The sequence below is a fragment of the Halobacterium noricense genome (genome assembly GCF_021233435.1).
In the GTDB taxonomy this organism is placed as follows: domain Archaea; phylum Halobacteriota; class Halobacteria; order Halobacteriales; family Halobacteriaceae; genus Halobacterium; species Halobacterium noricense.
Window position 1 is genome coordinate 549,614 of sequence record NZ_CP089468.1, and the last position, 54,852, is coordinate 604,465.

The 54,852-nt window shown below is 68.5% G+C and carries 59 protein-coding genes and 2 pseudogenes (2 of these 61 only partly in view); 19 read left to right on the top strand and 42 right to left on the bottom strand.

Features of this window, described 5'->3' with window-relative positions; genetic code table 11:
- The 3 genes in view from LT974_RS03065 to LT974_RS03075 are tightly spaced (at most 54 nt apart) and all read right to left on the bottom strand, a layout consistent with a single transcriptional unit that may run on beyond the window.
- Positions 1-628: the 5' end (the start) of an acyl-CoA mutase large subunit family protein gene (locus LT974_RS03065; RefSeq protein WP_232589194.1), read on the bottom strand. Its footprint begins 1,058 nt before the window's first position; only the first 628 of its 1,686 coding nucleotides appear in the window; it begins with the start codon at positions 626-628; the stop codon falls past the left edge of the window.
- A 54-nt stretch (positions 629-682) separates the two neighbouring features.
- Positions 683-1,261, bottom strand: coding sequence for a GNAT family N-acetyltransferase (locus tag LT974_RS03070; protein WP_232589195.1), 579 nt, complete (start codon positions 1,259-1,261; stop codon positions 683-685).
- A gap of 47 nt (positions 1,262-1,308) precedes the next feature.
- Positions 1,309-2,490 carry a LolA family protein gene (locus LT974_RS03075; protein WP_232589196.1) on the bottom strand — a complete coding sequence of 394 codons (1,182 nt, stop codon included), beginning with the start codon at positions 2,488-2,490 and terminating at the stop codon, positions 1,309-1,311.
- A gap of 135 nt (positions 2,491-2,625) precedes the next feature.
- Between LT974_RS03075 and LT974_RS03080 the strand changes: the two genes are divergently transcribed.
- Positions 2,626-4,689, top strand: coding sequence for an AMP-binding protein (locus LT974_RS03080; protein ID WP_232589197.1), 2,064 nt, complete (start codon positions 2,626-2,628; stop codon positions 4,687-4,689).
- Here the strand turns inward: LT974_RS03080 and LT974_RS03085 are convergent, their stop codons facing one another.
- From LT974_RS03085 to LT974_RS03110, 6 genes are all read right to left on the bottom strand, one after another.
- Positions 4,690-4,878, bottom strand: a complete 189-nt coding sequence (locus LT974_RS03085) for a hypothetical protein (protein ID WP_232589198.1) — start codon at positions 4,876-4,878, stop codon at positions 4,690-4,692.
- A 33-nt stretch (positions 4,879-4,911) separates the two neighbouring features.
- Positions 4,912-5,583, bottom strand: a complete 672-nt coding sequence (locus LT974_RS03090; RefSeq protein WP_232589199.1) for a GNAT family N-acetyltransferase — start codon at positions 5,581-5,583, stop codon at positions 4,912-4,914.
- Entirely contained in the window at positions 5,583-6,149 is a 567-nt protein-coding gene (locus LT974_RS03095) for a GNAT family N-acetyltransferase (protein WP_232589200.1), read from the bottom strand. The genes LT974_RS03090 and LT974_RS03095 overlap by 1 nt, the downstream gene beginning before the upstream one ends.
- Positions 6,149-6,334 (bottom strand): hypothetical protein, encoded by a 186-nt coding sequence (locus LT974_RS03100; protein WP_232589202.1) that lies wholly within the window; start codon positions 6,332-6,334, stop codon positions 6,149-6,151. Before LT974_RS03100 ends, LT974_RS03095 begins: the two co-directional genes overlap by 1 nt.
- Before the next feature lie 67 nt (positions 6,335-6,401).
- The gene (locus LT974_RS03105) at positions 6,402-7,085 is read right to left on the bottom strand and encodes an acyl-CoA synthetase family protein (protein ID WP_232589204.1); all 684 of its coding nucleotides are present in this window, start codon (positions 7,083-7,085) and stop codon (positions 6,402-6,404) included.
- 40 nt (positions 7,086-7,125) lie between these two features.
- Positions 7,126-8,175, bottom strand: coding sequence for a squalene/phytoene synthase family protein (locus LT974_RS03110; RefSeq protein WP_232589205.1), 1,050 nt, complete (start codon positions 8,173-8,175; stop codon positions 7,126-7,128).
- 275 nt (positions 8,176-8,450) lie between these two features.
- Between LT974_RS03110 and LT974_RS03115 the strand changes: the two genes are divergently transcribed.
- Complete coding sequence (locus LT974_RS03115) at positions 8,451-9,605, top strand: acyl-CoA dehydrogenase (RefSeq protein ID WP_232589206.1); 1,155 nt, start codon at positions 8,451-8,453, stop codon at positions 9,603-9,605.
- Between the two features lie 4 nt (positions 9,606-9,609).
- On the opposite strand, the gene LT974_RS03120 is transcribed toward LT974_RS03115, so the two are convergent.
- The 3 genes from LT974_RS03120 to LT974_RS03130 all read right to left on the bottom strand — a co-directional run bounded on the left by LT974_RS03120 (position 9,610) and on the right by LT974_RS03130 (position 11,973).
- The gene (locus LT974_RS03120; RefSeq protein WP_232589207.1) at positions 9,610-10,818 is read right to left on the bottom strand and encodes a DUF418 domain-containing protein; all 1,209 of its coding nucleotides are present in this window, start codon (positions 10,816-10,818) and stop codon (positions 9,610-9,612) included.
- Positions 10,819-10,931: 113 nt separating this feature from the next.
- Positions 10,932-11,246 carry an AzlD family protein gene (locus LT974_RS03125; RefSeq protein WP_232589208.1) on the bottom strand — a complete coding sequence of 105 codons (315 nt, stop codon included), beginning with the start codon at positions 11,244-11,246 and terminating at the stop codon, positions 10,932-10,934.
- Positions 11,239-11,973, bottom strand: a complete 735-nt coding sequence (locus tag LT974_RS03130; protein ID WP_232589209.1) for an AzlC family ABC transporter permease — start codon at positions 11,971-11,973, stop codon at positions 11,239-11,241. The genes LT974_RS03125 and LT974_RS03130 overlap by 8 nt, the downstream gene beginning before the upstream one ends.
- Before the next feature lie 148 nt (positions 11,974-12,121).
- On the opposite strand from LT974_RS03130, the gene LT974_RS03135 reads away from it, so the two are divergent.
- The 3 genes from LT974_RS03135 to LT974_RS03145 are packed head-to-tail and all read left to right on the top strand — an operon-like array spanning position 12,122 to position 13,999.
- A complete protein-coding gene (locus LT974_RS03135; protein WP_232589210.1) occupies positions 12,122-12,397 on the top strand; it encodes a DUF7111 family protein in 276 nt (91 codons plus the stop codon).
- Between the two features lie 43 nt (positions 12,398-12,440).
- Positions 12,441-13,610 carry a thiolase domain-containing protein gene (locus LT974_RS03140; protein ID WP_232589211.1) on the top strand — a complete coding sequence of 390 codons (1,170 nt, stop codon included), beginning with the start codon at positions 12,441-12,443 and terminating at the stop codon, positions 13,608-13,610.
- Positions 13,607-13,999 (top strand): Zn-ribbon domain-containing OB-fold protein, encoded by a 393-nt coding sequence (locus tag LT974_RS03145; protein ID WP_232589212.1) that lies wholly within the window; start codon positions 13,607-13,609, stop codon positions 13,997-13,999. Before LT974_RS03140 ends, LT974_RS03145 begins: the two co-directional genes overlap by 4 nt.
- Here the strand turns inward: LT974_RS03145 and LT974_RS03150 are convergent.
- Genes LT974_RS03150 through LT974_RS03160 form a run of 3 tightly spaced genes read right to left on the bottom strand, consistent with a single transcriptional unit; the run spans position 13,976 to position 16,353 of the window.
- Entirely contained in the window at positions 13,976-14,911 is a 936-nt protein-coding gene (locus LT974_RS03150) for an alpha/beta fold hydrolase (protein WP_232589214.1), read from the bottom strand. The genes LT974_RS03145 and LT974_RS03150 overlap by 24 nt on opposite strands.
- Before the next feature lie 43 nt (positions 14,912-14,954).
- The gene (gene meaB / locus LT974_RS03155; RefSeq protein WP_232590297.1) at positions 14,955-15,935 is read right to left on the bottom strand and encodes a methylmalonyl Co-A mutase-associated GTPase MeaB; all 981 of its coding nucleotides are present in this window, start codon (positions 15,933-15,935) and stop codon (positions 14,955-14,957) included.
- Between the two features lies 1 nt (position 15,936).
- Positions 15,937-16,353 carry a cobalamin B12-binding domain-containing protein gene (locus LT974_RS03160; RefSeq protein ID WP_232589215.1) on the bottom strand — a complete coding sequence of 139 codons (417 nt, stop codon included), beginning with the start codon at positions 16,351-16,353 and terminating at the stop codon, positions 15,937-15,939.
- Between the two features lie 161 nt (positions 16,354-16,514).
- On the opposite strand from LT974_RS03160, the gene LT974_RS03165 reads away from it, so the two are divergent.
- The gene (locus LT974_RS03165; RefSeq protein ID WP_232589216.1) at positions 16,515-17,117 is read left to right on the top strand and encodes a DUF420 domain-containing protein; all 603 of its coding nucleotides are present in this window, start codon (positions 16,515-16,517) and stop codon (positions 17,115-17,117) included.
- Between the two features lie 218 nt (positions 17,118-17,335).
- Entirely contained in the window at positions 17,336-17,743 is a 408-nt protein-coding gene (locus LT974_RS03170) for a hypothetical protein (RefSeq protein ID WP_232589217.1), read from the top strand.
- 6 nt (positions 17,744-17,749) lie between these two features.
- On the opposite strand, the gene LT974_RS03175 is transcribed toward LT974_RS03170, so the two are convergent.
- From LT974_RS03175 to cyoE, 4 genes are read right to left on the bottom strand one after another with little or no spacing between them, the layout of a single operon-like run.
- Complete coding sequence (locus LT974_RS03175; protein ID WP_232589218.1) at positions 17,750-18,493, bottom strand: ABC transporter permease; 744 nt, start codon at positions 18,491-18,493, stop codon at positions 17,750-17,752.
- Positions 18,490-19,398 (bottom strand): ABC transporter ATP-binding protein, encoded by a 909-nt coding sequence (locus LT974_RS03180; protein WP_232589219.1) that lies wholly within the window; start codon positions 19,396-19,398, stop codon positions 18,490-18,492. Before LT974_RS03180 ends, LT974_RS03175 begins: the two co-directional genes overlap by 4 nt.
- A 49-nt stretch (positions 19,399-19,447) precedes the next feature.
- Positions 19,448-20,104, bottom strand: a complete 657-nt coding sequence (locus tag LT974_RS03185) for a DUF7546 family protein (protein WP_232589221.1) — start codon at positions 20,102-20,104, stop codon at positions 19,448-19,450.
- A complete protein-coding gene (gene cyoE, locus LT974_RS03190; protein ID WP_232590298.1) occupies positions 20,105-21,430 on the bottom strand; it encodes a heme o synthase in 1,326 nt (441 codons plus the stop codon).
- Positions 21,431-21,589: 159 nt separating this feature from the next.
- On the opposite strand from cyoE, the gene coxB reads away from it, so the two are divergent.
- Positions 21,590-22,357: a cytochrome c oxidase subunit II gene (coxB, locus tag LT974_RS03195; protein ID WP_232589222.1), complete on the top strand. Its 768-nt coding sequence runs from the start codon at positions 21,590-21,592 to the stop codon at positions 22,355-22,357.
- Positions 22,358-22,413: 56 nt separating this feature from the next.
- Here the strand turns inward: coxB and LT974_RS03200 are convergent, their stop codons facing one another.
- Together LT974_RS03200 and LT974_RS03205 are read right to left on the bottom strand one after the other, a co-directional pair.
- On the bottom strand, positions 22,414-23,244 hold the full coding sequence (locus LT974_RS03200) for a biotin--[acetyl-CoA-carboxylase] ligase (RefSeq protein WP_232589223.1): 831 nt from the start codon (positions 23,242-23,244) through the stop codon (positions 22,414-22,416).
- Positions 23,245-23,286: 42 nt separating this feature from the next.
- Positions 23,287-24,150, bottom strand: a complete 864-nt coding sequence (locus LT974_RS03205) for a cytochrome c oxidase subunit 3 (RefSeq protein WP_232589224.1) — start codon at positions 24,148-24,150, stop codon at positions 23,287-23,289.
- Positions 24,151-24,249: 99 nt separating this feature from the next.
- On the opposite strand from LT974_RS03205, the gene LT974_RS03210 reads away from it, so the two are divergent.
- From LT974_RS03210 to LT974_RS03240, 7 genes are all read left to right on the top strand, one after another.
- On the top strand, positions 24,250-25,623 hold the full coding sequence (locus LT974_RS03210) for a hypothetical protein (protein WP_232589225.1): 1,374 nt from the start codon (positions 24,250-24,252) through the stop codon (positions 25,621-25,623).
- Positions 25,620-25,877, top strand: coding sequence for a DUF7410 domain-containing protein (locus LT974_RS03215; protein WP_232589226.1), 258 nt, complete (start codon positions 25,620-25,622; stop codon positions 25,875-25,877). The genes LT974_RS03210 and LT974_RS03215 overlap by 4 nt, the downstream gene beginning before the upstream one ends.
- A gap of 44 nt (positions 25,878-25,921) precedes the next feature.
- Positions 25,922-26,284, top strand: coding sequence for a DUF7541 family protein (locus LT974_RS03220; RefSeq protein ID WP_232589227.1), 363 nt, complete (start codon positions 25,922-25,924; stop codon positions 26,282-26,284).
- A 58-nt stretch (positions 26,285-26,342) separates the two neighbouring features.
- On the top strand, positions 26,343-26,585 hold the full coding sequence (locus tag LT974_RS03225) for a DUF6684 family protein (protein WP_232589229.1): 243 nt from the start codon (positions 26,343-26,345) through the stop codon (positions 26,583-26,585).
- A gap of 123 nt (positions 26,586-26,708) precedes the next feature.
- The gene (ctaD, locus tag LT974_RS03230; RefSeq protein WP_232589230.1) at positions 26,709-28,442 is read left to right on the top strand and encodes a cytochrome c oxidase subunit I; all 1,734 of its coding nucleotides are present in this window, start codon (positions 26,709-26,711) and stop codon (positions 28,440-28,442) included.
- Positions 28,443-28,604: 162 nt separating this feature from the next.
- Entirely contained in the window at positions 28,605-28,895 is a 291-nt protein-coding gene (locus tag LT974_RS03235) for a DUF7520 family protein (RefSeq protein ID WP_232589231.1), read from the top strand.
- A gap of 53 nt (positions 28,896-28,948) precedes the next feature.
- A complete protein-coding gene (locus tag LT974_RS03240; RefSeq protein WP_232589232.1) occupies positions 28,949-29,728 on the top strand; it encodes a GNAT family N-acetyltransferase in 780 nt (259 codons plus the stop codon).
- Here the strand turns inward: LT974_RS03240 and LT974_RS03245 are convergent, their stop codons facing one another.
- From LT974_RS03245 to LT974_RS03325, 17 genes and pseudogenes are all read right to left on the bottom strand, one after another.
- Complete coding sequence (locus tag LT974_RS03245) at positions 29,729-31,432, bottom strand: acyl-CoA mutase large subunit family protein (protein ID WP_232589233.1); 1,704 nt, start codon at positions 31,430-31,432, stop codon at positions 29,729-29,731.
- Between the two features lie 256 nt (positions 31,433-31,688).
- Entirely contained in the window at positions 31,689-32,492 is an 804-nt protein-coding gene (locus LT974_RS03250) for a CBS domain-containing ParB/RepB/Spo0J family partition protein (RefSeq protein ID WP_232589234.1), read from the bottom strand.
- Between the two features lie 32 nt (positions 32,493-32,524).
- On the bottom strand, positions 32,525-33,934 hold the full coding sequence (locus LT974_RS03255; RefSeq protein WP_232589235.1) for a DHH family phosphoesterase: 1,410 nt from the start codon (positions 33,932-33,934) through the stop codon (positions 32,525-32,527).
- 57 nt (positions 33,935-33,991) lie between these two features.
- Positions 33,992-35,476: an NADH-quinone oxidoreductase subunit N gene (locus tag LT974_RS03260; protein ID WP_232589236.1), complete on the bottom strand. Its 1,485-nt coding sequence runs from the start codon at positions 35,474-35,476 to the stop codon at positions 33,992-33,994.
- The gene (locus tag LT974_RS03265; protein WP_232589237.1) at positions 35,476-37,026 is read right to left on the bottom strand and encodes a complex I subunit 4 family protein; all 1,551 of its coding nucleotides are present in this window, start codon (positions 37,024-37,026) and stop codon (positions 35,476-35,478) included. The genes LT974_RS03260 and LT974_RS03265 overlap by 1 nt, the downstream gene beginning before the upstream one ends.
- Positions 37,027-39,105 (bottom strand): NADH-quinone oxidoreductase subunit L, encoded by a 2,079-nt coding sequence (gene nuoL, locus LT974_RS03270; RefSeq protein WP_232589238.1) that lies wholly within the window; start codon positions 39,103-39,105, stop codon positions 37,027-37,029.
- A 1-nt stretch (position 39,106) separates the two neighbouring features.
- Entirely contained in the window at positions 39,107-39,412 is a 306-nt protein-coding gene (gene nuoK, locus LT974_RS03275; RefSeq protein ID WP_232589239.1) for an NADH-quinone oxidoreductase subunit NuoK, read from the bottom strand.
- Positions 39,412-39,726, bottom strand: a complete 315-nt coding sequence (locus LT974_RS03280) for a proton-conducting membrane transporter (protein ID WP_232589241.1) — start codon at positions 39,724-39,726, stop codon at positions 39,412-39,414. The genes nuoK and LT974_RS03280 overlap by 1 nt, the downstream gene beginning before the upstream one ends.
- Positions 39,723-39,992, bottom strand: a complete 270-nt coding sequence (locus LT974_RS03285; RefSeq protein ID WP_230887575.1) for an NADH-quinone oxidoreductase subunit J — start codon at positions 39,990-39,992, stop codon at positions 39,723-39,725. Before LT974_RS03285 ends, LT974_RS03280 begins: the two co-directional genes overlap by 4 nt.
- A 58-nt stretch (positions 39,993-40,050) precedes the next feature.
- On the bottom strand, positions 40,051-40,512 hold the full coding sequence (locus LT974_RS03290; protein ID WP_157502830.1) for a NuoI/complex I 23 kDa subunit family protein: 462 nt from the start codon (positions 40,510-40,512) through the stop codon (positions 40,051-40,053).
- The gene (locus LT974_RS03295) at positions 40,509-41,561 is read right to left on the bottom strand and encodes a complex I subunit 1/NuoH family protein (RefSeq protein WP_232589242.1); all 1,053 of its coding nucleotides are present in this window, start codon (positions 41,559-41,561) and stop codon (positions 40,509-40,511) included. Before LT974_RS03295 ends, LT974_RS03290 begins: the two co-directional genes overlap by 4 nt.
- Positions 41,562-43,238 (bottom strand): NADH-quinone oxidoreductase subunit D, encoded by a 1,677-nt coding sequence (locus LT974_RS03300; RefSeq protein WP_232589243.1) that lies wholly within the window; start codon positions 43,236-43,238, stop codon positions 41,562-41,564.
- Positions 43,235-43,942 carry an NADH-quinone oxidoreductase subunit B gene (locus LT974_RS03305; protein WP_230887572.1) on the bottom strand — a complete coding sequence of 236 codons (708 nt, stop codon included), beginning with the start codon at positions 43,940-43,942 and terminating at the stop codon, positions 43,235-43,237. The genes LT974_RS03300 and LT974_RS03305 overlap by 4 nt, the downstream gene beginning before the upstream one ends.
- Positions 43,932-44,336, bottom strand: a complete 405-nt coding sequence (locus LT974_RS03310; RefSeq protein WP_232589244.1) for an NADH-quinone oxidoreductase subunit A — start codon at positions 44,334-44,336, stop codon at positions 43,932-43,934. Before LT974_RS03310 ends, LT974_RS03305 begins: the two co-directional genes overlap by 11 nt.
- A 134-nt stretch (positions 44,337-44,470) precedes the next feature.
- On the bottom strand, positions 44,471-45,082 hold the full coding sequence (purE, locus tag LT974_RS03315) for a 5-(carboxyamino)imidazole ribonucleotide mutase (RefSeq protein ID WP_232589245.1): 612 nt from the start codon (positions 45,080-45,082) through the stop codon (positions 44,471-44,473).
- Positions 45,079-46,251, bottom strand: a pseudogene (locus LT974_RS03320) (5-(carboxyamino)imidazole ribonucleotide synthase); the annotation flags it as partial. The pseudogene LT974_RS03320 and the gene purE, both read right to left, overlap by 4 nt.
- Positions 46,252-46,302: 51 nt before the next feature.
- Complete coding sequence (locus tag LT974_RS03325; RefSeq protein WP_232589247.1) at positions 46,303-48,009, bottom strand: flippase activity-associated protein Agl23; 1,707 nt, start codon at positions 48,007-48,009, stop codon at positions 46,303-46,305.
- A 98-nt stretch (positions 48,010-48,107) separates the two neighbouring features.
- On the opposite strand from LT974_RS03325, the gene ribH reads away from it, so the two are divergent.
- Together ribH and LT974_RS03335 are read left to right on the top strand one after the other, a co-directional pair.
- The gene (gene ribH / locus LT974_RS03330) at positions 48,108-48,509 is read left to right on the top strand and encodes a 6,7-dimethyl-8-ribityllumazine synthase (protein WP_232589248.1); all 402 of its coding nucleotides are present in this window, start codon (positions 48,108-48,110) and stop codon (positions 48,507-48,509) included.
- A gap of 1 nt (position 48,510) precedes the next feature.
- Complete coding sequence (locus LT974_RS03335; RefSeq protein ID WP_232589249.1) at positions 48,511-49,653, top strand: pyridoxal phosphate-dependent aminotransferase; 1,143 nt, start codon at positions 48,511-48,513, stop codon at positions 49,651-49,653.
- 26 nt (positions 49,654-49,679) lie between these two features.
- Here LT974_RS03335 and LT974_RS03340 read toward each other — a convergent pair whose 3' ends face one another.
- From LT974_RS03340 to LT974_RS03350, 3 genes are all read right to left on the bottom strand, one after another.
- The gene (locus LT974_RS03340; RefSeq protein WP_232589250.1) at positions 49,680-50,933 is read right to left on the bottom strand and encodes a Glu/Leu/Phe/Val family dehydrogenase; all 1,254 of its coding nucleotides are present in this window, start codon (positions 50,931-50,933) and stop codon (positions 49,680-49,682) included.
- Between the two features lie 69 nt (positions 50,934-51,002).
- Positions 51,003-51,866, bottom strand: coding sequence for an HpcH/HpaI aldolase/citrate lyase family protein (locus LT974_RS03345; RefSeq protein WP_232589251.1), 864 nt, complete (start codon positions 51,864-51,866; stop codon positions 51,003-51,005).
- A gap of 30 nt (positions 51,867-51,896) precedes the next feature.
- The gene (locus LT974_RS03350) at positions 51,897-53,216 is read right to left on the bottom strand and encodes a PGF-CTERM sorting domain-containing protein (protein ID WP_232589252.1); all 1,320 of its coding nucleotides are present in this window, start codon (positions 53,214-53,216) and stop codon (positions 51,897-51,899) included.
- A 108-nt stretch (positions 53,217-53,324) separates the two neighbouring features.
- Between LT974_RS03350 and LT974_RS03355 the strand changes: the two are divergent.
- Together LT974_RS03355 and LT974_RS03360 are read left to right on the top strand one after the other, a co-directional pair.
- Positions 53,325-53,792 (top strand): annotated as a pseudogene (locus LT974_RS03355) (MaoC family dehydratase); the annotation flags it as partial.
- A 68-nt stretch (positions 53,793-53,860) separates the two neighbouring features.
- A complete protein-coding gene (locus LT974_RS03360) occupies positions 53,861-54,235 on the top strand; it encodes a CBS domain-containing protein (RefSeq protein WP_232589255.1) in 375 nt (124 codons plus the stop codon).
- A gap of 28 nt (positions 54,236-54,263) precedes the next feature.
- Here LT974_RS03360 and LT974_RS03365 read toward each other — a convergent pair whose 3' ends face one another.
- On the bottom strand, positions 54,264-54,852 hold the 3' end of the coding sequence (locus LT974_RS03365) for an acyl-CoA carboxylase subunit beta (RefSeq protein ID WP_232589256.1). The gene runs 1,187 nt beyond the window's last position; 589 of the gene's 1,776 nt are visible here — the last part of the coding sequence; its start codon lies beyond the right edge, outside the window; its stop codon occupies positions 54,264-54,266.

Consider the following 54,852-nt stretch of genomic DNA (forward strand, 5'->3'; position numbering starts at 1 on the left):
TGTTCCGCGCGATGTACTCCTTGAGGATGTCGTTCTGGATGGTTCCCCGGAGCTCCTCCCGGTCGACGCCCTGCTGGTCGCCGACCGCGATGTACATCGCCAGCAGGACGCTGGCGGGCGCGTTGATGGTCATCGACGTCGACACCTCGTCCAGCGGGATGCCGTCGAAGACCTTCTCGAAGTCCCGGAGCGTGTCGATGGCGACGCCGGACTTCCCGACTTCGCCTTGGGCCATGGTGGCGTCGGAGTCGTAGCCCATCTGCGTCGGGAGGTCGAACGCCATCGACAGCCCGGTCTGGCCCTGGTCGAGGAGGTAATGGAAGCGCTCGTTGGTCTCCTCGGGTGTCCCGAAGCCCGCATACTGGCGCATCGTCCACAGCCGCCCCCGGTACATCGTCGGATAGACGCCGCGCGTGTACGGGTCCTCGCCCGGGAATCCGAGGTCCTCCTCGTAGTCGAGGTCCGCGACGTCCGCGGGCGTGTAGAGCGGGTCGACGGACTGGCCGCCGGTGTCCGTCCGGAACTCGTCCTTGCGCTCCCCGAACCGGTCGAGGGTCGGCGAGAGGGAGTCATCCTCCCACTCCTCGCGGGACTCGCGAATCGCCGCGAGGTCCTCGTCGTCGAACATAGTCGGAGCGAGGTGGGACTGCGCCTTAGTTCGTGCGCTCCCCGAATCCCTCCGTCACCCGCCCGTGTCGTACTTGTACGTCGCCGAGTCCGAGTCGATGCCGAAGTCCTCGGCGGCTTCCTCGGGTTCGCTCTCCTCGTCGCCGGCCTCGCTTTCCGCGAAGCGCTCGCGGAGTCGCTCGGGAATCTCGAACGCTGCGAAGTCGAGGAACACCGGCACCGCGTCGGGCTGGTACGCCTGCGTGGCGTCGAGGCGGTCCGGCAGCGGCTCCGGGAGCTCGCTCGGCGGCACGCGCTCGAAGCCGAACTGCGCGAGGTACTCGGGTTCGTCGGTGAGCGCGTACGCCGCCTCGAACCCCTGGTCGCGGGCGTCCTCGACGAGGTGTTCGAGGAGGTGTGCGCCCACGCCGCGGCTGCGCCAGTCCGCCAGCACGCCGATGTTCGTGAACTCGCAGACCTGCTCGTCGTCGACGGCGTGCACGCGGAGGCGCGCGAACCCCGCGCGCTCGTTGGTTTCCTCGTCGATGGCGAGCACGTAGTCCCGCGAGCGGAACGCCGGGTCCTCGAACCCGAACTCGTCGAGGCGGTCGAGCAACCACACCTCCTCGTGTTTCTTCGCGTCGCGGGCGTACATACTCCTCCCTTGGACGCCCCTCGGAAAAGCGTTTGCGGGGCCGTCGGTCACTCGCAGCCGACCGAGCGCGCGACCTCCACGAGCACCGACGCGGGCACGTCCTGCCCGCGGACCGTGTACCGGTACTCCTCGCAGTTCCACGACACCGACGCCGTGGGGCCGTACGTCACCGCGGCCTCGTGGTCGCCCACCGAAACCGTGCGGTCGCCGTCCGCGGGGAACGTCCGGTCGTACTTCGCGACCGTGATGCGCCCGGTCTCGTTGACGTACCGGAGGCCGACGCCGTGCACGTCGCCGGTCGTCTCGGAGGTGTACGTCGGCCGGAACGACGCCGGGAGTTCCGGGGAGGGTACGGAGACGTTCGTCGACTCGCGGAGCGCCGCCGCGCTCTCGTAGGTCGTCGTCTCCGGCGTGTCGACGTGTTCGACGGTCGCGTTCGCGGGTGGCTCGAACGTGAACGCGTCCGCGCTCAGCCCGGGGTCGAAGGAGACGTTCGTGTACGTCGTGCGCACGGAGACCGGCGTCCCGTCGTCGACCCGCTCGGTGCGCTGTTCGAGCACCAAGAACCGCTGGGTGTCCACCAGCAGCGTCTGCTCGTAGGCCGCGCCGTCGGCTTGCGGCGAGACGTGGAGGACGTACGCCTCGCGGTTGCCGACTGTCGTCGTGCCTTCGTACTCGACGCCGAGCGCCGTGTCGGTGGACGCGTTCGGCTTGCTGGCGGCGTCCGGGACGACGGGCAGCGGCGCGACTTCCGGTCCGGACGCGCTCGTGGACTCGTCGCTCTGCGTGACGTTCAGCGCAGTGAACAGCCGCTCGATGCGGTCGGCGCGACTGGCCGCGTCGTTCGGCGTCGGCGAGAGGGGTACGCGCTTCGCGCGGTTCGTGTCGCCGTCGTAGAACCACATCGTCGACCCGTTCGACACCGTCACCTCGTAGCGCTCGCTCTCGTTCACGACCACCTCGCGGCGTTGGTCTGTCCCGGGCCGGAGCGCCACCTCGGCGACCGTTCGGCTCGTGCGGCTCCCACGCTCGACGACCGTCGTCTCCGTCGCAGTGACGCCGTCGATGCTGGCGTACTGCTCGCTGGCGTCCGCGCCGATCGGCTGGCTGGTCGCTCCGGGCGCGGCGACCAGCCACAGCGCGCCGGCGACGAGTACGGCGGCGACGGCGGCGACTACTACGATCGTGGTGACGCCCCCGCGGTCGGTGGAGGGGCCGCTCGGCCTCATTTATTAACCCAACGGACGGTAGATATTTTAATAACGCTTTTGATGCGCGCGCGGCCACAGTTCCGCGCTCCCGGCGTCAGCCCGCGCGCCGGGGACTGCGAAACACCTTTGACGGGAACGCAAGAGTTGCCACGTATGGATACGCTCGACGAAGTGGACGAGATTGTCCACCGACCCGACGACGAGTTCGTCGAGTCCACGAACGTCTGGCAGTTCATGCAGACGTACGCCATCGCGGACTACGACGAACTCGTCGAGCGCACCACCTCGGACCTCGACTGGTTCTGGGGGGAGCTCCCCGGCTACCTCGGGCTGGAGTTCTACGAGGACTTCGACGAGGTCCGGGACGAGAGCGGGGCGCGACGCGCCCCGGACGGAGCGAGCGGCGCAGCCGCGAGCCGTGGCGGCCCACAGTTCACGGAGTGGTATCCGGGCGCGAAACTCAACGTCGCGCACAACACCGTCGACCGCCACGCCGGCGTCGACTCGGGCACCCGCAACCACGTCGCCTGCATCTGGGAGGGCGAGGACGGCGAGGTCCGCCAGCAGACCTACCACGACCTCCACCGGCAGGCCAACCAGGTCGCGAACGCGCTGACCGAGCGCGGCATCGGCGAGGGCGACACGGTCGGGCTCTACATGCCGATGGTGCCGGAGGTCCAGAGCATCCTCTACGGCGTCTTCAAGGTCGGCGCCATCGCCGTCCCCATCTTCTCCGGGTTCGGCGTCGACGCCACCGCCACTCGCATCGCGGACGCGGAGTGCTCGGTGCTGTTCACGGGCGACGGCTTCTACCGCCGCGGCGACGAAATCACGCTCAAGGCGACCGCCAACGAGGCCATCGAGCAGGCCGGCCACGTCGAACACACCATCGTCTACGACCGATTAGGGGCAGACATCCCGTGGAACGACGACCGCGACGAGTGGTGGGGCGACGCCGTCGCGACGCAGGCCGACGACTTCGAGACGCGCGCGATGGACGCCAGCGACCCCTGTATGCTCCTGTACTCGTCGGGCACGACGGGGAAGCCGAAGGGTATCGTCCACACGCACGCGGGCACGCTCGTCCAGCCCGCCAAGGAGATTCACTTCGGCTTCGACCAGAAACCCGGCGATCGCTTCTTCTGGGTGAGCGACATCGGCTGGATGATGGGGCCGTGGACGCTCGTCGGCAACCACGCGTTCGGCGGCACCATCGTGATGTACGAGGGCGCGCCCGACCACCCCGAACCCGACCGCTTCTGGGACCTCATCGACCGCCACGGCGTCACCCAGTTCGGCATCTCGCCGACCGCGATTCGGGCGCTCCGGAAATACGGCAGCCGTCAGACTGCGTCTGACGAGCCATCCGGAACCGAGGGTTCCGGAGACGACGAGTGGCTCGACGGCCACGACCTCTCCAGCCTGCGCCTGCTGGGTTCGACGGGCGAGCCGTGGGACCCCGAGAGCTGGGAGTGGTTCTACGAGCACGTCGGCGGCGGCGACACGCCCATCATCAACATCTCCGGCGGCACCGAGGTGTTCGGCTGCTTCCTCATGCCGATGCCCATCCAGCCCCTCAAACCCTGCACGCTCGGCGGCCCGGGCCTCGGCATGGACATCGACGTCGTCGACGAGGACGGCAACTCCATCAAGGACGCCCACGAGCGCGGCTACCTGGTCGCGCGGTCCTCGAACCCCGCGATGACGAAGAGTCTGTGGAGCGGCGACGAGCGCTACCTCGAGGAGTACTGGTCGCGCTTCGAGGACGTCTGGAACCACGGCGACTGGGCGCAGGTCGACGAGGACGGCTTCTGGTTCCTGCACGGCCGCGCGGACGACGCCATCAACGTCGCCGGCCGGAAGGTCGGCCCCGCCGAGGTGGAGGGCGCGCTCATCGACCACGACGCCGTCAACCAGGCCGCCGCGGTCGGCGTCCCCGACGACACTACGGGTGAGGCCGTCGTCGCGTACGTGATTCTGGAGGACGACGTCGAACCCAGCGATGACCTCCGGACGGAACTCCGCGAGCAGGTCGGTACCGAACTCGGCAAGCCGTTCCGCCCGCGCGAGGTGCTGTTCGTCGACGAGTTCCCGCAGACCCAGTCCGGGAAAATCGTCCGCCGCGCCATCGAAGGCGCGTACACCGGCGAGGACGTCGGCGACCTCTCCAGCATCGAGAATCCAGACGCCATCGACGCAATCGAGAACGCGCAGTAGTCAGAGGTCGGCCAGCAGCCCCGTGGGGCGCAGCATCTCCCCGTACTTCTCGAAGTCCTCGGGGGACTCGTCTGGTTCGACCTCGCGGCCGAACGGCCGGTAGACGCGGCCCCCGTCGGGGTCGACGACCGCTTCGACGAACAGCTCGTCGAGCTCCCGAATCAGGCAGCGCGCGGTCGTCGCGGTCACTGCCGGCACCGACCGAGCACGCGCAAAAAAGGGTTACTGTATTGCCCACTCGCGGCGCAGGAGGTCGTAGCGCACCTCGTCGTAGTAGTCGCCGTCGATGTACCGGGACTCGCGGCGGCGCGCGACCTGCGTGAACCCCATCGCCTCCAGCAGCCCGCGGGAGGCGTCGTTGAACTCGTAGGCGCCCGCGGTGATGCCGTGGACGTCGTAGTTCTCGAAGACGTAGTCGATGCCCGTCTCGGCCATGTCGCGGCCGTACCCCTCGCCGTGGTACTCGGGGAGCAGCCAGTACGACAGCCACACGCGGTCGCCGTCCACGTGGCGCGCGTTGAAGCTCCCGATAGGCGTGGTCTCCTCCTCGTTGGGGTGGCCGCGGGGCGCACCTTCCTCGTCTCGCAGCTCGTCGCCGTCTTCTCGCGGGCTCGGCCCGCTCGAACGGTCCGAGGGACTTCGTCCCTCGCTGCTCGACTGTTTCGCGGCGGTTTCCGCCGCGCCGTCATCGCACGCGACGAACGTCGCCGTGCCCTCGCTCTCTATCCACTCCTCGATGCCTTCCTCCTGCTGGGCGCGCGAACGGTGGTGAATCGAGCCCAGCGAGTAGCGGATGCGGGGGTCCGTACAGGAGCGCTGGATGAACGCCGCGTCGTCGCGCTCGACGGTGCGGAACGTGACGAGCTCGCCCTCGGTGACGACTGGCCCGGGCATTATCGACCCTCCCACTCCTCGCGGAGCAAGCCGTACTCCACGGCGTCCTGGTACTCGCCCTCCGCGAACCACACCTCGCGGCCGCGGCCCTCGTCGGTGAAGCCGACAGTCTCGAACGCGGCTCGCGTGTAGTCGTCGCCGTCGAGCACTTCGGCGCCGACGGTGTGGGCGTCGTACGTCCGGAACAGCCCCTTCAGAGCGAGGTCGACTGCGGCAGCGCCGTGGCCCTCGCCGCGGTGCTCCTCGGGCACCCAGAGCACGAGCCCCGGCCGGTCGCGGTCGACGTGGCTCGCGAACACGAACGCGACGGGTGTCGTTTCCTCGTCGTCGGGGTGGTCGTAGGGCGCGTCATCCTCGTCCACGCACGCGAGGTAGGCCGCGTTGGACTCGTCCTCGACTTCCTCTTCGACGAACTCCTCGACCTGTGCCTCACTCTTGTGGCCGCCCGCGTGGAGGCCGAGGCGCGCGTACGGGTCCGTGAACAAGCGCTGGAGGAACGCCGCGTCGTCGCGCTCGACGGTCCGCAGGACGAGGTCGTCGCTGACTTCGAGTATCGGCCCGGGCATCACTCGCTCACCACGTCGCTGTGTGCGTCGCCGCTCGATTCGGGGCCGCTCGCTTCCGCTGTTCGATGCGTACCGCACTGGGTGCTTCCGTCGCGCTCGTCGCCCTCGGGGGCGCCGTCGGCGCGCTCGGAGTCGGCCGCGCCCGTGGAGGCTCGGCCACCCCAGCAGATTACTGCATCTGGCATGTGTCACCCATTTCACCCCCGGATAATAGCAGTTCCGCGAGATTGGTCCCCATTCACGGACGGTCGGCTACGGCGCGGCGTCGCCCGGCGCGACCACGCGGTCCTCGGGCGCGTCACCGGTCGCAACCGTGACCGTTCCCGCGCCCCCAGCGGGCGGCAGCACTATCGACGCGCCCGCGAGCAGCGGCGCGAGGATGCCCGCGATGATTGTCCCCGGCTCAGCGAGCGGCGCGCGCACCGCGACTCGGTCGTCCGCGTCGTAGCGCTCGACGACCCGTTGTGCCGCCTCGACCGCTTCGCCGTGTGTGACGCCGGCGAGCAGTTCGGTCTCCGGCGTGACCGACGGCTCCGGGAACGTCGGGTTCTCGCTCCACACGTCGCGCTCGAAGTACATCCACGACGGGTCCGCGGGCGGCTCCCCCCAGCCGACGCGCTGGCCGCCCGGCGGCAGGTCGTACTCGCCGAGTTCCGCGGTCGGCCCCGCGAGCACGCGCGCCTCGACCACGCGGTCCGGCTCGAACTCCACGGTCGCGCCGAGCAGCGCCGCGCCGAGGAACGTCTGCAGCGCGGCGGGCGCGGGCACGTCCAGAATCGCGACGCCGGCTTCCTCGCGCACGCCACAGTGCCGCAGCGCGTTCCCGGTCTTGTACGTCTGCGACCGGAACTCGCGGGCGCCGTGGACGCGGTCGGCGCGCACGACCGGCCGGTCCGGGTCGTCGAGACTCGCGACGACGTCAGCGACTGTCTCCATGAGAAGGGCTCGCGCCGGCAGCGACTAACGCGTTCCGGGTTCAGGCCAGCGACTGGCTCGCGATGCGCTCGCGCAGGCGGTCCAGCGCCGCCCGGTCGAAGTCGTCCGTGACGCGCGCCAGCACCGCGTGCACCTCGTCGCGCGAGACCTTCACGTCGCCGTCCACGACGACGTCCCCGGGTCGGCTTCGGAGTTCCCGCATCGTCCCGACCGCCAGCAGGTACGGCACCGTCCACGCCGCCAGCGTGTTCCCGCTGGTCGTCGGCATCGCCTCCAGCCACCGCTGCGCGCCGTCCGCGTACCCCCGTGCGCGGTCGACGACGCGCTCGACGACGCTCCCCACGCCGTCGGCGTTCGACGGGTCCGCAACCGCGTCCGGGTCGACACCCGCCTCGTCCAGCCACGATGCCGGCAGGTAGACGTTGTTCTCCTCGTGGTAGTCCGGCCGGACGTCTTTGGCGACGTTCACCAACTGGAGGAGAAGCGCGAACGACCGCGCGTGCTCGCGCATCGTCGCCGCCTCCTCGCGGGCCGCGTCCGCCGCCAGTAGTTCCGTGACGAGTTCCCCCACCGTCCCCGCCACGTACCAGCAGTACTCCTCGAGTTCCTCCACGGACTGGATGCGGAGGCCGCCGTCCTCGGCGTACCGCTCCACGAACGACGCCATCCCCGTCGTCATCTCGCGGACGGTCGGCCGAATCGCGGCCTGCGCGTCCGCGTCGAGGCTCTCGAACGCCCGCAGGACCCGCGAGGCCTCGGCGACGACCGTCCAGTCGGCGTCCAGTTCGGCCGGCAGGTGTGGCTCCACGTCCTCCTGGAACGCCGCGATACCCGTCTCGTCGCCGGGGTCGAGTACGCGGTCGTACGTCCGCAGGAGCGCGGCCTGCTCGGCGGGCGGTATCGACGTGGCGTCCTCGACGGTGTCCGCCACGCGGCACAACAGGTAGCCGACGCAGATGCGCGTCGCCATCGGCTCTTCGAGCGCGTCGATAGTCAACGCGAACGTGCGGGAGACGTCCTGCACGGCGTCGTGGCACCACGCGCGCTCGTCGGTCGCGGGCTGGGGGGACTGTGGGTGGCCTCCGACCATCGCTATACCCCCGTTACGGGGACCACGCGCAAAAAGGGACGGGGGACGGTTCGGCGAACCGACGAATCCCACCCATGCTGCTCGTAGTGCGATTAGTGATGGCTCTCCCACGCTGCTCACGCATCGTGGTGCTCCGCGTTTGCGGAAACGTGCTCTCCCTTCGGTCGAGCACGCTGCTCACGCATCGTGGTGCTCCGCGTTTGCGGAAACGTGGCCTCGCTTCGCTCGGCCACGCTCATAGGAAAACTAAAGGAACGACCCGGCAAGATTCGCGTATGGACTTCAGCCTCAGCGACGAACAGCGCCAAATCAAGGAGATGGTCTCTGACTTCGTCGACGAGGAAGTGATTCCGCGCGCCGCGGACATCGACCACGACGACGAGTTCCCGCGGGACCTGATCGAGGAGATGAGCGACCTCGGCCTGATGGGGATGCCGTTTTCCGAGGAGTACGACGGCGCGGGCCTGGACTACCACTCCTACGCCATCGCGCTCGAAGAGCTCTCCCGGGGGAGCGGCGGACTCGGCACGGTCGTCGCGGCGCACACGAGCCTCGCGGGGAACATGCTCTACCAGTACGGGGACGACGACCAGAAGGCCGAGTACCTCGCGGCGATGAACCGCGGCGACGACATCGGCGCGTTCGCGCTCTCGGAGGCGGGTGCGGGCTCGGACGTTCCGTCGATGGAGACGACTGCCGAACGTGCCAGCGGGCACGCAGGCGACGAGTACGTGATAAACGGCGAGAAGCTCTGGATTTCGAACGGGAGCGTCGCGGACACGCTTACGCTGTTCGCGAAGACCGACCCCGACGCCGGCCACCGTGGCATCTCGTCGTTCGTCGTGCGCCCCGACGAGGACGACGGCTTCCACGTCGAGGGCACGGAGGACAAGCTCGGCGACAAGGGCTGTCCGACCGCGGAACTGCGCTTCGACGACATGCGAATCCCCGCGGACCGCCTGCTCGGCGAGGAAGGCGAGGGCTTCCAGCAGGCACTCGAAACGCTGAACGGCGGCCGCATCACCATCGCCGCGCGCTCCATCGGGCTGGCGCGCGCAGCCCTCGACGACAGCCTCACGTACGCGCAGGCCCGCGAGCAGTTCGACCAACCCATCAGCGACTTCCAGGCGATTCAGCACAAGCTCGCGGACATGGACACGAAGATTCAGTCCGCGAAGCTGCTGATGCACCGCGCCGCGGACAAGAAGATGCGCGGCGAGGACTTCGTCAAGGACGCCGCGCAGGCCAAACTCTACGCCTCCGAAATCAGCCGGGAGGTCACCAACGAGGGCATCCAAATTCACGGCGGCTACGGCTACACGAAGGACTTCGCGGTCGAACGCTACTACCGGGACGCGAAGCTCAACGAAATCTACGAGGGCACCAGCGAGGTACTCCGAAATACGATCGCGCAGCGGCTGTTGAAGTAGCGGACTACTCCTGCTGGATTCGCAGCGGCTGGCGCTCGCCGTACGTGAGCGTGCGCCAGAGCCACTCCATCGGCCCGAAGCGGAACTGTCGTAGCCAGAGCATCGAGAGGGCGGCCTGCACGACCCAGATGGCGGCGACGATGCCGAGCGCTTCGAACCGGGTTACGCGGCCGAACAGCCGGAGGCCGTGCCCGTAGAAAATCCACGTGGCGAGCAGGCTCTGGAGGAGGTAGTTGCTGAAGGCGGTGCGGCCGGTGCCCGCCAGCGTGCGCGTCAGCACGCCGTCGGGTCGTCGCTGCGCGTACAGCATGACGAGCGCGACGTACGCGCCGGCGAGCGGGAGGCTCCCCCAGTAGTTGAACTGCCGCCAGAGCAGGCCCGCGGCCGGGGTCCAGTTGCTGGCTTCGACGTACCAGACGCCGGCGAGCACGACTGCGAGCCCGGTGACGCCGCCGGCTGCCGCGAGTCGCCGGTAGAATCGCCGCGAGCGGTCGTTCGTCAGCACGCCCCACTCGAACAGCGCCATCCCGAGCAGCATCGACCCGCTCACGCGCCACCCCGTCGACGCGAGGTAGCCGGCCGTCTGGCGCTCGAACGCGGTCGGCACGCGGTGGGCCATCTGTGCGAGCCAGCCGCTCCGGTACGTCTCGACTTCCGTGCGGAGCGCTGCCTCGGCCGGCTGCCACGTCTGCGCGAACGCCGAGAGGTCCGCGAACAGTACGGACAGCACCTGCGTCGCGGACGGCACGACGAGCAGGCCGAGCCCGAGCACCGCTTGCCGCCGCGCGGTTTCGTGGCGCGCGGAGACGACCCAGAGCGCGGTGACGCCGTACGCGACGAGCACGTCGCCGTACCACAGCAGGTAGGCGTGCAGGAGACCGAACGCGACGAGCAAGCCCGACCGTCGGAGGTGAAGGCCGAGCACTGGGTCGCCGCGGCGCTCGCGATTGCGGGTGAACAGCGCGATGCCGCCGCCGAACAGCAGCGTGAACAGCGTGATGAACTTCTGCTCGACGAGCACGTGGCCGGCGAACCACGCCCAGTAGTTCGCGCCCGTGAAGTCGCCGTACGCCGTCGGGTTGAGCAACACGACTTCGGGCATCGAGAACAGCCGGACGTTGACGACCAGGATGCCGAGCAGCGCGAACCCGCGGAGAGCGTCGAGGCCGACGACGCGTTCGGACGGGGGCGTCGGTCCGCCATCGCCGCTCATCTGCCGCGCTCCGACTCGCGTCTCCCGTGCCGGTCCGCCGGGTGGTCGCCCATCACTCGACTGGTTCGTTAGGGAGCCGACACAAAAGGTGTGGTGCAGGCGCCGACCCGCGGCTACAGCACGCTCCGGACCGCGAGCACGACGGCGACGCCGACCGCCAGCGACACGAGCAGGTTCCCGGTCTTGCGCGCGACGGCGACGGTCGCCACGGCGGCGACCCACTCGGGAATCCCGCCCTCGGCGAGCGCGGGCGCGACGAACGCGACGACGACTGCCCCCGGGAGCACGTCGATGCCGGCTTCCGCGCGCTCGGAGAGGTCGACGCGCCCGAGCAGCCAGAAGCCGCCCGCCTTCGTTGCGTACGTCACGGCGGCCATCGCGAGAATCACGGCGACGACGGTCGGGTCGAGGCTGAGCGCGTCAATCATCGTAGGTCACCACCTCTACTGCGGCGCCGGCGAGCGCGCCGGCGAGGATGTACCACTCGCCCGGGACGACGGCGTGCACGGCGAGCGCGGCGGTGGCCGCGACGACCCACGGCCGCAGCGACTCTGTCCCCTCCCAGAAGCCGGCGGCGAGCGTGAGGAACAGCGCGGTCGCGACGAAGTCCAGGCCGTACGTCGCGGGGTCGCCGACGAGGTCACCGGCAGTCGCGCCGACGACGGTCGAGGCTATCCACAGCAGCCAGAGCACGACGCCGCTCCCGAACAGGAACGCACCGTTGCTGCTCCCGGCGCGCAGCGTGCCGATGGACAGCGCCCAGTTCTCGTCGGCGAAGAAGAACACGCTCGTGTACGCCTGCGGCACGGTGACCTGCTGGAGCCACGGCCGCAACGCCGCGCCCATCAGCACGTACCGGAGGTTCACGAGCGCGGTCGTCGCGACCACCGCGACCACGGGAATCGGGTCTGCCCACAGTTCGACGGCGACCAACTGTGCGGCGCCCGCGAGCACGGTCGCGCTCATCAGTCCGGCTTCGGCGACGCTCAACCCCGCGCGGCGCGCGACCACGCCGAAGACGACGCCGTAGCCCGCGACGCCGACCGCCACGGGGAACCCCGCGACGAATCCCTCGCGGACGCCTGCCGCGGTGAACTCCACGGACTGCACGCCGTCCCTATCGCTGTGCTCGGTGGTCGGTTCGCCTTCAGCCAACGCTACCCCTCCGCGTGACGACTCGCATCAGTTCGACGCAAGCCCGCCGTGGTGTTAACGATTCGGTGACGGCGGTGCCGTCGGTCGGCTCGTCCGCGGCGAGCGCGGACCCGTCGTGTTTTTCCGCCGGCCGGCCGAACCCCCGACGATGACCGAGGAGACCGCCGAAGCCGGCGACGTCACCGCCCGCTACTCCGAGACCGACACCGAGCGCGTGCTGGCGTTCGAGCGCGACGGCCGGACGGCCGTCGTCGCGCAGAACGTCGAGGGGTACGCGATGTTGAAGGTGCGTCCGACCGCGGACGGCGACGAACTGGAGCGGTACTACGGCTTCGACATGGCCCTGGACCACGCCGCGGAGCTGCTCGGCGTGGACCCCAACGACCTCCCGGTTCCGGATGCCGCCGCGGACATGGGGATGTAGGGGTTCCCCACACCTTTTGACCCCGCTCGAACAATCGTGAGCCATGACCAAGGTTCGCGTGGCCGGTGCCGGAATCACGAAGTTCGGCCGCCACCCCGAGCGCACGAGCCGCGACCTGTTCGCGGAGGCGGGGGCGACCGCCATTAAGGACGCTGGCGTCGCCCGCGACGACGTCGAGGGCGTCTACTACGGCAACTTCATGGGCGAGTTGAGCGAGCACCAGGGCCACCAGGGGCCGCTCGCCGCGGAGGCGTTGGGCGTGCACGCGCCCGCGACGCGCTACGAGAGCGCGTGTGCCTCCAGCGGCGTTGCGCTCCGGCAGGCCGTCCGCGACGTTCGGAACGGCGAGGCCGACGTGCTCGTGGCCGGTGGGTCCGAACGCATGACGAACCTCTCGACGGCCGGGTCGACGGAGGCGCTGGCCATCGCCGCGGACGAACTGTACGAGGTACGCGCGGGCGTCACGTTCCCCGGCGCGTACGCGATGATGGCGACGGCGTACTTCGAGCAGTTCGGCGGCACGCGCGAGGACCTCGCGCACGTCGCGGTGAAGAACCACGCCAACGCCGTCGACAACGACCACGCGCAGTACCAGCGCGAAATCACCGTGGAGGCGGCGCTGGACTCGCCGGCGGTCGCGGACCCGCTGCACCTCTACGACGCCTGTCCCGTGACCGACGGGGCGAGCGCGGTCGTCCTCGTCAGCGAGGCGTACGCCGAGGCGCACGACCTCGACGCGGGCGTCGCGATTACCGGGACCGGGCAGGGCGGCGACCGGATGGCCCTACAGGACCGCGAGAACGTCGCTACCTCCCCTGCCGCCACCGAGGCCGCCGAGGAAGCCTACGCGGACGCCGGCGTCACGGCCGACGACGTTGACGTCGCGGAGGTCCACGACTGCTTCACCATCGCGGAAGTGCTCGCGCTGGAGTCGCTGGGCCTCTTCGAGACTGGCGAGGGCATCACGGCCGCCCGCGACGGGATTACCACGCAGGACGGCGACCTTCCCGTGAACCTCTCCGGCGGCCTCAAAGCGAAGGGCCACCCGGTCGGCGCGACCGGAACGAGTCAGGTCGCCGAACTCACGAAACTGCTGCGCGGCGACCACGTCAACAGCGAGCACGTCCCCGAGGCGCGCGTCGGCGTCGCGCACAACGCCGGTGGGACGGTGGCGAGTGCCGTGGTTCACGTCCTGGAGGAGGTCGCAGAATGACCGAAGACGGCGAATCCGTGCGCGACGCGGGCTTCGACGAGTTCCTCGACGCGCTCGCTGAGGGTGACAGCTACTACGTGGAGTGTGCGAACGGCCACGGGAGCCTGCCGCCGCGGCGCGTCTGCCCGGAGTGCGGGAGCGCCGACCTCGCCGAAACACCACTTCCAGAATCCGGTGAGGTGGCGACGTACACGAAGGTCCACGTTCCCGCGCCGTCGTTCGCCGACGACGCGCCCTACGTCACCGCCGTCGTGGACTTCGGCCCCGTGCGGCTCACGGGACAGGTGCTGGCGGACGTCGAGGACGTCGAAATCGGGCTAAAAGTCGAGCCAGTGGTCAGTGAGACGGAGACGCGGGGCGAGCGGCTAGTGGTCTTCGAGCCGCGGTAGGTCCTCGCGGACCGCGTCGAGGAACACCTCGGGCTGTTCTGCGTGCGGGAGCAGGCGCGTCTCGTCGACGACGACCAGCCGCGTGTCCGCGCCCTCGGCGACGTCCCGACCGGCGGCGAGCGTCGAGATGGTGGCTTCCCGGCCCCAGACGAGCGTCACCGGGCAGTCGCGCTCGCGGAGTTCTGCACCGAGGTCGACATCGGCGTCGAGGTAACCGCCGACGAACGACGCAGGCGCGAACCGCGCGCCCTCCTGGTGGGCGGTCCGCCACTGGTAGTCCACGAGGCCCTCGGGGATGCGCTCGGGGTGGTAGAAGGCGTCGCGCTCGTCGAAGAACCGCAGCGACGCCTTCGCGGTCAGCGCGTCGAACGCCGCCGCGCCGAGCACGGGCGAGCGGAGCAGCGCGCGCAGCCACGGTCGTCGCGGGCCGGTGTCTGCGGTCGGACAGACGAGCAGCAGCCCGGAGACGTCCGCCTCCTCGGCGGCAATCGCCGCCCACGCGCCGGAGAGGGAACTCCCGAGGACGACCGGGTCGTCGGCGACCTCGGCGACGAAGTCCGCGACGAACTCCTCGTACAGCGAGGACGTGTACGCGACCGGCGGGCGGTCGGTCCGCCCGAACCCCGGCAGGTCGGGTGCAATCACGTGGTAGTCCTCGGCGAGTGCGTCGAAGACGCCCGCGAACTCGCAACTCGACGCGGCGGCGTGAACCCCGTGCAGGCAGACCACGTCCGGACGGTCGGGGTCGCCGGCCTCGGTGTAGGCCACGTCGAACCCTCGCCACCGGTAGGTGTCCTGTGCGCCCGCGAGCGCCGGCGGCAACTCGCCGGCCTTCGCGCGGAGGCCGCGGTCGAGGAGGTCCGCGGCCGCGACGGTGCCGACAGCGCCAGCGAGGAGTCTACGAAGTCGCATACGGGACGGTTCAGCCGCCAGTCGCTTAGCCGTTGTGACGGGCTCAGCCGCGCTGCTGGTCGAGGCAGTCCGCGAGCGGTTCGACCACGTCGTCGGCGACCTCGTACGGCGTCGTCTCGCCGGCATCGATGCGCTCGACGAGGTCGTCGATGCCGCCGCGCGCGTCGAGTTCGTCCTCGACGAGTTCGCTGGCGTCCTCCCGGAGGAGGTTCCGCAGTTCCTCGGCGTGGCGCTGGTGGCGCTTGGTTTCGCGGCGGCCCGACTCGTCGAGCCAGTCGGTGTGGGCGTCGAGCACGTCGAGGAATTCGGTTACTCCCTCGCCGCTGTTCGCAATCGTCTCGACGACCTCGGGGTTCCAGTCGCCGGGCTCGCCCTCGCGCATGTCGAGCATGTTCTTCAGTTCGGTGACGGTCTTGTCCGAGCCGGCGAGGTCGGCCTTGTTCACGACGAAGACGTCCCCGATTTCGAGGATGCCCGCCTTCAGCATCTGGACGTCGTCGCCGGAGGAGGGCGGCACGAGCACGGCGACCGTGTCTGCGGTCTTCACGACGTCGACCTCGTTCTGCCCGGCGCCCACCGTCTCGATGATGATTTTGTCCTTCCCGAACGCATCGAGGGCCTTCACGGCGTCCGCGGTCGCCGTCGAGAGGCCGCCGAGGCTGCCGCGCGCGGACATCGACCGGAAGAACACGTCCATGTCGGTCGCGGTGGAGGCCATCCGGATGCGGTCCCCGAGCACCGCGCCGCCCGTGAACGGCGACGACGGGTCCACGGCGATGACGCCGACGGTGAGCCCGCGGTCGCGGTACGCCTTCGCTATCTTGTCCACGAGCGTCGACTTCCCGGAGCCCGGGCTGCCAGTGATGCCGATGACGTCCGCGCCGCCCGTGTGCGGGTAGAGCGCGGCGACGAGGTCACGGTAGCCCGGCGACCGGTTCTCGATGCGCGTGATGGCCCGCGCGAGCGCCCGGTGCTTCCCGGCGAGCAGCTCGTCCACGAGGTCGGGGGCGTCCTGGGCGGCCATCTCAGTCACGCCGCGTCACGTTCTCCCGGATGAACTCGATGGTCTCCTCCATCGGCGTCCCCGGCCCGAAGATGGCGTCCACGCCCGCCTCCTCCAGGCCCTCGCGGTCCTCGTCGGGGACGATGCCGCCGACGATGATGAGGGTGTCATCGAAGGCGTCGTACGCTTCGAGGCCTTCGACGACTTTCGGGACGAGCGTGTTGTGCGCGCCCGAGAGAATGGAGATGCCGAGCACGTCGACGTCCTCCTGGACGGCCGCCTGAACGATTTCCTCGGGGGCCTTGTGGAGGCCCGAGTAGATGACCTCGAATCCGGCGTCGCGGAACGCCCGCGTGATGACGTGAGCGCCCCGGTCGTGGCCGTCGAGTCCGACTTTGGCCACCAGGCACCGGATGTTCCGCTGGGATTCGTGGCTCATAGCCGGAATTTTGCCACATACGTGTTTCACTCTAACGGACTTCTATTACAGTTTTGCTTGGACTATCCAAACTCCGGTTGCGCGGCGGGACCGACGCCGCGGAACGGGCGGCGCCCGCGCGAAGCGAAAGCGGGTTTGTGGACGGGGCCGAACGTCCGCCCATGACCTCCGTCTCCGACTACGCGAGAGCGAACCCGCGCCGCGTCACCGTCGTCCTCTCGGTCGTCGGCTACGCGCTCGTCGCCGCTGCCTTCTCCGGCATCGTTCCGCTGTTCCCGCCGCTCTCAGACGAAACCGTGCTGCTGTTCTCGGACGCCATCGCCGTCGTGAACACGCTCGCGCTCACCAGCCTACTCGTGGGTGCGGCCTTCATCAAGCGCGGCGACGTCCGGAGACACCGCGCCGCGATGCTGACCGCATTCGCGCTCATCTGCGTGTTCCTCGTGCTCTACCTCTGGAAAGTCGGCGGCGGCTTCGAGAAGTCCATCGTCATCGAGGAAGGCCAGTTCCTCGCCCGGTACGCGGGCGTCGTCGAGATTCTGTACCTCATCATGCTCGCCATCCACATCTTCCTCTCCGTCGTCGCCGTCCCCGTCGTCCTCTACGCCATCACGCTCGGCCTCACGCACACCCCCGAGGAACTGCGGGAAACGAGCCACGCCAAGTACGGCCGGATTGCCGTGACGGCGTGGTCGCTGTCGCTGTTCCTCGGCGTCGTCACCTACTGGATGCTCAACCACGTCTACTCCTGGGTCCCGCGCTAGCCAGAGTCCTCTACGCCGTAGGACTCGCTGCTATCTACACTTCCTCGAAAGCCCCGGGGCGCTCGACTCCCGAGCCTCGCTGCGCGCCTCGGTCGCTGTGCTCCCTCGGTGCTTGCGTCGGCTGGGTTCGTCGAGCGCCCCGCCCCTTTCAGTCCACCCCGTACCGGCTGTGGAGTCGGCAGAAATCCGGGCGCGAACGCGGAGGCATCGACAGCTACTTGCTCGCGGAATCGGGAGAAGACGCCAGCATGGACGCCGCCGACGACGAACAGGTGTGGCGCTGCAAGGCCTGCGGGACGCGCCAGCCCGAGCCCGACCCGCCCTGCGAGCGCTGCTGGAACACGACCTTCGTCGCAGGCGACGGCGCGGAGGCGGTTCTCGGGCCGGCCGAATCGCAGGCGGACGCCACCACGCTCCGCGTCGTGCAAGCGAAATCCATCGCCGCGCGCACCGCTGCCGTCGCCGGTGTTCTCGCGGTGTCGCTCGGCGTCGCGCAGTGGCTGCTCGCGGGCGCGTTGGCGAGTCTCGCGTTCACGCTGTGGGTTGGCGTCGCTGCCGTCGCGGTCGTGCTGTCGGTCGTCGCGGGCGCGGCCGCAGTCACCCAGCGAACCGGATTCGTGGCGTAGTCTTTCTCACTCGGTCCACGGAATCGCGAGCGTACCGACGGCGAACGCGACGACCGCGAGCACCACGACGACCGCCGTGTTCGTCGTCACGTCGCCCCCCTGCGTGGTGGCTGCGCGGACGCCACGTGCGAAGTACGCCAGCGGCGAGAGGTCCACGATTGGCCGGAACCACGCCGGGAACAGGTCGGGCTGGACGAACGTCTCCGAGAGGAACAGCACTGGGAGCGCGATGCCGTTGCTCGCGGCGATGGCGCCGTCCTGGCCGTCCGCGTAACTCCCGATGACCGCGCCGACGCCGCAGAACACTACGGACGTCGCGGGCACGAGCACGGCGAGCCACGGGGAGAGCGCGAACGACGCGCCGGTCGCGAGCAGCGCGACCAGCAGCACGGCGGACGCGGCGGCGATGAGTACGACGTTCACGAGCGTGTGCGCGGCGAGCCACTCCGCCCGGGTCAGCGGCGTCGTCGAGAGCTTCTCGAAGCGGTTTCCCTCGCGGTGGCGCGCGACCGTGCTCCCGACCCGGGACAGCGGCGTGAACAGCACGACGGTCGCGAGGTACGCCGGCACGTAGTACGCGGTCGGCTCCGTGAACAGGCCGCCGCTGCCCGACGTCGTGCGGACGAGCCCGGCGAAGATGACGATGAGCAACACCGGAAAGAAGAACGTGAAGAACACCGCCGTTCGACGCCGCAGGAACGTCCGGTAGGCCGCGGTCGCTTCCGCCCGGATGCGAGCCAGCCGGCTCATCGCTGCACCTCCACGCCCTCGATGTCGCCGGCGAGCGTGAGGTACGCGTCCTCCAGCGTCGGCTCGCGCCACGACAGCGCCTCGAACTCGACCCCGGCGTCGTCGAGCGCGGCCACGACGTCGCCGATGCCCTCGGGTGCGACGTCCGAGAAGACGAATCCCTCCCGCGTCACCTCGGGGTCGAACCCTGGGACGTCGGGTACTTCCGCTGATTCCTCGGGGAGTTCGACGACCAGCCGGGGCTCCCCGCCGTGCTCGGCGACGAGCTCTCGGGGGGTTCCTGTCGCCGCGACCCGCCCGTCCGCGAGCAGGGCAACGCGGTCCGCGAGGCGCTGTGCTTCGGCCATGTCGTGCGTCGTGAGGAAGATGGTGGTGCCCGACGCTGCGAGGTCCTCGAACACGCGCCAGAGCGCGCGCCGGCCCGCGGGGTCGACGGCGGTCGTCGGCTCGTCGAGGAACAGCACGTCCGGCGCGTTCACGAGCGCGGCGGCGACGCACGCGCGGCGCTGTTCGCCGCCAGAGAGGTCGCCGTACCACGTCTCCGTGTCGGGGTCGAGGCCGACCTCCGCGAGGACCGCCTCGGGGTCGCGGGCGTCGTCGTAGAGGCCGGCGTAGTAGCCGACGAGTTCGCCCGCAGTGAGGCGGTCCGGTGGCGCGAAGTCCTGTGGCAGTAGGCCGACGCGCTGGTCGTTGGTCTCGCTGGGCTCGTCGCAGAGCAACTCGACTCGACCGCTGTCGGGCGTCGTCGTGCCGGTCAGACAGCGCACGAGCGTCGTCTTGCCCGCACCGTTCGGGCCGACGAGCGCGAACACCTCGCCCTCGCCGACCGACAGCGAGACGCCGTCGACGGCGGTGGTGTCGCCGTAGGCCTTCTCGACGGCCTCGGCGACGACTACGGGAGTCATACTGTGGAGTCGGCGGGCGCGCACGTAAAGGACTGCGGAACGCGGCCGGCTACCGCGTCGGCCGCCACGCGAGCAACAGCACGGAGGAGACGAACACGACCGTCGAGAGCCCGTACGGCTCGTTCTGCGCGGCGGCGGCGAGCGCGGACGCGCTGCCGAACGCGCCCGTGAACACGGTCGCGGCTATCGGCCACGTGCAGCTCACGCACGCGAGCAGGCCGAGCAATCCCGCAACGCCGGTCTTCGCGGCGTCGAGGACGGTGGCAGCGACGAGGTACGCCAGCGTCGCGTAGCCGACGACCTTGAACGGGAGGAGGCTGATTGTGAGCGCGGACCCGCTGTAGACGAGCGCGGGCCCCCAGCCGGGGGAGAGCCACGAGATGCGCGCGCCGAGGCCAGCGCCGTGGAACATGTAGACGCCCCCGACGCCCCCCAGGAGGAGGAAGTACGCGAGGCCGACGCCGAGTGCGAACACGCGCTGTCGCCGGGAGGCATCCGGGAGGTCCACCCGGGAGACGGCCCAGATGGAGGCGTTGATCCAGACGAACGGGTACGCCAGCACCACGGGGTCGGTGGGGACCGACGCCGACACCGCGAAGTAGAACAGGACGACGGCGAGTTCGCCGTTCAGCAGGAACGCGGCGTACAGCAGCGTCTTCCGCGTGGGCTGGAATCGGCTCGGGGAGAGCGAGACTGACGCGCCCACTCAGACCACCATCGCGTCCACGACGACGGCCACCAGCAGGCAGCCGAGGTAGGCGTTCGACGCGTGGAACGCGCGCATCGCGGCGGCGCGGTCGCGCTCCCGGTGGAGGCGCATCGCGGCGTACAGGAACACGCCACCGAAGACGACCGTCGTCGCCGCGTACAGCACGCCGAGGCCAGCGAGCGCGGACAGCGCCACCGCGGCGACGAGCGTCGCGCCGAGGTAGTAGACGATGTGCTTGCGGGTCGTGGCTTCGCCGCTGACGACGGGCATCAGCGGGAAGCCGCCGCGCTCGTAGTCGTCCTTGTACGCGAGCGCGAGGTTGTAGAAGTGCGCGGGCGTCCACAGGAATATGACCGCCGCGAGCGCGAGGCCCGCGACGCCCACGTCGCCCGTCACCGCGGCCCAGCCGATGAGCGCGGGGAGCGCGCCCGCTGCGCCGCCGATGACGGTGCTCTGTCGGGTGTTGGGCTTCAACACGAGCGTGTACACCACCGAGTAGAACACGATGGCGGTGAACCCGAGCGCCGCGGTCAACGGGTTCACCGAGTAGAACGCGGCCAGCGACGCCGCCGCCAGCATCACGCCGAACGCGATGGCGTTGCGCTTCGGGATGCGGTCGGTCGCCAGCGGCCGGTCGTCGGTGCGGGACATCTTCCGGTCTTTCTCGCGTTCGAGCACGTGGTTGAACGTGCCCGACGCGCCGATGGCGAGCACGCCGCCGCCGAGCGTCGCGACAACGGTCTCCGCGCGGAGGCTCGGCCCAGCGGCCAGCGCCATGCCGGCGGCGGCGACCAGGCACAGCAGCCACATCAGCCGCGGCTTCGTCAGCCGGAAGTACGCGTACGCGGTCGCCAGCGGCCCCGAAACGGGGACGCTGTCGTCGCCGTCGTCGCCTTTCGGCTCACCCTCCCACTCCGCGGACGGGAGGTGGCCCGTCTGGAGTTCCAGCGTCCACGCGAGCGCGGCGACCAGGCCGGCGAAGATGAGCACGCCGAGCGCGAGGTGTGCGCCGCCGAGCGCGGCCGACGCCGGCGTCGTCGCGGTGAGCGCGCCGACCGCGATTTGGACCGGGTAGGCGGCCAGCGCGGCGGTGACCGCGGCGCGGACGCGTGTGGAGGAGTCACGCCGCCACGCCATCACCGCGGCGGCGAGCACGAGCACGCCGGTGACGACGGCGGCGGTCCGGTGGCCCCAGACAACCGCCAGCGACAGCGAGTCGAGGGCGTACCAGCGTCCGTCGCAGGCCGGCCACGAGCGACACGCTGCGGCTGCGTTCGTCAGCGCGGCCGTCGCGCCGACGACGAGCAGCGCGTAGACGCCCATCGCGGCCGCCGCGAGCACCGCCGTGAACCGGTCGGGGATGTTTCGAGTCACGAACGTCTCTCGTCGGCTGATTACGCCGCGGCCCACTTAGCCTATCCGACTCGCCGACGCCCCGATTCAGCACCTATTTATGGAACCGCTCCGAACGACCACGATAGTATGAGAGGCAAGCGGCTCGTACCCGTTCTCGTCGCCGCCGTCGGCTTCCTCGCCGCCTTCGTGGACCCGGTCGCTGCCCAGCAGTACCAGTCGGTGACCGAGGAGCTCATCCGCAACCTGAACTCGATGCTGCTCGCGGCCGCGCTCCCCGTCACGCTGCTCGTCGAGGGCATCCTCGTCTACACGGTGTGGAAGTTCCGGAACAGCGACGAGGCGAAACCGACCAAGGAGAACCGCCGGCTCGAAATCACGTGGACCGTCGCCACCGCCGTCGTCCTCCTGTTCGTCGGCGTCGCCGCCTACGGCGTGATGGCACAGCCGTCGGTCACGGCGACGCAGGCCGACGCCCAGGCGGCGATGGCCGAAGACGACACCGTCGTCGTCGACGCCGTCGGCGTCCAGTGGTACTGGAACTACCAGTACCCCGAGGAGAACCTCACGGTGAGCTCCGGCGCTGCGACCGGCGACGTCGACGTCGGCAACCAACCGATGGTGGTCCCGGAGGACACGAAGCTCGTGATACGCACGCAGTCACAGGACGTGATTCACGCGTTCCACGCGCCCGAAATCGGCCTGAAGGCCGACGCCGTCCCCGGGCAGACCAACTACCTCATCACCGAGGTCAACGAGAAGGGCACCTACCAGCTCTACTGCGCCGAGTTCTGCGGCCAGGGCCACTCCGAGATGCTCGGCACCATCGCGGTCGTCGAGGAAGACACCTACCAGGAGTGGGTCGAGGACCCCGAGAACACGACCATCGACGTTTAACGACGCGACGCGTCTCTCGTTCCTTTCTCGCTGCTCCGTGCCGCTTCGCCGCGTAGCTACGCGCGTCGAAGCCGACTGCACTCGCCTTCCGTGACGGCGACGTCTTCGTCGCCCGTGTCGACGACGAGCGCGCCACGCGACGTGACACCGGTGGCGTCGCCGACGACCGTCTCGCCGCCCCGCGTCTCCACGCGCACGCGCTCGCCGAGCGTCGCGCTCCGTTCGCGCCACGCGTCCAGCGCCGCCGCGAACCCGTCGTCGGTCCCGACGCGCTCGACCCAGGCGATCAGTCGCTCGTGGAGTGTCGCTGCGATCGCCGTCGCGTCCACGTCCCCGACTTCCGCCCGCAACGTCGTCACATCCCGCTCGACGTCGAGGTCGCTCGGGTCGAGGGCCGCGTTCACGCCGATGCCCAGCACCGCGAACGACAACTCCGCGTCCGCGGGGTCCGTGCCGGGCAGCACTTCGTCGACGGGCTTGCCGGCGACCGGCACCTCGTCGACGACCGCTTCGGTGAGCACGCCGCAGAGCTTCCGCGCGTCGTCGCCGACGACCACGTCGTTGGGCCACTTCAGGGCCGCGTCCACGCCGAACGATTCGACTGTCTCGGCGGCCGCGAGCCCGCCCGCGAACGTGAGTCGGCCGACGTGGCTCGCGTCGAAGTCGGGGTAGACGAGCGTGCTCGACCAGACGCCGCCCGGCGGCGACGCCCACACGTTCCCCGTGCGACCACGGCCCGCAGTCTGCTCGTCCGCGACGACGAACGTGCCGTGGGCTGCGCCGTCGCGGCCCTCGGTGCGCGCGAGGTCGTTCGTACTCGGGACGGACTCGCGGTGGACGACCGGCGCGTCGACGAGCGAGCGCAGTCGGTCGGCGTCGACTGTCATGACTACCGGTTCGCGGCAGCCGCGAAAAAAGACGGCGGTCGCTTAGAAGCTGACGATCGCGCCGGCGTACAGCACGACGACGAGGAAGATCCAGACGGCGTCGACGAAGTGCCAGTACATCGAGACGGTGGCCACGGAGACGTCGCGCTCGTGGGAGTACTGGCCCTTGAACGCGCGGACGGTCACGATGGCCAGCAGCACCGCACCGAGGGAGACGTGGAGGCCGTGGAGGCCGGTCAGCCCGAAGAACGCGCTCTCGAAGATGCCGCCGGTCGGCGACAGCCCCTCGTGGACGATGAACTCGTAGTACTCGTACACCTGGCCGGCGATGAATATCACGCCGAGCACGAGCGTCGAGACGAGCAGCGAGAGGAACCGCGACCGGTCGCCCTCCCGGAGCGCGACGTGCGCGAAGTGCAGCGTGATGCTGGACAGCACGAGGATGGCGGTGTTCGCGAGCACGAGCGCGCCGAGGAACCCCTCGGGGACGTGCTGGACTGCTTGGGACCACTGCGAGCCCGCGCGGATGAAGAAGTAGTAGACGAACCCGGCACCGAACGTCGCAATTTCCGTGCCGAGGAACAGTATCATCCCCCAGCGGAGCGCCGCGCCGCCGGTCGTCTCCCGGCTCCAGAAGTGTTTCACGAAGGCGTGGTACACCCAGCCGTACAGGCCCGCGAGGAAGACGAACACGCTCCCCACGAAGACGGCCGGCCCGACCATCGGAGTGACGAACCCGAACGTCTCGTTCTGTCCGAGCACGTACAGCGCGGCGCCGATGTAGAACCCGGCGGCACCGACGGCGGTGACGAACGGCCACCAGCTGGCCTCGCCGAAGCCCTTCGGCCAGTCCTCCACGGCCGGCAGGTGGTGGCCGTGGTCCTCTGAGTCGTCCGTGACGGTCATACCAGCGAGTTGCGGGGCGAATACTAAAAACCCATCCAACTCCGTCCGCGGCGGAGCCGTACCGCAATCCTCACGGGGAGCCCCCGTGAACGCCTGGCTATGTCTCGTCGCGGCGCGCGCGTGCTCGGTGCCGTCGTCGGCCTCGTCGCGGTCTGTGGCGTCGCTGTCGCGCACGGCGGCAGCCTCCGCGACGCCAGCGGACAGGAACTGGCGGTGCCGACGTGGCTGTTTCTCTCGACGGGCGGCGCCGTCGTCGGCGCGTCGTTCCTGCTGGCGAGCTTCGTCACGGACCGCGAATTCGTCGCGGCCGTCCACGAGTGGCATCACCCCCTCCCCGCGCCTCGGCGCGTGCTCGCGTGGGTCGGCCACGTCGTCGGCCTCGCGGGGTTCGCGTTCGTCCTGCTCACTGGGTTCGCGGGGCCGACCGAGCCGCTCCGGAACGGTGCCATCGTGCTGGTCTGGGTGGGCTGGTGGGCGGCGTTCGCCATGTCGACGTACCTCGTCGGGAACTCGTGGCCCGCCGTGAACCCGTCCCGGACGCTCACGCGCCCAGTCGCGTGGGTGCTCGACGGCCGCGACGTCGCGCTCTCGCCGGGCCGTGCGGCGTGGGCGTCGACGGCGTTCCTGCTCGCGCTCGTCTGGTTCGAGGTCGTCAGCCCGCTCGCCGACGAACCGCGGCTGCTGGCCGCGACTGCGGTCGGCTACCTCGTGCTCTCGGTGGTCGGCGTCGTCGCGGTCGGCCACGACCAGTGGTTCGACGAGGTCGACCCGCTCTCGCGGCTGTTCGCGATGTACGGGTCGGTCGCGCCCGTCCAGCGTACCGACGACGGCCTCGACCTCCGGCTGCCGGCGATGCGGCTGACCGACGAAGTCGTCACCACGAACGGCGGCGTCGCGTTCGTCGTCGCGCTCGTCTGGGGGACGACCTACGACGGGTTCGTCGGCACGCCCGCGTGGGCGTCGTTCGCGCGCACGGTCGTCGACGCCGGCGTCCCCGCGCCAGTACTCTACCCGGCAGCGCTCCTCGCCGGCTTCCTCGGATTCCACCGGCTCTACTGGTGGGCCGCCCGGAACGCCCGCGACGTCGCGCCGACGTACACGGACGCCGCCGTGCTCGCGCGCCGGTTCGCGCCGTCGCTGCTCGCCATCGCCGCGGGCTACCACCTCGCGCACTACCTCGTGTACGCGCTATCGCTGTCCCCCTCGCTGTTCGGCGCGCTGCTCGCGCCCCTGGACCCGCCGGTCGCGCGCACGCTCGTGCTCCCGAGTTGGCTCTCCGGCGTCGGCGTCGCCGCGGTCCTGCTCGGCCACCTGCTCGCCATCTGGGTCGCGCACGCCACCGCCTACGACGAACTCCCCGGCCGCCTGCAGGCGATTCGCAGCCAGTACACGCTTACGCTCGTGATGGTGTTCTACACGATGACCAGCCTCTGGATAATCGGCCAGCCGGCCGCCGAACCACCGTTCCTATGACTAACACCACCGACGCCCCCGACGACGCGCCCCGGTGCTCGTACTGCGGCGAGGCGTTCCCGACCGAGCGGCTGCGCGCGCTCCACCGCGGGCTCGAACACTACGAAAGTCTCGACGAGGGCGAGCGCGCGGCCTTCGAGGACGCGTACCACAGCGAGAGCGAGGACCTCCGGTCGTTCCGGCTGCGCGCGCTCGCCGCGCTCGTCGCGCTGTACTTCGGCTTCCTGATGACGTACGCCGTGGTCGCCGTCTGAACGGAAGCGATGGCTTTCTAACCCACCGCGTCGAACGTCGTGGTATGGTCGAGCAAACGGAGCAGGGACTGAGCGACCAGTACCCGCGCGCCAGCCCGTGGCCGATTCCGCTCGTGTTGGGCCTCGTCATCTCCGAGATTGGCATCCTCTTCGACGGGTTGCTCCCCGTCGCTGTCGGCGGATTAGTGCTGCTCGCGGGCAGCGTCGTCGGCATCCTCCGCGAATCCGGGTTCGCATCCACGCTGCACCGGCCCGCGCTGGCGGTCGCCGCGGTGTTCGGGGGGCTCGGCGGCCTGCTCTACGTCGCCACGTCCGCGACCGCGCGCGGCCTCGCACTCGGCGGCACCGGTATTGTCGTCGCCGCCGCCTCGGTCGCGCTGTTCCTCCTCGAAACCGGTCGCCTGTAGCCCGGGGCTGGCGCTGAATCCTCAAGCTATATTTGTCCGCCGCTCCGAACTCCCGCTAATGAGTTCCACCATCTTCGACACGGACACCCTCCTCGACCTCACGGTCAACATCGTCCCGCTGGCCATCCTCGCGTTCTTCTTCGTGGCCTTCGTGGCCGTGAACCCGTGGGGGTCGGGATTCACGCTCGAACGCGTCCTCCAGTTCATCCTCGTCGGCTGGATGCTGGTCGGGCTCTCCATCCTCACGTACGTCGCCGCCAAGCGCATCGAGACCGGCGAGGAAGAAGTCGGCCCGTACTGAACGCCGACGGCCCGTTCGACCCCACTCCCGCGAGAAATCTGCGCGGCGTCCCGTGATTCTCTGTGCGCGCGCTGGCGCGCCCAATCCTAAGCTTTCTTTACGGTCCGGTACTGACTGTGCTCCATGGCCTCGTCATCACTGGTGCTAACCGTGCTGATGGGCGTGCTTCTCGTCGCGGTGGCTGCTTCCCTCGCGCGTCTCGAGGACTGGCGGTCGTACACGCCTCTCAGCGACGTCGGCGGTGCGCTCGGGGAGCGCACCGAACACGGACACGAAGAGAAGCCGGGCGGCGTCGTCCGGTGGCTCACGACGGTCGACCACAAGGACATCGGGATTCTCTACGGCACGTACGGTGCCATCGCGTTCGTCTGGGGCGGCCTCGCCGTGCTCCTGATGCGCATCGAGCTCGCCGCGCCCGCGACAAACATCATCGACCCCGCGCTGTACAACGGCCTCCTGACTAGCCACGGCATCACGATGCTGTTCCTGTTCGGGACGCCGATGATTGCGGCGTTCGGGAACTACTTCATCCCGCTGCTCATCGGTGCCGACGACATGGCGTTCCCCCGCATCAACGCCATCGCGTTCTGGCTGCTGCCGCCGGGCGCGCTCCTCGTCTGGGCGGGCTTCCTGCTGCCGGGCGTCGCGACCGCCCAGACCAGCTGGACGATGTACACGCCGCTGTCCATTCAGATGTCCAGCCCCGCCATCGACATGATGCTGCTCGGCCTCCACCTCACGGGGGTCTCGGCGACGATGGGGGCGGTCAACTTCATCGCGACCATCTTCACCGAGCGCGGCGACGACGTCGGCTGGCCGAGCCTCGACATCTTCTCGTGGACGATGCTCACGCAATCCGGGCTGATCCTGTTCGCGTTCCCGCTGCTGGGCAGCGCGCTCATCATGCTGCTGCTCGACCGCAACTTCGGCACGACCTTCTTCACGGTCGCCGGCGGTGACCCGATTCTCTGGCAACACCTGTTCTGGTTCTTCGGCCACCCCGAAGTGTACATTCTCGTGTTGCCGCCGATGGGCATCGTCAGCCTCGTGCTGCCGAAGTTCTCGGGGCGGAAACTGTTCGGGTTCAAGTTCGTCGTCTACTCCACGCTGGCTATCGGCGTGCTCTCGTTCGGCGTGTGGGCCCACCACATGTTCACCACGGGAATCGACCCGCGGCTCCGCGCGAGCTTCATGGCGGTGTCGCTCGCGATTGCGATACCATCCGCCGTGAAGGTGTTCAACTGGATTACCACGATGTGGAACGGCAAGCTCCGACTCACCGCGCCGATGCTGTTCTGCATCGGCTTCGTCCAGAACTTCATCATCGGCGGCGTCACCGGCATCTTCCTCGCCGCCATCCCCGTCGACCTCATCCTCCACGACACCTACTACGTCGTCGGTCACTTCCACTTCATCGTCTACGGTGCTATCGGCTTCGCGCTGTTCGCGGGCACCTACTACTGGTTCCCGATGGTCACCGGTCGGATGTACCAGAAGCGGTTCGCGCACGCGCACTTCTGGCTCGGCCTCGTCGGGTCGAACCTGACGTTCCTGGCGATGCTGTGGCTCGGCTACGGCGGCATGCCGCGGCGGTACGCGACGTACCTCCCGCAGTTCGTCACCGCCCACCAGATCGCGACCGCGGGCGCGTTCCTCATCGGCATCAGCACCCTGCTGTGGGTGTGGAACATGGTCGTCTCCTGGAAGGAGGGCCCCAAGGTCGACAGCGGCGACCCGTGGGACCTCGACGAGACGGGCCAGCTCACCAACGACTGGGAGTGGTACGAACAGCAGCGCGAGTCGCCCGTCCCGGCGACGGACGGCGGCGAATCCGACGACGCCCAGTCCGCGGACTGAGCCGCACGAGTTTTTCTACGCGAGAACGAGCACGAAGCCGGTCAGGAACATCAGGAGTGCGATACCCGCCAGCACCACGAACATGAGCTCCTTGTCTTCCATACCCGGCCTGTTGGCGGCGACACCGCAAAAGGCTACCCACTCCGCTGCCTACGACTGCGCGTGAGCGAACCCGACACGCGCGGTCGACGAGTGGTGCTGTGGATGTACGCCTCCGCGGTCGCCGTCGCCGGGCTGTTCGGCTACGTGCTCGGCATCATCGTCTACGGGGACGGCGGCGGTCCCTCCGGGCCGCTCGTGGAGGGGTCGGGCGCGGCCTACGGGGCCGTCGGCCCGATTACGTTCCAGTTGAACCCGCTGAACCTCGCGCTGTTCGGCATCGTCTCCGTGGGAATTCTGCTCGGCATCGGCCTCCTGGCAATCATTTTCGTCTCCGAGCGCGCCGACGCCTGACCGTTCGTGGACTGCGGGTAGGTATTAGTGGGTGGAAGGACATGCAAACGGACATGAAGGTTCGGGAAGCCACTCACGACGACGCGGACGGCATCCGGCGCGTGGCGGAGGCGTCACTCGAAGCGACGTACGCCGGCCAGCTCGGCGAGGACATCGTCGCGGCCGCGGCCGACGAGTGGTACGGCGCGGACCGCCTCGCCGACCGCCTCGACGCCGACGACGTCGTCTACCTCGTCGTCGTGGACGACGACAGCGTAGTCGCGTTCTCCGAGAGCGAACTCGACGTTCGCCAGCCCGACGGCGACCAGTCATCGGCCTCCGCGGCCGGCGTCGCGGCCATCCAGTGGCTGCACGTCCACCCCGACCACCGCGACCGCGGGCTCGGCGGCCGGCTGCTCGAACACACCGAAACCGAGCTCCTGGAGCGGGGCGCGAACCGCGTGGAGGGCCGCGTACTCGCGGCGAACCGCGCGGGCAACGAGTTCTACCAGGCGAGTGGCTACGCGCGCACCGGCAAGCGCACGCTCGACATCGCCGGGGAGACGTACACCGAACACCTCTACGTGAACCTCCCCGCGGACGAGGCCGCGGAACTCACGGAGGAACACGAGGTCGACGGCGGCACGGTCTTCGTGGCGTACGACGAGCGTGAGCGCGGCTCGAAAGCACCGTTCTACGCGGCCTACGACACGCCCGACCGCGAGAACCGCTACGGCTTCTACTGCGCGAACTGCGGGTCGCTGGACACCGCGATGGACGCGATGGGGCGCGTGGAGTGCAGCGAGTGCGCGAACAAGCGGAAGGCGACGCGGTGGGACTCGGCGTACCTCTAATCAGGCGACCGCGGCGGTCTCCTGGTAGCCGCCGAACTCGTCCTCGAACACCTGCATGATTTCGCCCATTGTCGCGTACGCCTTCACCGCGTCCACGATGTAGGGGACGGTGTTCTCGTCGGCGTGAATCGCGTCCTGGAGCGTGTCTAGCGTGTCAGCGACCGCGTCGTCGTCGCGTTCGGATTTCACGTCTTCTAAGCGGCCGAGTTGGCGCTCCCGGGTGGCGTCCTCGTCGACGTGAAGCGTGTCCGGGCTGGTGTCCTCCTCGACTTCGTAGGCGTTGACGCCGACCACCGTCTCCTCGCCGTCGTCGACGCGGGACTGGTACTCGTAGGCGGCCTCCTGAATCTCGCGGTGGAAGTACCCCTCCTCGACGCCCGCGAGCACGCCGTCCCGAATCGAGCCGTCGCCTTTCGCCTCGATTTCGTCGATGTACGCCATCGCCTCCTCCTCGACCTCGTCGGTGAGCGCTTCGATAGCGAAACTCCCGCCGAGCGGGTCGACGATGTCCGCCGCGCCGGACTCTTCGGCGATAATCTGCTGGGTGCGGAGCGCGACCCGCACGGCGTCCTCGCTGGGGAGCGCGAGCGCCTCGTCGTAGGAGTTCGTGTGGACGCTCTGCGAGCCGCCCAGCACCGCCGCCAGCGCCTGTAGCGTGACGCGGGCGACGTTGTTCAGCGGCTGCTGGGCGGTCAGGCTCTGGCCCGCGGTCTGCGTGTGGAACTTCAGTTGCTTGGAGGCCTCCGCCTCGGCGTCGTAGCGCTCGTCCATCACGCGGGCGTAGATGCGCCGGGCGGCGCGGAACTTCGCTATCTCCTCGAAGATGGAGTTGTGCGAGTTGAAGAAGAAGGAGAGCTGTGGCGCGAACTCGTCGACGTCCAGCCCCCGGTCGAGGGCGTCCTCGACGTACGCGAAGCCGTCCGCGAGCGTGAACGCCAACTCCTGGACCGCGGTCGACCCGGCTTCGCGGATGTGGTAGCCGGAAACCGAGATGGGGTGGAACTTCGGCGTCTCCGCGGCGCAGTACTCCACGACGTCGGTCACGAGGTCCAGCGAGGGCTCCGGCGGGACGACCCACTCCTTCTGCGCGATGAACTCCTTGAGCATGTCGTTCTGGAGGGTGCCCCGAATCTCCTCGCGGGGGACGCCCTGCTGGTCGGCGAGCGCGAGGTACATCGCGTAGATGACCGGCGCGCTCGGGTTGATGGTGAACGAGGTCGAGACCTCCGAGAGGTCGATGCCGTCGAAGAGAATCTCCATGTCGCGGAGGGTGTCGACGGCGACGCCCTCCTTGCCGACCTCGCCGAGACTCATCCGGTCGTCGCTGTCCAGCCCCATCAGCGACGGCATGTCGAAGGCCGTCGAGAGCCCGGTCTGGCCGTTCTCGATGAGGTAGTGGAAGCGCTCGTTGGTCTCCTCGGCGGTGCCGAAGCCCGCGAACTGCCGCATCGTCCACGTGCGGCCGCGGTAGCCGGTCGGGTAGACGCCCCGAGTGTACGGGAACTCCCCGGGGAACCCGAGGTCCTCCTCGTAGTCGAGGTCCGCGACGTCGTCCGGGGTGTACAGCCGGTCGACTTCCACGTTCGAGACGGTGGCGAAGCGCTCCTTGCGCTCGCCGTAGGCGTCGAGCACGGGGTCGAGGGTGTCGTCCTCCCAGTCCTCTCGCGCCTCGCGAATGTCGGCGAGGTCCTCGTCGTCGTACATGTCCTCAAATCTTGCCGGGAGAATAATGAAGGAACCGGTCGGGTGCGTGGCCGAGCAACGCGGGGCCACGTTGATGCGAGCGGGGAGGAACGACCCGTGAGCCGCGTGGCGAACGAAGCGAGCCACGTTGATGCGAGCGGGGAGGAACGACCCGTGAGCCGCGTGGCGAACGAAGCGAGCCACGTTGATGCGAGCGGGGAGGAACGACCCGTGAGCCGCGTGGCGAACGAAGCGAGCCACGTACGCAGCTACCGGCTCACTGCAGGCGCTCGATGGTCTCCACGAGCGGGTGGTGGGCGTAGTCCACGACGTGGATGTCCGAAATCGACTCCAGGCCCTCCTTGTCGGCGGTGCGGGCCATCCCCAGGTCGACGCGGCGTTCCAGGGCGATGACGTAGGCGTCCATCTCCTCGATGCCTGCGCGTTCGGCGGCCATCACGCGGTGGTGGCCGTCCGCCAATAGGAGTTCGACGCCGCCGTTGTCGATGACGACCAGCGGCTCCGCGAGGCCGTGTTCGAGCTCGTACTGGCGCCCCTCCAGTTCGTCGGCGTACACCTTCCCCTGCGTCGGCACCAGCTCGGCCAGTTCGACGGTGCGGCGCTCCTCCCTGGCTTCGATGCCGTGAATCGTCTCCAGCGTGCGCTTGAGCTTCCCGACTTTCTCGGGGGTGGCGCGCTCGATCTGCGAGCGGATGACGTCGGAGTTCGAGATGATGCCGACGAGGTTGCCCGCGTCGTCGACGACCGGGAGCTTCTGGATGCCCGACCGCAGGATGACCCGGGCGGCGTCGGTCACCTTCATCTCGGGGTGGGCGACGATGAGCTCGTCGCTCATCACCTTGAACACGAGCTCGTCGGGGTCCGAGAGGAGGAGGTCCCGCGCGGACACGAACCCCTCGACGCGCCGCCCCTCGGTCACCGGGAAGCCGTTGTGTTCGCTCTCGGAGATGCGGGTCGCGACGTCGCGCACCGTGTCGTCGGGGGAGACGGTCGCGACGTCACGGGTCATGTAGTCGTCGACCGTGGGTTTCGCGCCGTTGTGGTCGAGGGCCGAATCCATCACGTGCCCGTTACGCGTCGACCGGGAAAAACTCACCCCCCGCGAATCGCTTCGAAGAACCGCGTCGCCACCACGTCCTCGACCATCTCCGTGAGCGTCTGCTCGGCCTCCTCGTCGACGTCGTCGAACAGCCCCAGCGGGAGTTGTGCGCCCGCCATGTCCGCGTGGCCGCCCGCGCTCCCCATCTCGTCGAACGCCGACCGCAACACCGCGCCGAGGTCCTCGTCGCTTCCCCGCGACCGCGCGGAGACGTAGATGGTGCCCTCGGTGTAGCCGTAGACGAACGTCACCGTCACGCCCCGCATCGCCAGCAGACGGTCGGCGGCCTGCGCGAGCGTGTCGCGGTCGGAGATGGCACCGACGCACGACGCCAGCACGGAGCCGTCGAGTTCGCGGTTGCGGATGGCCCGCGCGATGGTGTCGAGGGTGTCCGCGCTCACCGACGGGCTCTCGATGCGCTCCAGGACGTCGGTGTCCGCGCGGTCCAGCAGCCACGCGCCCGCCTCGAAGTCGTCGGTGGTAATCTCGCGGGCGAAGTCGTCGGTGTCCACGCGGATGCCGTACAAAAGCGCCGTCGCGACCTCGGTCTCGACGTCGAGGCCGAACCCGCGGATGTACTCCACGAGGATGGTGCTTGCCGCGCCCAGGTCCGGGCGGATGTCCACGAAGTCGGCGTCGACGTCGTCGTTTGGCGGGTGATGGTCGACGACGATGTCCACCTCCGTCTCCGGGTCGAGTTGGTCGTTGACGCCGGGCGCGGAGTGGTCCACGAGCGCGACGGCGTCGAAGTCCAGTTCCTCGCCGACTTCCACGTTCCGGACGTCGAGGTCGAGGAGGTTGACGAACGCGCGGTTCTCCTGGTGGGAAATCTCCCCGAAGTAATACGCCTCCGTCTCCACCCCGAACTCCGCGGCGATGCGTGACAGCCCGACGGCCGTCGCGATGGCGTCCGGGTCGGGGTTGTCGTGCATGAACACGCCAAGCGTCCCGTCGATGGCTTCGAGCGTCGTGCGCAGCGCCTGCAGTTTCTCGGAGCCCTCGGCGGTCGCGACCGCCTCGACGTGGTCGAGTATCGCCGCCCCGGGGTCGACAACCCGGTCGGCGACCGCGTCCAGCGCCTCGCGGTCGTCGCTGGTCGCCTCGAATCCGAGGTACGCCACGAGTTCGGCGTCCGGGTAGACTTCGCGGGCGGCCTCCGCGGCCAGGCGGTTGGCGGCGGCCCCGTCGGTCGCCACCAGCACCACGTCGACGTCGCGCTCCAGCCCGCTAATCTCGGCGGGGTCGGTGACGTCCCGGACCTCGGCGGCGACCTTCTCGTTGCGTAGCGACTCCACGCGGCTCGCGTCGCCGTCGAGCACGAACAGCTCGCCGCGGCGCTGTGAGAGGTGTTCGACGAGGGCGTGACCGGTCGTGCCGCAGCCGAGCACGAGCCGAGAAACCATTCGTTGACCCGTGATAGCTTCCGAATCCGCTAAAAGGTACCGTTGTGCCCCGTTCGCTTACAGCGCGAACAGGACGTCGGCGGCGTGGACGGCGGTCTGCGCGACCGGGTCGAACGCCACCAGCAGGACGACCGTCGCCACCGCCGCCGCGACGACGGCGGTGTAGAGGCCGGTCGGCGTCCCAGCCAGCGAGAGGTCGTCGCTGGGGTCCTCGATCCAGATTGCCTTGACGACTCGCGAGTAGTAGTACAGCGACAGCGCGCTGTTGATGGCCGCGATGGCCGCGAGCCACGCGAAGCCAGCCTGGACGGTCCCCGCGAACAGCAGGTACTTCGAGAGGAAGCCGCCGCCGACCGGGAGGCCGGCGAGGCTGAACATGAACACGGTCATCGCGACACACGCCACGGGGGCGCGGGTCGCGAGCCCGTTGTAGTCCTCGAACGTGCGGCCCACGTCCCAGTACTCCGCGAGCGCGACGAACAGGAACGCGCCCGTGTTCATGAAGCCGTAGACGAGCAGGTGGGTCATCGACGCGCCGAGCACGAAGGCGTTCGCCTCCGCGGCGCCGCTCTGGAGCGCGGCCAGCCCCATCAGCACGTAGCCCGCGTGCCCGATGGAGGAGTACGCGAGCATCCGCTTGACCTCGTTCTGCGTGGCCGCCGCGAAGTTTCCGAGGGTCATCGTGACCACCGCGAGCACGGCGAACAGCAGCGACCAGTCGATGGCGACGGCAGCCACCGTGTCGAGCGGGAACGCGGTCGTGAACACGCGGAACGCGACCGCGAAGCCGGCGGCCTTCGACGCCGACGAGAGGAACGCGCTAATCGGCGCGGGCGCGCCCTCGTAGGCCTCCGGTGCCCAGAAGTGGAACGGCACCGAGGCCGTCTTGAACGCGAACCCGCCGGCGAGCAACAGGATGCCGAGGCCGAGCACGCCGCCGAACTGGTTGCCGGCGACTTCGGCCGCGATGTCGTCCAGCAGAAGCGTGCCCGTGGTGGCGTACACGAGACTGATGCCGTACGCCATCACGGCGGAGGACAGCGCGCCGATGAGGAAGTACTTCAGGCCGGCTTCGACGCTGCCGCGGTCGGTTTTCAGGAACGAGACGAGCGCGTACGACGGGAGGCTCGCCAGTTCCAGCGCGACGAACACCGTCACGAGGCTGTTGGCGGCCGCCATCAGCGACATGCCGGTCGCCGCCAGCAGCACCAGCGAGTAGTACTCCGAGACGTGCTCCTCGCCCTCGATGTAGTCGTAACTCCCAATCACGACGAGCGTGGCGACGCTCGCGACGACGAACGCGAAGAACAGGCTCAACGCGTCCACGACGAGCGCGCCGTCGAACTGCACGAACCGGTAGTCGCCCGAACCGGCCGCGAGGAACCACACCGCGGTCGCGGCGGCGGCGACGGTGCCGATGGCGCTCACCGACGCCAGCAGCCCGTTCTTCCGGGCGTCGGGCGCGATAATGTCGATGCCGAACAGCACGATGGCCGTCAGCCCGAGCAGAATCTGGGGCGTCAGCGGTGGCAGTTCCACCATCAGAGCTCACCCCCGGTGAGGAAGGCAGTTGCCTCCGGCAGCGAGTCCACCATCGGGTTGACTGCGTCCTGAATCATGCCGTAGAACACCTCGGGGACCGTCCCGAGCACGACGACCAGCACCACCAGCACGACGATGGCGACCGCGTCGTGGGGCGCTGCGGGCACGATGTCGTAGTCCGTGTCCGCGCTGAACGGGCCGAAGAGGACGCGCTGCATCGCGAACAGCAGGTAGCCCGCGACGACGACGATGCCGAACATCGCCAGCGCCGTGAACAGCTGCGCGTACGGGAAGGTGGCGCTGAAGCCGCCGAGGAAGATGAACAGCTCGCCGGCGAAGCCCGCCATCAGCGGCAGGCCCATGTAGCCGAACGCCGCGGCGACGAACACCGCGGCGGTCACCGGCATCTTGTCCGCGATGCCGGAGAGGTCGCCGACCATGCGCGTGTGGGCGACGTTGTAGATGACGCCGACGCACATGAACATCAGCCCCGAGATGAGGCCGTGGGCGACCATCTGGAAGGTCGCGCCGCCGAGCCCGTAGACGTTGTACGCCACGAGCCCGAGAATCACGTACCCCATCGACGACACCGAGGAGTACGCGACGATGCGCTTGAGGTCCTGCTGGGCGAGCGCGAGCATCGCGCCGTAAATCACGGAGACGACGGCGAAGATGGCGATGAGCACCGCGTAGTCGCGCGCGACGCCCGGCAGCATCGTGAAGTTGAACCGGAGCAGCGCGTACGTCCCCATCTTCAGGAGCACCCCTGCCAGCATCACCGAGGCCGGCGTGGGGGCCTGCACGTGGGCGTCCGGCAGCCACGTGTGCAGCGGGACCAGCGGCACCTTCACCGCGAACCCGAGGAACATCGCGAAGAACGCGACGACCTTCAGGGTCTCGGCACCGAGGCCGTACGTCGTCTGGAAGTTCCCGGCGTCGAGCGCGGCCGCGATGGTCGGCAGGTCCATCGTCTGGACCGGGAGCGCGAACACGAGCGCCACGAACCCGATGAACATCACCAGGCTGGCGACGTTCGTGTAGACGAAGAACTTGATTGCGGCGTACTTCCGGCGCGGGCCGCCCCAGATGCCGATGAGGAAGTACATCGGCACGAGCACGAACTCCCAGAAGACGAACCAGACGAAGAAGTCCAGCGCCGTAAACACGCCCAGGAGGCTCGCCAGCATGAACAGCATCAGCGAGTAGAACTGGCTCTGGCGCTCCTGAATCGGCGTCCACGCGCTCACGATGGCGAGCGACGTCAGCAGCGTCGACAGAACGACCAGCGGCATGCTGATGCCGTCGAGGCCGACGTGCCAGTTGAGCGCGTACGGGCCGACGCTAATCCAGCGTGCAGTCGTCTCGAACGCGAGGTTCCCGCTCTCGAAGAGCGCGTTGCCGCTCGCGTCGAACTGTCCGAACATCCAGAGGCTCCCCGCGACGGGGAGCAGACTCAGGGCGAACGCCAGTTTGCCCGCGACCTCGTCGGGTGCGAGCATGACGACGAACGCCGAAACCAACGTGACGGCGATGAGTGCTTCAATCAACATTCAGAACCACCCCCCGAGGAGGCCGAAGGCCACCAGGAGGACGACCAGACTCAGCGTCAACAGGGCGGCGTAGTGCGTGACGAGGCCGTCCTGAATCCGCTTGACGCGGCTGCCGGCGAACAGGCTCACGCTGCTGACGCCGTTGACGACGCCGTCGACGATGCCCTGGTCGAACGTGTCGGCGGCGCGGGCGAGCGGGAGCGTGACGCCTTGCGCGAGCCACACCTGGTACTCGTCCTGGTAGTAGTTGTTGTACAGTACGGTCTTGACGCCGCCGAGCTTCTCGGTGTGCTCGGTCGGCGAGTCGACGTTGTACAGCACCCACGCGAGGCCGGCACCGCCGAGCGCGAGCGCCAGCGAGACGGCGCCCGGGACGAGCGGGCCGATGTCCGCGGCGTGGTAGCCGGCGAACTGTTCGAGCAGGTGGTGGTAGTTGTCGTAGCCGAGCGCGGCGAAGTCGCTGGCCTCCGGAATCACCAGCCACTGGTGGAGGTATTCGATGTGGAGGCCGGTGAGCTCCGCGACGGGCGTCATATTCACGAGGCCGACGGTGGCCGCGAGAATCCCGAGGACGACCAGCGGGAGCTTGACGTTCCAGCGGACGCCGTGGGGGTCGCGGGCGGTGTCACTGCGGGGTTCGCCGTGGAAGGTGAGGAACACCATCCGGAACGTGTAGAAGCCCGTGAAGAACACCGCGAGCAGGCCCATCGCGTACGCGGCGAGCAGAATCGGACTGTCGCCGGCGCCGTAGATGAGCGCTTCGTAGAGGATTTCGTCCTTCGACCAGAAGCCCGCGAACGGCACGATGCCGGCGAGGGCGAGGCTGCCGGAGAGGAACGTGTAGTAGGTCACGGGCATCTTCTCGCGGAGGCCGCCCATGTCCCACATGTCCTCGTTGTGGTGCATCGCGATGATGACCGACCCGGCGCCCAGGAACAGCAGCGCCTTGAAGAACGCGTGGGTCATCAGGTGGAAGGTCGCGGCGATGTAACCGCCGGTACCGAGGCCGAGCATCATGTAGCCGTACTGGCTGATGGTCGAGTACGCCAGCACCTGCTTGAGCTCGTCTTTCACGACGCCCATCGTCGCGGCGAACAGCGCGGTGAACCCGCCGATCAGCGCGATAATCGCGAGAACGGTCGGGAGCAGCGCGTAGAAGCCGTACATGCGCGCGACGAGGTAGACGCCGGCCGCCACCATCGTCGCGGCGTGGATGAGCGCGGAGACGGGCGTCGGGCCTTCCATCGCGTCGGGCAGCCACGTGTGCAGCGGGAACTGCGCGGACTTGCCGACGACGCCGCCGAGCACGAGCAGGCCGAGAATCGCGAACCACGTCTCAGCCTTCATGCCGACGACGTCGAGGAAGTGCGCGACGTGTTCGGGCATCGTTCCCTCGCCGCCCGCAGCCGCGAGCGCTTGCTCGGCGAGGTGCGGGAAGCTGTGGACGCCGTCACCGACCGCGACGAACCGCGCGGTGCCGAACGTCGCGAGGATGCCGACGACGCCGACGAGGAAGAAGTAGTCCCCGAAGCGCGTGACGAGGAACGCCTTCTTCGCGGCGCTCGGCGGACCGGGCTCCCGGAAGTGGAACCCGATGAGCAGGTACGAGCAGAGCCCGACCAGCTCGAAGAACATGAACGCCATCAGGAGGTTGTCCGCGACGACGAACGCCAGCATCGAGAACGTGAACAGGCCGAGGCCGGCGTAGTACCGCGGGAGGCCGGTCTCGCCCTCGTCGTTCATGTAGCCGAGGCTGAACACGTGCACGAGGACCGCGACCAGCGACACGATGACCAACATCAAAGCCGACAGCGGGTCGACGAGGATGCCGAAGTGGAGACTGAACGTGTTCTGGCCGACGACCCACGTGTAGATGTCCTGTGCGTGGTAGCTGCCGCCGCTCACCGTCAGGAACGTCCAGATGGACAACAGCAGCGACCCGGCGGTCGCGAGGATGCCGGGAATCGCGCCGCCTTTCGGCAGCAGCCGCGGCGCGAAGTGGCCGACGAGCATCGCCACGAGGAACGCGGCGAACGGTAGCAGCGGAATGGCCGGAGTGAAGTCGAATGCACCTACCATCTTACCACCTCATCGTCGTCGCGTTGCGCACGTCGACGTCGTCGAAGTTCCGGTACAACACGAGCACGATGCCGAGGCCGACGGCGACCTCCGCCGCGGCCAGCGCCATCACGAACAGGCTGAACACCTGACCCGTGGCGTTCCCGTAGAAGTGCGAGAACGCCACGAGATTGATGTTCGCCGAGTTCAGCATCAGCTCGACGCTGATGAGGAACATGAGCGCGTTCTCGCGCGTGAGCACGCCGAACACGCCAGTGCAGAACACGGCCGCGGACAACAGGAGGTAGTACTCGACGGCGACCGCCATTACTCGCCGTCACCCCCTTCGTTGTCGCGGCTCGCGAGCAGCACGGAGCCCTCCAGCGCGGCGTCCAGCAGCAACGCGATGATGATGAACGCTGCGAGGAAGCCCTCGCTGGCGACCGTGTTCTCGCCCGCGACGTCCATCAGACCCATCAGCGCGTAGCCGATGGTCGCCGTGAGGTTCGCGTCGCCGGCGAACCCGACCGCACCCTCGAATCCGGCACCGAGGAACACGGCCGCGAGCACCGCGAACAACGCGACCGCGACGACGCCCGTCGCGAACGTCGACGGGTCGCGCAGTCGTGGTCGCGTCGTCATGCGTTAGTCACCTCTCCTGTACCTCCAGTTTGACGCGTGAGCATCACTGCGAACGTGATGAGGATGAGGACGCCGCCGACGTAGACGAGAATCTGCATCGCGGCGACGAACTCCGCCTGTAACATCACGTAGTGCACGGCGAAGCTCATCAGCGAGCCGCCGAGCAGCAGCGCGGAGTGCCACACGTCCCGCACCAGGACAGCGCCGAGACTGCACGCTACAGTGAGCAGCGCGAACAGCCCGAACGCGATTGTTTCGGTCGTCATTTCAGTCACCTTGTGGTTCGCAAATACGCCCTTTGTAGGTTTCGAGACGGGCGCGCAACTACTGGTAGTCGACCTCGCCTTCGCCTTCGCCGACCCAGGAACCCCGGTCGGGTTCGCGGGACGCCAGCGGGTCGAGGTCGTTGTACCACGGCACGTTCTTCAACTGTTCTTTGTTGAACACGAGGTCGTGTTTCGTGTCCCCGGTGAACTCGAAGTTCTCCGTGAGGAGAATCGCGTCCACCGGACAGACCTCCTCGCAGAGCCGACAGTAGATGCACTGTCCGACGTGGAGGTTGTACTGCTCGCCGTTGCGCTGCTTGTCCGTGACAATCTGGATGGTGTCGTTCGGGCAGACGTTCTCGCATTGGCGACACCAGATGCAGCGCTCCTGGCTGAACTTGTGCACCCCGCGGAAGCGCGGGCTGACTTCGGGCGCTTCCTCCGGGTACTCGACGGTGAACGTCTCACCGTCGAGGGCGTGTTTCATCGTCGTTGCCATCCCTTTGAGTAGTCCAATCATAGTCCGAGCACCCCGAGGATAACTGCGGTGAGCACGAGATTAGCGAACGAGAGGACCAGCAGGCCCTTCCAGCCAATCTCGATGATCTGGTCGATGCGCACGCGCGGGACCGCCGACCGGCACCACTGCGTGAACAGGAACACCGCCCAGATCTTGATGGTGAACCAGACGAACCCGGGCAGGAACGGTCCCGCCGGGCCGCCGAGGAACAGCGTCGCGATGATGGCACCGCCGAGGAAGATGTGGACGAACTCGCCGAGGTAGAACAGCACGAAGTACACCGAGGAGTACTCGGTCTGGTAGCCGCCGACGATTTCGGTCGGCGCTTCGGGCGTGTCGAAGGGGTTGCGGCCTACCTCCGCGAGGTTCGCGATCATGAACAGCACGAACGCGAACGGGTTGACGAACGCGAACCACGCCGGAATCCGGATGCCGGCGATGGTCACCAGTTCCACGGTCTGGGCGGCGACGATTTCGCTCATCTGGAGCGACCCCGTGAACAGCACGACGGAGGCCGCGGTGACGACGAGCGGAATCTCGTAGGCGATGTTCTGCGCGACGGCACGCAGGCCGCCGAGGAGGCTGTACTTGTTGTTCGACGCGTACCCGCCCATCAGGAGGCCGAGGCTCGCAATCGACGCGATTGCGAACACGAACACGAGCCCCGTTTCGGGGTCGGCGAGGTGGATGCCGTTGCCCATCGGGATGACGGCGAACGCGAGCAGCGCCGAGCCCGCGAGCACGACCGGCGCGACGTCGTACGCGGGCCGGTCGGCACCTTCGGGGATGATGAGTTCCTTCGACAGCAGGCGGACTGCGTCGACGATGATGGTCCCCAGCCCCCAGGGGCCGATGCGGTTGACGGAGATGCGGTCCGTGAACGCCGCGGTAATTTTGCGCTTCGCCCACGGGCCCGCGAACGCGGTCATCGTCAGCATGATGGTGCCGACGAGCGCCGCGCCCAGCAGCATCGAGAGCAGCTCCCCGGCGAACCCGCCGATGCCGAGGAGGTCCTGGATGGTGTCGGGGAGTGGCGTCGCCGTCGCCATCTATCGGTCCACCTCCCCGAGAATCACGTCGAGGCTGCCGAGCGTGGCGACGAGGTCGGGGATGTACTCCCCGGTGGACATCTCCTTGAGCGCGGAGAGGTTCGAGAACGCCGGGCTGCGAATCTTGAAGCGCCCGGGCTTCTCGGTGCCGTCCGCGCGGATGTAGATGCCGAGTTCGCCCTTCGCGCCCTCGACGGCGCGGTACGTCTCCTTGCCCGCTTCGGGCTTGAGGGTGCGCGGGACGTTGGCCTGAATCTCGCGCTCGTCCTCCGGCCAGTCCTCCAGCAGGTCGACGCACTGCTCGATGATGCGGGCGGACTGTTCGATTTCGCGCATCCGCACGAGGAGGCGTGCGAAGTTGTCACCGCCGTCCTCCGTGACGACGTCCCATTCGAGCTCGTCGTAGTAGCCGTAGGAGTCGTCGCGGCGGAGGTCGTAGTCGATGCCGGAGCCGCGGGCGACCGGGCCCGTGACGCCGTAGTTCTTGGCGACCTCGGGGTCGAGGTAGCCGGTGTCGACACACCGGGACTGGAAGATTTCGTTCTCCGTGATGAGGTCGTGGTACTCGTCGAGCTTCGCCGGGAGGTCGTCGAGGAAGTCCCGGACGTTCTCGAAGTACTCGTCGCGGGGTTCGGGGATGTCCCAGACGACCCCGCCGAGGCGGAGATAGTTGAACATCATGCGCTGGCCGGTGAGGTCCTCCAGGAGGTTCTGGACGATTTCCCGGTCCCGCATGCCGTACATGAAGATGGCGGTGAAGTCGCCGTAGAGGTCCAGCGCGAACGTCGCGGTGGCGAGCAGGTGGCAGGCGATGCGGCACATCTCCGAGCCCATCGTCCGGATGACCTGCGCGTACTCGGGGACCTCGATGTCCGCGAGGTCCTCGGCGGCGCGGGCGTACGCCCACTCGTTGACGATGCCGCCCGGGCCGTAGTCCCAGCGGTCGGGGTACGGCATAATCTGGTAGCGGTAGGTCCCCTTCTGGGCCATCTGCTCCTCGCAGCGGTGGAGGTAGCCGATGTCGGGGTTGACGTCCGCGACCTGTTCGCCGTCCAGCACCGTCTCGACGTGGAGGACGCCGTGCGTGGCGGGGTGGTGGGGACCGATGTTGAGGAACATCGTGTCCGAGTCCTCACCGCCGCGAGCGTGGTCCTCCAGCGGGTTCTTGTTCTCCTCGAACGTGACGATCTGGGGCTTGTCCTGGTTGTAGTCCAGACCCAGGGGATGGCCCTGCCACGTGTCGGGAAGGAGGATGCGTTCGAGGTTCGGGTGGTCGTCGTACTGGACGCCGACGAGGTCGTAGGCCTCCCGCTCGTGCCAGTCGGCGGTGCGGAAGACGGGGGCCGCGCTCTCGCTGACCGGCTCCTCGCGGGACGTCGGCACGACGATGCTGACCTCGTTGGTCGGGTCGTCGTACTGCTTGAGGTGGTAGATGCTCTCGAAGCGGTCATCGTGCTCCTCGGCGGTGACACACGAGAGGTGGTCGAAGCCGGCGTCGTCCTTCAGCGTCTGGAGGACGTCCTGGACGGCGTCCGCGCGGACGACGTAGGCGTCGGCGTTGAGGTGTTCCTCGCGGTCGAGGACGTGGTCGCCGAGCAGCTCCGCGATGGCGTCACCGTCGACGTCGCCCGACTCGGTCGTCGGGGGTTCGACGTTACGCTCTTCGTACGTGCTCATGGCGAATCAGCCCAATTGTAGCGCATGACGAGGGTCTCCTCGTCGATGTCGTCGGCGAGCTTCTGGACCATCTCGTCGCGGTCGAGGTCCCCGAACTGTTCGAGCTCGTAGGGCTTGACCGTGACCGGCGACGACTCGCCGTTGGCGATGCGTTCCTGGAGCTTCGCGACGCCGTAGACGAGCGCCTCGGGGCGGGGCGGGCAGCCCGGGATGTGGATGTCGACCGGGATGACTTCCTCGGCGCCCTTCACGACGTTGTACCCCTCCTGGAAGGGGCCGCCGGAGGTCGAACAGTTCCCCATGTTGACGACGAACTTCGGCTCCGGCATCTGGTCGTAGACGCGCTTCATGCGCGGGGCGAACTTCGAGACGATAGTCCCCGGCACAATCATCACGTCGGCCTGCCGCGGCGACGCGCGGGGGACGCCGGCGTGGAAGCGGTCCAGGTCGTGTTTGACCGAGTACGTGTGCATCATCTCGATGCTGCAGCAAGCGATACCGAACTGCAGCATGAACATACTCGACCCGCGAACCCAGTTCATGAACTTGTCGAACTTCGTGAGGATGAACGGCGTCGAGCCGAACGCCTCGCGGAGCTTCGAGTTGAACCGGCTGTCGACGCCCTCCCCCATTCGGGCTTCGCGGGTGTCAGTCAGCGGTTCGCTGGTTCCCGTAATACTGTCGCGTGGTTGGTCACTGCTCATGTGGTTTTCCTCCGTGCCGTGGTGTCCGCACCCACCGGACGACGCCCTTGCGCCACGCCCACGCGAGGCCGACGACGAGCACGCCGATGAAGACGAGCATCGGCAGCAGTGCCCGGGTCAGGCCGGCGGACTGGACGGCGTCCTGGTAGATAACGGTCCACGGGAAGATGAGAACGGTCTCGATGTCGAACACGAGGAACAGCAGCGCGACCATGTAGTACTGGATGTTGAACTGGACGCGCGCGTCCCCCGTCGGAACCTCGCCACTCTCGTAGGTGGCTCGCTTCCCTTGTTCAGGTACGGTCGGGCGCAGTAGCGAGGACACCACCATCATCGATGCGGGGATGAGGATGCCCACGAGCGCCAACATACCGATGGCGATCCATGGATTCATAGGAGTGTCTCCGTGACGAGCGGGAGTTTGGACCCCACGCCCATAAACGTTGATTTATGCTCGCACGGCCCGAGACGGTAGAATTCGGGGGTTTCAGGGCGACTGCGGCGTTCGGGCGTCGGTGACGTGACTGGTCAGTCCCGCGCCGACCGGAAGCCCGGCGTCCCGCGTTCGTGCAGTTCGCGGGACACGTCCGCGACGCCGTCCCGGCGTTCGGCGTGGCGGTCGCGGAGCCGCTGGGCGAGTTCGTCGTCGCTGGTCGCGAGGAACTGTGCGGCCGACAGCCCCGCGTTGTAGGACTTCCCGGCGTCGACGGCCGTGATTGGCGCGCCCGTCGGCATCCCGATGACCGAGTCGACGGATTTCTCCTGGACGGGGACGCCGACGACCGGAATCGGGTACGCAAGCGACGCGGTCATGTTCGGGAGGTCCGCGGACTTCCCGCCGGCACCCGCGATAATGACGTCGAGCCCGCGGTCGGCGGCCGTCTCCGCGTACGCGTACATCAGGTCCGGCGTCCGGTGCGCGGAGACGACCCACGACTCGAAGGTGTACCCCGCAGGCGGGTCGTCGTAGTCCGTGACTTCCGCGAACCCGAGCTCGGTGAGCGCGTCGTGCGCGCCCGCCATCACGTCGAGGTCGCTGTCGCTGCCCATGATAATCCCGACGTCGGGCGTCTGCTCGCGGGGGCGGTCCCGCGCGGCTTCCGATTCGAACAACTCGACGAGGTCTGCTACTGTGGTCATGAGTCTGAGGGTGTGAACGAGAGCGCGTCGCGGGCGGCGCGAGCGCGCATCAGGAGTTCGCCGCGGTCGTCGCCGACGACCGTGACGTGCCCCATCTTCCGGAGCGGGCGGACGTCGCGTTTGCCGTACCAGTGGAGGGCGATGCGGTCGTCCCGCAGCGCGCTCGACACGCCCGCCAAGTCGGCGGGGCGCTCCGCGCCCTCCGGGTCGCCGAGCACGTTCGCCATCACGGTCGGCTGGCGGAGCGTCGTGTCCCCGAGCGGCAGCCCGCAGAGCGCGCGGGCGAACTGCTCGAACTGCGAGGTGTGACAGCCCTCGATGGTGTAGTGCCCGGAGTTGTGCGGGCGGGGCGCGACCTCGTTGACGAGGATTCGGCCATCCACTTCAAATAACTCGACGCCGAAAACGCCGCGGCCGTCGAGCGCGTCGAGCACGTCGCGGGCGACCTCGGTGGCCTCCTCGCGGACGCGCTCGCTGGTGCGCGCCGGCACGACGGATTCGCGGAGAATCTCGGCCTCGTGGACGTTCTCTGCGACCGGGAACGTCGCCGTCTCGCCGTCGCCGCTGGCCGCGATGACCGAGAGTTCGCGCTCGAAGTCCACGAGCTTCTCGGCGACGAGCCCGTCGAGACCGTCGAACGTCCCGCGCGCCTCCGCGACCGACTCCACGGGCGCGTTCCCGCGGCCGTCGTAGCCGCCGGTGCGCGCCTTCAGCATCAGCGGCCGTCCGAACGCCTCGAAGGCGGCGTCGAGGTCGTCGGCGTCGTCGACCGCGCGGAACGGCGGCACCGGCACGCCCGCGTCTTCGAACGCCCGGTTCTGCACGAGCTTGTCCTGAATCGTCTCCAGCGTCCCCGGCGACGGGTGGACAGGCACGTCGTACTCGTCGCTCACGTCCGCGAGCACTGCGGGGTCCGCGAGCTCGATTTCGTACGTGAGCACGTCCGCGCGCTCGGCGAGCTCGCGGATGGCGTCGCTGTCGTCGAACGCCGCCGTAATCTGATCGGCGGCGGGCGGGCACGCCGGGCAGTCCGGCGTCGGGTCGAGGACGACCACGTCGGCGCCCAGCGGGCTCGCGGCTTCGGCGAGCATCCGGCCCAATTGGCCGCCGCCGACGACCCCGACTGTCGCTCCGGGAACGGGTACCGTCATCACCCGCGACTTCCGCCTACTCCTGCATAAGAATTGCCGAAGGAACCGACGGAGTGTACACGCCCGTGCTCACTCGGGGTCGGCGAAGCCCGGTGCCCCGGTGTCCACGAAGACGACGATAATCGTGTTCGTCGCCGTGAGTTCGTACGTCCACCCCTCGTACTCGGGGCCGAGGCGCTCGCGGACGCCCTGGTAGTGTTTCGCCTGCGTCACGACGACCGGCGCGTCCGTGGTCTCGACGCTGACCGTCTCGTTCCCGGCGACCGTCGGTGCGGACAGTCGCGTCGTGGAGTCGGTCACCGCACCCGCGCGTTCGGTATACCACGGCAGCGGCAGCCGATTGAACCAGTTCGTCCCCTCGACGCTGTCCGGGTCCGAGGCGTCGTACTCGCCGGTGACGTGGAAGTGGCTGCCGTAGTAGAGCACGTCCGTCCCGTCGTTCTCGGGGGCGATGCGGTCGATGCGCTCGATGGTCGCGCGCATGTCGCTGCCGGGCTGGCCGTACTGGACGAGCGCGTTCTCGTCGTCCTGCGGCATCAGGTACGACGTCTCCGTAGTGACGGCACCCATCTGTCCGGCCGCTGCGAGCAACACGAGTGCGGCGAGCGCGACGCCGACGCGGTCGTCGCTCCGGGAGGCCGACCGGCCGCGGTCGACGACCACGCGCACGCCGACGGCCGCGGGAATCGCCAGCGGAACCACCGCGTGCACGACCGACCAGTGCCCGGAGATGTCCGTAATCGCGGGGTAGACGACGACCGACGCGACCGCCCAGTAGCCCGCGAACAGCACGAGGTCGCGGGGCTCGTCGGCGACGTAGCGCTCCGCGAGGAAGCCGACGACGGCGGCGGCGACGAGCATCAGCGACGCCGCGCCGAGCGTCCGCAGCGCGTCCGCGAGGAACGCGACGTAGCTGTGCTGGCGGGAGGCGCTGCCGCTGACGCCCCACGTGCTCCAGAACTCCGCCCACGCACCGGCCGTGCCGGCGGCGACGACGCCTGGGAGCCGCGTCGGGTTCGTGAGCGCCGCGTAGAACTCGGGCCGCGGCGCGTAGAAGACGACGACTACGACGAGGAACGCGAGCGCGCCGCCAGCGATGGCGCGCCGCCACGCGAGTAGGCCACTTCCGACTCGCTGGAGATGCTCGTGGAGCACGCGCTCCCAGGATTCGTCGCGCTTGCGCGCCGTGAACAGCTGTTCGTCCAGCAGGAGCGCGCTCGCGCCGGCGAACATCGCGACGTAGACGAGCGCGTTCTCCTTGGTCGTGAACGCCAGGCCGAGCATCGCGCCGGCAGCGACCAGATAGCCGCCGCGGCGGGTATCCAGCGCGCGCACCGCGAGCGCGAGCGCGGCGACGCTGAACGCCGCGACGAGCACGTCGCTGCGCACGAACCGCGAGTAGTAGACGAGCACGGGGTTGAGCGCGAGTAGTGCAGCGAGCGCCGCGACCTCCACGTCGTCGAGGCGCGCGCGGAACAGCCACGCCGTCGCCGGGAGGAGTGCGCCGACGACCGCGACGGGCGCTCGCGCGACGGCGTCACTCGTTCCGAGGACGCCGAACAGCCACTCGTTCACGTGGAAGAGGAACGGGCCGTGGACGATGGCACGGTAGGCCCACTCGCCGGTCGCGGCGTACTGGAGCACCCAGTAGCCGACGCGGGCCTCGTCCCAGTGGAAGATGCGGTCGCCGAGCGCGACGAACCGGAGGACGAGCGCGGCCAGCACCGCGAGGGCGACCGCGAGCGCCGGGGCGCGGCGGCGTCCGAAGGAGGGCATTTCGTTCGCCAAACGGAACGGGGTGCATACAAACTTGTGGGTTCGCGGGAACTGTCCGTAACGGTAGGCCTTTATCCGCGCCGGGAGACCCAACGAGTATGGTAGCGCTCGGGCTCGTCGTTGCGGAGTTCAACCGCAGCGTCACCGAACAGATGGAATCGGCGGCCGTGGAGACGGCCGACGACGCGGACGCCAACGTCGTCGAGTTGGTCCGCGTGCCGGGCGCGTACGACGCGCCGCTGGCCGCCGACCGGCTCGCGCGCCGCGACGACGTCGACGCCGTCGCGGTCGTCGGCGCTATCGTCACGGGCGACACCGACCACGACGACGTCATCGCACACGCGACCGCCCAGAAGCTCACCGACGTCAGTCTCGACCGCGACACGCCGGTCGCGTTCGGCGTCGCCGGGCCGGGGATGTCGGGCGCGGAAGCCCGCGAACGAGTACAGAAGGGAGCGGAAGCCGTAGACAGCGCGATTCACCTCGCGGAGGAACTCTAAGATGGACTTCACCGACAGGGTACGACGAGTAGAACCGAGCGCGACGCTCGCGGTCAGCAACCTCGCGAACGAACTCGAAGCCGAGGGCAAGGACGTCATCGACCTCTCGGTCGGCGAACCCGACTTCGACACGCCGCAGAACGTCAAGGACGCCGCCGAGGACGCCCTCGAAGCCGGCGAGACGGGCTACACGTCCTCGAACGGCATCCCGGAACTGCGGGAGGCCATCGCGGCGAAGCTCCGCGGCGACGGCATCGACTACGAGGCGGGCAACGTCATCGTGACGCCGGGCGCGAAGCAGGCGCTGTTCGAGACGTTCCAGACGCTCGTCGACGACGGCGACGAGGTCGCACTGCTGGACCCCGCGTGGGTGTCCTACGAGGCGATGGCGAAAATCGCGGGCGCGGAACTGACTCGCGTCGACCTCTCGCCGCACGACTTCCAATTGGAGCCGGCGCTGGACGAACTCGCCGACGCGGTGTCGGACGACACCGAACTGCTGGTCGTGAATTCCCCGAGCAACCCCACGGGCTCGGTGTACTCGCGTGAGGCCATGGAGAGCGTCCGCGACCTCGCCGTCGAGCACGACATCACGGTCATCTCGGACGAAATCTACCAGCACATCAACTACGGCCGCGAGCACGTGAGCCTCGCCGCCCTCGACGGGATGTTCGAGCGCACCGTCACCATCAACGGCTTCTCGAAGGCGTACGCGATGACGGGCTGGCGCCTGGGCTACCTCGCGGGGCCCGAGGAACTCGTCGACCAGGCGGGGAAGGTGCACTCGCACTCCGTCTCCTCGGCGACGAACTTCGTCCAGCACGGCGGCGTCGAAGCCATCGAGAACACCGACGAAGCCGTCGAGGAGATGGTCGAGGCGTTCGAGTCCCGGAAGGACCGCCTGCTGGAACTGTTCGCCGAGCACGGCACGGACGTCCCGGAGCCGGACGGCGCGTTCTACGTGATGGTCCCGGTGGACGAGGACGACCAGCAGTGGTGCCAGGATGCCCTGAAGGACGCCCACGTCGCGACCGTCCCCGGGAGCGCGTTCGGCACGCCGGGCTACGCGCGCATCTCGTACGCGGCGAGCACCGAACGGCTCGAAGAAGCGGTCGAGCGCCTCGCGGCAGAAGGCTACCTGTAACGCGACCCGCGGCTTTTTTTGAGGAGCTACGGCCAACTACCGCTGCCTTCGTAGGCGTCGACGACGCGCTGGACGGCGACGACGTACGCGGCCATGCGGAGGTTCGGGAGGTCGTTGGCCTCGTAGGCGTCAATCATCGCGTCGAAGGCGTCGGTGATGACGGACTCCAGTTCCTCGTTGACGCGCTGTTCAGTCCACTGGAAGCGCTGGCGGTTCTGCACCCACTCGAAGTACGAGACGGTGACGCCGCCCGCGTTCGCGAGGATGTCCGGGACGACGTGGACGCCGCGCTCCGTGAGCACGCCGTCGGCGTCCGGCGTGAGCGGGCCGTTCGCGGCCTCCACGACCACGTCGGCCTGGACGTCGTGGGCGAGGTCGCCGTCGATGGCGTTCTCCAGAGCCGCGGGCACGAGCAGGTCGACGTCGAGCGTGAGCAAGTCCTCGTTGCCGAACTCCTCGGTCGTGCCGTCGTAGCCCGCGACGCTGCCGGTATCGCGCTTGAACTCCTTGACGTGGCGGGTGTCGAACCCTTCGGGGTTGTAGATGGCGCCCGAGGAGTCCGAGACGGCGACGACGTGTGCGCCGAGGTCTTCGAGGAGTCGCGCGGCGATAGAGCCGGCGTTCCCGTACCCCTGAACGGCGACCGTGGCTTCCTCCATATCCTTGCCGAGGTAGTCGAAGACCTCGCGGGCGGCGAACATCGTCGAGCGGCCGGTCGCCTCGACGCGACCCTTGCTGCCGCCGTTTTCGAGGGCTTTCCCCGTGATGACGCCGGGCGCGGTCGTGTTCTCCAGCGTCTCGTAGGTGTCTTTGATCCAGTTCATCTCCCGCTGACCCGTGTTCACGTCGGGCGCGGGCACGTCCTTGTCCTCCCCGATGAACGGGCGAATCTCCTTGCCGAACGACCGCGTGATGCGTTCGAGCTCGCTCTCGGAGTACTCGCTGGGGTCCAGTTCGATGCCGCCCTTCCCCCCACCGTAGGGGATGTCGACGACGGCCGTCTTGTACGCCATCCACCCGGAGAGCGCCTTCACTTCGTCGCGGGTGACGCCCGGGTGATAGCGGATGCCGCCCTTGTACGGGCCGCGGTCGCCGTTGAACTGCGAGCGGTACGCGTCGAACGTCTCGATGGTGCCGTCGTCCATCTCCACGGACAGCGTGAGTTCGAGCACGCGCTCGGGCTGTTTGAGGCGTTCGAGGACGTCCTCGCGGACGTCGAGGTACTCGCTCGCGTCGTCGAGTTGTTCCTGCAGACTCTCGAAGGGATTCGTGTCCGTCATTACTCCGAGCGACTTCGTCGCTCAGCAAAAGCGTGGCGGAATTCGTGTGAGGATATGCACCGAACGTCACTAATTACCATTCTCGATTCCGGCCGCGAGCGCCCGTTCGAGGATGCGCTCGGCCTGCGCGACCAGCGGCGCGTCCACCATCTCGCCGTCCACGCGGTACACCCCGTGGCCCGCCTCGTCGGCCTCCTCCTTGGCGTCGAGGACCTGCTTCGCCCACGCTACGTCTTCCTCCGCGGGCGTGAACGCGTCGTTAATGGGGTCGACCTGCGAGGGATGAATCGCGAGCTTCCCGTCGTAGCCCAACTGCGCGGCGAATTCGGTCTCCTCGGCGAGCCCCTCCGTGTCCTCGATGTCCGTGTCGACGGTGTCGATGGCGTCCACGCCCGCTGCGCCCGCCGCGAGCACGACCTGCTCGCGCGCGTGGAGGACTTCGATTCCGTCGTCGGTCCGCGTCGCGCCGACGTCCGCTGCGAGGTCTTCGGCACCGAATACGAGCGCGTCCGTCGGCCCGGCGTCCGCGATTTCCTCGGCGTGCAGGACGCCGCGCGCGGACTCCACGAGCGCCAGCACGGGGACGTCGAACGCGCGCTCGTCGAGCAGCCGGCCGAGCGTCGTCACCTCGTCGGCGGACCGGGCTTTCGGGAGGACGACCGCGTCGAGCCGCGGGTTCTCCCCCGCGAGCACCGTCTCCACGTCGTCACGAGCGCCCGCTCCAATCGGGTTCACGCGCACGCAGACCTCGCAGTCCGGGTCGAACTCGGGGTCCGCGAGCACCGACTGGACGGCGGTCCGCGCCTCGGTCTTGCGCGCGGGCACGACCGCGTCTTCGAGGTCGAAGACGACGACGTCCGCGCCCGTCTCCGGCGCCTTCCGCAGGAACTCCGGCTGGTCGCCCGGCGAAAACAGGACGCTGCGTCGAGCCATGGCGGGGGGTTGCCCCGGCCGCTTGTATGTCTATCGGCGCGCGAGCAGTGCAGCCGCGGCGAGCGCGACGACCGCCGCGACGGTGCCGAATCCGGGCGACGTCGACGGCGTCGACTCCGCCGTCGTGGTCGGCACGTCAGTCGGCGTGCTAGTCTCGGTGTTCGGCGTCGCGGTCTCGGTCGTCTCGTCGTCCGTCAACAGGACGAACGGCGCGGTTCCCGTGCCGCCGCTGCTCTGGTGGTTCACGTCCAGCGGCACCTGGTAGATGCCTTCCGAGGGGTTCTGGACGTCCTCGTAGACGACCACGACTTCGTCGCCGTACTGGAGGTCGTAGTTCCCGCCGAGGCCGACGGTCAGCGTCTGGCCGTCGTTCGACGCGTCGACGCTGCTGAGGTCGTCGGAGACGTTCACGTCGATGGTGTCGTTGCCCGCGTCGCCGCCGCGGTCGATGCCGATTTTCACGACGTCGCCCTGTCCGACCTCGTCGACGTTCGTCCCCGTCCCGCTGTAGTCGACTGCGAGCCCGTTCCACGAGTCGCCCGCGGTCTCGTTGTCGACCGTGGCAATCACCGTGTGCGTCGCGTTCGCGTTCGGCTCCGCGGGTTCCGCGTCGACGGACGCCCAGGAGACGATGTCGGACGTACCGTTGTCTTCGTCGCTGCTGTCCGACGTCGCGGTGGTCGCGGTGGTGTCACTGCCGCCGGACGTACTCGTGGTCGTGTCGCTGCCGCCGGACGTATCGCCGTCGTTACTGTCTATCGCGGTCGTGTCGCTCCCACCGGAATCAGTCGTCGTCGCGGTCGGCGTGGCCGTGGCGGTCGCAGTCGCCGTCTGCGTGGCCGTCGTGTCCGACGAAATCGAGAGCGTCGCGGACGCTTCCGCGCTGCTGCTCTGCGGGTTGATTCGGATGCCCACCCCGTAGTCGCCTGCGTCCGGGTTCTGCGCGCCGTCGTAGGTGGCGACGATCTGGTCGCCCTCGTAGAGGTCGTAGACGCCGCCAAGTCCGATGTTGAGCGTCTGGCCGTTGTTCTCCGAACCGACGCTGCTGACGTCGTCGGAGACGTCGATGGACTCGCTGCTGTTGCCGCGCTCGATGCGAATTTCGACGAGGTCGTTCTGGCCGACGTTGCTCACGTCGGTCGCCTCGTAGTGGACCGCCAGTCCGTTCCAGGAGCTACCACCCTCGTCGCTGTCCACCGTGGCTGTCACCGTGTGCGTCGCGGTCGCGCCTGCGTCGTTCGGCGACGCTTCTATCGAGCCACTCGTTGCTGCTGTCGTCAACCCGGCGAACGCGGCAGCCGTGACAACGACAGCCACCAGTACCCCTGCACGGACGTAGTCCCCTGACATATTCTCAACGTCACCCGCTGACTGAAAAAGGCTGGTGGCCATATCCCGGAGTAAAAGCCTGTTGGCCGCGATTTCGGCGGTTTTAAGGATTGGGGCCGACCCCACTCACGCATGACGGGACGCTACTACGAGGAGTTCGACGTCGGTGAGACCATCGAGCACGAGAAGCGCCGCACCGTCTCGGAGGCGGACAACCAGCGGTTCTGCGACCTCACGATGAACCAGCAGCCGCTGCACCTCGACGCCGAGTTCGCCGCCGACACGCAGTTCGGCGAGCGTGTCGTCAACGGCCTCTACACGCTCAGTCTCGCCGTCGGCCTCACCATCCCGGACACCACCGACGGCACCATCGTCGCGAACCTCTCGTACGATGACGTCGAACACCCCGCGCCGGTGTTCCACGGCGACACCATCCGCGCGCAGTCGACCGTGACCGACAAGCGCGAGACCAGCGACGGCGAGCGCGGCGTCGTCACCTTCCACGTCGAAGCATTCGCCGTGAACCGCGACGACGAGTTGGTCTGCGAGTTCGACCGCACGGCGCTCTCGCTGAAGCGCAAACACGCCGAGGACTGAGCGACTGTTCGCGACTGCGACCTGCGGACGGGGAAACTGCCTTGGTCGGGGGGCGCGTGCGGTGTCGTATGTCTTCTTCCGAGAAGCCGACAGTCGAGGACGTGATGTCCACGCCGCTGGAGACCATTAGCGCCGACGCGACCGTGAAGGAGGCCGCACAGCGGATGCGCGCGAAAGACATCAGCGCGCTCGTCGTGACGACGACGCCGCGCGCGATAATCAGCAGCACGGACGTCCTCGACGCCGTCGCCGACGGGCAGGACGTCACCGAGTTGACGGTCGCGGACGTGATGACGACCGACGTCGAGACCGCCGCGCCCGACCTCTACATGGAGGAGGTCGCGGCGATGCTGACGACGTACGGCATCAAACACCTCCCGGTCGTCGACGACGACTACGTCGGCATGATCTCCTCGACGGACGTCACCGCACACCTGTCGTAGCCCCGCCCGAAACCGAACAATCGCTGCCTCAGAGAATTGTGCCGTGTTTCTTCGCGGGCCGGTCTTTCTCCACGTCCTCGTAGAACGCGAAGCGGTTCGCGAGCTCCGTCCGGAGTTCGGAGGGCGGGACGATTTCGTCGATGGCGGTCTCGCTGGCCATCCGGTGGACGTCGATGTCCTCGCGGTACTCTTCGCGGAGCTCCTGCTCGCGCTGCTCGCGCTCCTCGGGGTCGTCGATGTCGTTCAGCTTGTTCGCGTAGACGGCGTTGATTGCGGCTTCCGGCCCCATGATGCCGATTTCGCCCGAGGGGAGCGCGATGGTGGCTTCGGGGTCGTAGGCCGGCCCGCTCATGGCGTAGATGCCCGCACCGTAGGCCTTCCGCACGACGACGGACTGCTTGGGGACGGTGGCCTCGCTGGTGGCGTAAATCATCTTCTTGCCCTTCTCCAGGATGGCGTCCTTCTCGACCTGCGAGCCCGCCATGAAGCCGGGCGTGTCGCAGAGGTAGAGTAACGGAATGTTGTAGGCGTCGGACTTCCAGACGAATTCCGCGGCCTTCTCGGCGGCGTCCGGGAAGATAGCGCCCGCGCGCTCGGCGGGCTGGTTCGCGACGATG

Coding starts and splice junctions, on each gene's coding strand:
- LT974_RS03345 (WP_232589251.1), bottom strand. CDS start 51,866: ATGGCTCGACGCAGCGTCCTGTTTTCGCCGGGCGACCAGCCGGAGTTC.
- LT974_RS03100 (WP_232589202.1), bottom strand. CDS start 6,334: ATGCCAGATGCAGTAATCTGCTGGGGTGGCCGAGCCTCCACGGGCGCG.
- LT974_RS03305 (WP_230887572.1), bottom strand. CDS start 43,942: ATGAGCAGTGACCAACCACGCGACAGTATTACGGGAACCAGCGAACCG.
- LT974_RS03145 (WP_232589212.1), top strand. CDS start 13,607: ATGACCGAAGACGGCGAATCCGTGCGCGACGCGGGCTTCGACGAGTTC.
- LT974_RS03115 (WP_232589206.1), top strand. CDS start 8,451: ATGGACTTCAGCCTCAGCGACGAACAGCGCCAAATCAAGGAGATGGTC.
- nuoK (WP_232589239.1), bottom strand. CDS start 39,412: ATGGCGGTCGCCGTCGAGTACTACCTCCTGTTGTCCGCGGCCGTGTTC.
- nuoL (WP_232589238.1), bottom strand. CDS start 39,105: ATGGTAGGTGCATTCGACTTCACTCCGGCCATTCCGCTGCTACCGTTC.
- LT974_RS03160 (WP_232589215.1), bottom strand. CDS start 16,353: ATGAGCCACGAATCCCAGCGGAACATCCGGTGCCTGGTGGCCAAAGTC.
- LT974_RS03245 (WP_232589233.1), bottom strand. CDS start 31,432: ATGTACGACGACGAGGACCTCGCCGACATTCGCGAGGCGCGAGAGGAC.
- LT974_RS03295 (WP_232589242.1), bottom strand. CDS start 41,561: ATGGCGACGGCGACGCCACTCCCCGACACCATCCAGGACCTCCTCGGC.
- LT974_RS03220 (WP_232589227.1), top strand. CDS start 25,922: ATGGTCGAGCAAACGGAGCAGGGACTGAGCGACCAGTACCCGCGCGCC.
- LT974_RS03225 (WP_232589229.1), top strand. CDS start 26,343: ATGAGTTCCACCATCTTCGACACGGACACCCTCCTCGACCTCACGGTC.
- coxB (WP_232589222.1), top strand. CDS start 21,590: ATGAGAGGCAAGCGGCTCGTACCCGTTCTCGTCGCCGCCGTCGGCTTC.
- LT974_RS03125 (WP_232589208.1), bottom strand. CDS start 11,246: ATGATTGACGCGCTCAGCCTCGACCCGACCGTCGTCGCCGTGATTCTC.
- LT974_RS03175 (WP_232589218.1), bottom strand. CDS start 18,493: ATGAGCCGGCTGGCTCGCATCCGGGCGGAAGCGACCGCGGCCTACCGG.
- LT974_RS03140 (WP_232589211.1), top strand. CDS start 12,441: ATGACCAAGGTTCGCGTGGCCGGTGCCGGAATCACGAAGTTCGGCCGC.
- LT974_RS03240 (WP_232589232.1), top strand. CDS start 28,949: ATGAAGGTTCGGGAAGCCACTCACGACGACGCGGACGGCATCCGGCGC.
- ctaD (WP_232589230.1), top strand. CDS start 26,709: ATGGCCTCGTCATCACTGGTGCTAACCGTGCTGATGGGCGTGCTTCTC.
- LT974_RS03075 (WP_232589196.1), bottom strand. CDS start 2,490: ATGAGGCCGAGCGGCCCCTCCACCGACCGCGGGGGCGTCACCACGATC.
- LT974_RS03310 (WP_232589244.1), bottom strand. CDS start 44,336: ATGAATCCATGGATCGCCATCGGTATGTTGGCGCTCGTGGGCATCCTC.
- LT974_RS03180 (WP_232589219.1), bottom strand. CDS start 19,398: ATGACTCCCGTAGTCGTCGCCGAGGCCGTCGAGAAGGCCTACGGCGAC.
- LT974_RS03120 (WP_232589207.1), bottom strand. CDS start 10,818: ATGAGCGGCGATGGCGGACCGACGCCCCCGTCCGAACGCGTCGTCGGC.
- LT974_RS03200 (WP_232589223.1), bottom strand. CDS start 23,244: ATGACAGTCGACGCCGACCGACTGCGCTCGCTCGTCGACGCGCCGGTC.
- LT974_RS03255 (WP_232589235.1), bottom strand. CDS start 33,934: ATGGTTTCTCGGCTCGTGCTCGGCTGCGGCACGACCGGTCACGCCCTC.
- LT974_RS03335 (WP_232589249.1), top strand. CDS start 48,511: ATGGACTTCACCGACAGGGTACGACGAGTAGAACCGAGCGCGACGCTC.
- ribH (WP_232589248.1), top strand. CDS start 48,108: ATGGTAGCGCTCGGGCTCGTCGTTGCGGAGTTCAACCGCAGCGTCACC.
- LT974_RS03265 (WP_232589237.1), bottom strand. CDS start 37,026: ATGTTGATTGAAGCACTCATCGCCGTCACGTTGGTTTCGGCGTTCGTC.
- LT974_RS03250 (WP_232589234.1), bottom strand. CDS start 32,492: ATGGATTCGGCCCTCGACCACAACGGCGCGAAACCCACGGTCGACGAC.
- meaB (WP_232590297.1), bottom strand. CDS start 15,935: ATGGCCGCCCAGGACGCCCCCGACCTCGTGGACGAGCTGCTCGCCGGG.
- LT974_RS03215 (WP_232589226.1), top strand. CDS start 25,620: ATGACTAACACCACCGACGCCCCCGACGACGCGCCCCGGTGCTCGTAC.
- LT974_RS03300 (WP_232589243.1), bottom strand. CDS start 43,238: ATGAGCACGTACGAAGAGCGTAACGTCGAACCCCCGACGACCGAGTCG.
- LT974_RS03110 (WP_232589205.1), bottom strand. CDS start 8,175: ATGGTCGGAGGCCACCCACAGTCCCCCCAGCCCGCGACCGACGAGCGC.
- LT974_RS03285 (WP_230887575.1), bottom strand. CDS start 39,992: ATGACGACCGAAACAATCGCGTTCGGGCTGTTCGCGCTGCTCACTGTA.
- LT974_RS03070 (WP_232589195.1), bottom strand. CDS start 1,261: ATGTACGCCCGCGACGCGAAGAAACACGAGGAGGTGTGGTTGCTCGAC.
- LT974_RS03350 (WP_232589252.1), bottom strand. CDS start 53,216: ATGTCAGGGGACTACGTCCGTGCAGGGGTACTGGTGGCTGTCGTTGTC.
- LT974_RS03325 (WP_232589247.1), bottom strand. CDS start 48,009: ATGCCCTCCTTCGGACGCCGCCGCGCCCCGGCGCTCGCGGTCGCCCTC.
- LT974_RS03290 (WP_157502830.1), bottom strand. CDS start 40,512: ATGATTGGACTACTCAAAGGGATGGCAACGACGATGAAACACGCCCTC.
- purE (WP_232589245.1), bottom strand. CDS start 45,082: ATGACCACAGTAGCAGACCTCGTCGAGTTGTTCGAATCGGAAGCCGCG.
- LT974_RS03280 (WP_232589241.1), bottom strand. CDS start 39,726: ATGACGACGCGACCACGACTGCGCGACCCGTCGACGTTCGCGACGGGC.
- LT974_RS03105 (WP_232589204.1), bottom strand. CDS start 7,085: ATGGAGACAGTCGCTGACGTCGTCGCGAGTCTCGACGACCCGGACCGG.
- LT974_RS03080 (WP_232589197.1), top strand. CDS start 2,626: ATGGATACGCTCGACGAAGTGGACGAGATTGTCCACCGACCCGACGAC.
- LT974_RS03165 (WP_232589216.1), top strand. CDS start 16,515: ATGACCTCCGTCTCCGACTACGCGAGAGCGAACCCGCGCCGCGTCACC.
- LT974_RS03360 (WP_232589255.1), top strand. CDS start 53,861: ATGTCTTCTTCCGAGAAGCCGACAGTCGAGGACGTGATGTCCACGCCG.
- LT974_RS03090 (WP_232589199.1), bottom strand. CDS start 5,583: ATGCCCGGGCCAGTCGTCACCGAGGGCGAGCTCGTCACGTTCCGCACC.
- LT974_RS03260 (WP_232589236.1), bottom strand. CDS start 35,476: ATGGTGGAACTGCCACCGCTGACGCCCCAGATTCTGCTCGGGCTGACG.
- cyoE (WP_232590298.1), bottom strand. CDS start 21,430: ATGGGCGTCTACGCGCTGCTCGTCGTCGGCGCGACGGCCGCGCTGACG.
- LT974_RS03135 (WP_232589210.1), top strand. CDS start 12,122: ATGACCGAGGAGACCGCCGAAGCCGGCGACGTCACCGCCCGCTACTCC.
- LT974_RS03205 (WP_232589224.1), bottom strand. CDS start 24,150: ATGACCGTCACGGACGACTCAGAGGACCACGGCCACCACCTGCCGGCC.
- LT974_RS03210 (WP_232589225.1), top strand. CDS start 24,250: ATGTCTCGTCGCGGCGCGCGCGTGCTCGGTGCCGTCGTCGGCCTCGTC.
- LT974_RS03095 (WP_232589200.1), bottom strand. CDS start 6,149: ATGCCCGGGCCGATACTCGAAGTCAGCGACGACCTCGTCCTGCGGACC.
- LT974_RS03340 (WP_232589250.1), bottom strand. CDS start 50,933: ATGACGGACACGAATCCCTTCGAGAGTCTGCAGGAACAACTCGACGAC.
- LT974_RS03150 (WP_232589214.1), bottom strand. CDS start 14,911: ATGCGACTTCGTAGACTCCTCGCTGGCGCTGTCGGCACCGTCGCGGCC.